The 54,518-nt window shown below is 66.2% G+C and carries 57 protein-coding genes and 4 tRNA genes (1 of these 61 running past the window's edge); 28 read left to right on the top strand and 33 right to left on the bottom strand.

Going from position 1 to position 54,518, the window contains the following annotated elements; translation table 11 throughout:
* Window positions 1-365: the 5' end (the start) of a formylglycine-generating enzyme family protein gene (locus ACFX4F_RS09210; RefSeq protein ID WP_380654406.1), read on the bottom strand. 1,519 nt of this gene lie to the left of the window's left edge; only the first 365 of its 1,884 coding nucleotides appear in the window; it begins with the start codon at window positions 363-365; the stop codon falls past the left edge of the window.
* 84 nt (window positions 366-449) lie between these two features.
* Between ACFX4F_RS09210 and rnd the strand changes: the two genes are divergently transcribed.
* From rnd to ACFX4F_RS09195, 3 genes are all read left to right on the top strand, one after another.
* On the top strand, window positions 450-1,529 hold the full coding sequence (rnd, locus tag ACFX4F_RS09205; RefSeq protein WP_380654403.1) for a ribonuclease D: 1,080 nt from the start codon (window positions 450-452) through the stop codon (window positions 1,527-1,529).
* Between the two features lie 354 nt (window positions 1,530-1,883).
* On the top strand, window positions 1,884-3,059 hold the full coding sequence (locus tag ACFX4F_RS09200) for a serine hydrolase domain-containing protein (protein WP_380654400.1): 1,176 nt from the start codon (window positions 1,884-1,886) through the stop codon (window positions 3,057-3,059).
* Window positions 3,060-3,178: 119 nt separating this feature from the next.
* Entirely contained in the window at window positions 3,179-5,245 is a 2,067-nt protein-coding gene (locus ACFX4F_RS09195) for a DUF4034 domain-containing protein (RefSeq protein WP_380654397.1), read from the top strand.
* A 97-nt stretch (window positions 5,246-5,342) separates the two neighbouring features.
* On the opposite strand, the gene ACFX4F_RS09190 is transcribed toward ACFX4F_RS09195, so the two are convergent.
* Window positions 5,343-7,673, bottom strand: a complete 2,331-nt coding sequence (locus tag ACFX4F_RS09190; protein WP_099819094.1) for a TonB-dependent receptor — start codon at window positions 7,671-7,673, stop codon at window positions 5,343-5,345.
* Here ACFX4F_RS09190 and ACFX4F_RS09185 point away from each other — a divergent pair.
* Window positions 7,636-7,872, top strand: a complete 237-nt coding sequence (locus tag ACFX4F_RS09185; RefSeq protein ID WP_380654414.1) for a hypothetical protein — start codon at window positions 7,636-7,638, stop codon at window positions 7,870-7,872. The two genes, ACFX4F_RS09190 and ACFX4F_RS09185, sit on opposite strands and share 38 nt — an antisense overlap.
* 9 nt (window positions 7,873-7,881) lie before the next feature.
* Here the strand turns inward: ACFX4F_RS09185 and ACFX4F_RS09180 are convergent, their stop codons facing one another.
* Window positions 7,882-8,463, bottom strand: a complete 582-nt coding sequence (locus ACFX4F_RS09180) for a helix-turn-helix domain-containing protein (protein ID WP_312706006.1) — start codon at window positions 8,461-8,463, stop codon at window positions 7,882-7,884.
* Between the two features lie 101 nt (window positions 8,464-8,564).
* Here ACFX4F_RS09180 and ACFX4F_RS09175 point away from each other — a divergent pair, with 101 nt between their 5' ends.
* From ACFX4F_RS09175 to ACFX4F_RS09160, 4 genes are all read left to right on the top strand, one after another.
* The gene (locus ACFX4F_RS09175) at window positions 8,565-9,620 is read left to right on the top strand and encodes a sugar phosphate isomerase/epimerase (RefSeq protein WP_099819092.1); all 1,056 of its coding nucleotides are present in this window, start codon (window positions 8,565-8,567) and stop codon (window positions 9,618-9,620) included.
* A 20-nt stretch (window positions 9,621-9,640) separates the two neighbouring features.
* Window positions 9,641-10,534 carry an alpha/beta fold hydrolase gene (locus ACFX4F_RS09170; protein WP_099819091.1) on the top strand — a complete coding sequence of 298 codons (894 nt, stop codon included), beginning with the start codon at window positions 9,641-9,643 and terminating at the stop codon, window positions 10,532-10,534.
* On the top strand, window positions 10,524-11,438 hold the full coding sequence (locus tag ACFX4F_RS09165; RefSeq protein ID WP_380654392.1) for an alpha/beta hydrolase: 915 nt from the start codon (window positions 10,524-10,526) through the stop codon (window positions 11,436-11,438). Before ACFX4F_RS09170 ends, ACFX4F_RS09165 begins: the two co-directional genes overlap by 11 nt.
* A gap of 135 nt (window positions 11,439-11,573) precedes the next feature.
* Window positions 11,574-11,649: transfer RNA gene (locus ACFX4F_RS09160), tRNA-Ala, on the top strand.
* 54 nt (window positions 11,650-11,703) lie between these two features.
* Here ACFX4F_RS09160 and ACFX4F_RS09155 read toward each other — a convergent pair.
* Together ACFX4F_RS09155 and ACFX4F_RS09150 are read right to left on the bottom strand one after the other, a co-directional pair.
* The gene (locus ACFX4F_RS09155; RefSeq protein ID WP_165787239.1) at window positions 11,704-11,877 is read right to left on the bottom strand and encodes a hypothetical protein; all 174 of its coding nucleotides are present in this window, start codon (window positions 11,875-11,877) and stop codon (window positions 11,704-11,706) included.
* A gap of 175 nt (window positions 11,878-12,052) precedes the next feature.
* The gene (locus tag ACFX4F_RS09150) at window positions 12,053-13,072 is read right to left on the bottom strand and encodes an NADP-dependent oxidoreductase (protein WP_099819089.1); all 1,020 of its coding nucleotides are present in this window, start codon (window positions 13,070-13,072) and stop codon (window positions 12,053-12,055) included.
* A 336-nt stretch (window positions 13,073-13,408) separates the two neighbouring features.
* Here ACFX4F_RS09150 and ACFX4F_RS09145 point away from each other — a divergent pair.
* From ACFX4F_RS09145 to dxs, 7 genes are all read left to right on the top strand, one after another.
* Window positions 13,409-13,484, top strand: a tRNA-Phe gene (locus tag ACFX4F_RS09145).
* A 42-nt stretch (window positions 13,485-13,526) separates the two neighbouring features.
* A tRNA-Phe gene (locus tag ACFX4F_RS09140) sits at window positions 13,527-13,602 on the top strand.
* 174 nt (window positions 13,603-13,776) lie between these two features.
* Window positions 13,777-14,328 carry a lipocalin family protein gene (locus ACFX4F_RS09135; protein ID WP_099819088.1) on the top strand — a complete coding sequence of 184 codons (552 nt, stop codon included), beginning with the start codon at window positions 13,777-13,779 and terminating at the stop codon, window positions 14,326-14,328.
* Between the two features lie 162 nt (window positions 14,329-14,490).
* Window positions 14,491-14,967, top strand: a complete 477-nt coding sequence (locus ACFX4F_RS09130) for an LEA type 2 family protein (RefSeq protein ID WP_099819087.1) — start codon at window positions 14,491-14,493, stop codon at window positions 14,965-14,967.
* Window positions 14,968-15,032: 65 nt separating this feature from the next.
* Window positions 15,033-16,823 (top strand): acyl-CoA dehydrogenase C-terminal domain-containing protein, encoded by a 1,791-nt coding sequence (locus ACFX4F_RS09125; RefSeq protein ID WP_099819086.1) that lies wholly within the window; start codon window positions 15,033-15,035, stop codon window positions 16,821-16,823.
* A gap of 420 nt (window positions 16,824-17,243) precedes the next feature.
* Window positions 17,244-17,909 carry an HNH endonuclease gene (locus ACFX4F_RS09120; RefSeq protein WP_025876340.1) on the top strand — a complete coding sequence of 222 codons (666 nt, stop codon included), beginning with the start codon at window positions 17,244-17,246 and terminating at the stop codon, window positions 17,907-17,909.
* Window positions 17,910-18,014: 105 nt separating this feature from the next.
* Window positions 18,015-19,922, top strand: coding sequence for a 1-deoxy-D-xylulose-5-phosphate synthase (gene dxs, locus ACFX4F_RS09115; protein WP_099819123.1), 1,908 nt, complete (start codon window positions 18,015-18,017; stop codon window positions 19,920-19,922).
* Window positions 19,923-20,105: 183 nt separating this feature from the next.
* On the opposite strand, the gene ACFX4F_RS09110 is transcribed toward dxs, so the two are convergent.
* The 3 genes from ACFX4F_RS09110 to ACFX4F_RS09100 all read right to left on the bottom strand — a co-directional run bounded on the left by ACFX4F_RS09110 (window position 20,106) and on the right by ACFX4F_RS09100 (window position 21,384).
* Window positions 20,106-20,309 carry a hypothetical protein gene (locus tag ACFX4F_RS09110; protein ID WP_032978640.1) on the bottom strand — a complete coding sequence of 68 codons (204 nt, stop codon included), beginning with the start codon at window positions 20,307-20,309 and terminating at the stop codon, window positions 20,106-20,108.
* Between the two features lie 174 nt (window positions 20,310-20,483).
* Window positions 20,484-21,047: a DUF3011 domain-containing protein gene (locus ACFX4F_RS09105; protein WP_099819085.1), complete on the bottom strand. Its 564-nt coding sequence runs from the start codon at window positions 21,045-21,047 to the stop codon at window positions 20,484-20,486.
* A 130-nt stretch (window positions 21,048-21,177) separates the two neighbouring features.
* Window positions 21,178-21,384, bottom strand: coding sequence for a hypothetical protein (locus ACFX4F_RS09100; RefSeq protein ID WP_380654382.1), 207 nt, complete (start codon window positions 21,382-21,384; stop codon window positions 21,178-21,180).
* 416 nt (window positions 21,385-21,800) lie between these two features.
* Between ACFX4F_RS09100 and ACFX4F_RS09095 the strand changes: the two genes are divergently transcribed.
* From ACFX4F_RS09095 to ACFX4F_RS09075, 5 genes are all read left to right on the top strand, one after another.
* Window positions 21,801-22,064 (top strand): hypothetical protein, encoded by a 264-nt coding sequence (locus ACFX4F_RS09095; protein WP_380654379.1) that lies wholly within the window; start codon window positions 21,801-21,803, stop codon window positions 22,062-22,064.
* 12 nt (window positions 22,065-22,076) lie between these two features.
* Window positions 22,077-22,310 carry a DUF1653 domain-containing protein gene (locus tag ACFX4F_RS09090; protein WP_099819082.1) on the top strand — a complete coding sequence of 78 codons (234 nt, stop codon included), beginning with the start codon at window positions 22,077-22,079 and terminating at the stop codon, window positions 22,308-22,310.
* A gap of 69 nt (window positions 22,311-22,379) precedes the next feature.
* The gene (locus tag ACFX4F_RS09085) at window positions 22,380-23,135 is read left to right on the top strand and encodes a transporter (protein ID WP_380654376.1); all 756 of its coding nucleotides are present in this window, start codon (window positions 22,380-22,382) and stop codon (window positions 23,133-23,135) included.
* 77 nt (window positions 23,136-23,212) lie between these two features.
* The gene (locus tag ACFX4F_RS09080; RefSeq protein WP_380654373.1) at window positions 23,213-23,785 is read left to right on the top strand and encodes a TetR/AcrR family transcriptional regulator; all 573 of its coding nucleotides are present in this window, start codon (window positions 23,213-23,215) and stop codon (window positions 23,783-23,785) included.
* Between the two features lie 13 nt (window positions 23,786-23,798).
* On the top strand, window positions 23,799-24,131 hold the full coding sequence (locus ACFX4F_RS09075; RefSeq protein WP_089236273.1) for an SMR family transporter: 333 nt from the start codon (window positions 23,799-23,801) through the stop codon (window positions 24,129-24,131).
* 25 nt (window positions 24,132-24,156) lie between these two features.
* Here the strand turns inward: ACFX4F_RS09075 and ACFX4F_RS09070 are convergent, their stop codons facing one another.
* The 3 genes from ACFX4F_RS09070 to ACFX4F_RS09060 form a co-directional block, all read right to left on the bottom strand.
* Window positions 24,157-24,330, bottom strand: a complete 174-nt coding sequence (locus tag ACFX4F_RS09070; protein ID WP_025876319.1) for a DUF1328 domain-containing protein — start codon at window positions 24,328-24,330, stop codon at window positions 24,157-24,159.
* 104 nt (window positions 24,331-24,434) lie between these two features.
* On the bottom strand, window positions 24,435-25,073 hold the full coding sequence (locus ACFX4F_RS09065; protein ID WP_380654369.1) for a LysE family translocator: 639 nt from the start codon (window positions 25,071-25,073) through the stop codon (window positions 24,435-24,437).
* Between the two features lie 99 nt (window positions 25,074-25,172).
* Window positions 25,173-25,805: a cation transporter gene (locus ACFX4F_RS09060; protein ID WP_380654366.1), complete on the bottom strand. Its 633-nt coding sequence runs from the start codon at window positions 25,803-25,805 to the stop codon at window positions 25,173-25,175.
* Window positions 25,806-25,965: 160 nt separating this feature from the next.
* Here ACFX4F_RS09060 and ACFX4F_RS09055 point away from each other — a divergent pair, with 160 nt between their 5' ends.
* Window positions 25,966-26,658: an aspartate/glutamate racemase family protein gene (locus ACFX4F_RS09055; protein WP_380654363.1), complete on the top strand. Its 693-nt coding sequence runs from the start codon at window positions 25,966-25,968 to the stop codon at window positions 26,656-26,658.
* 21 nt (window positions 26,659-26,679) lie between these two features.
* Here ACFX4F_RS09055 and ACFX4F_RS09050 read toward each other — a convergent pair whose 3' ends face one another.
* Window positions 26,680-27,048 (bottom strand): hypothetical protein, encoded by a 369-nt coding sequence (locus tag ACFX4F_RS09050; RefSeq protein ID WP_380654360.1) that lies wholly within the window; start codon window positions 27,046-27,048, stop codon window positions 26,680-26,682.
* A 275-nt stretch (window positions 27,049-27,323) separates the two neighbouring features.
* Here ACFX4F_RS09050 and ACFX4F_RS09045 point away from each other — a divergent pair, with 275 nt between their 5' ends.
* Together ACFX4F_RS09045 and ACFX4F_RS09040 are read left to right on the top strand one after the other, a co-directional pair.
* Entirely contained in the window at window positions 27,324-27,833 is a 510-nt protein-coding gene (locus ACFX4F_RS09045) for a DUF3011 domain-containing protein (protein ID WP_380654357.1), read from the top strand.
* Between the two features lie 115 nt (window positions 27,834-27,948).
* Window positions 27,949-28,398, top strand: a complete 450-nt coding sequence (locus tag ACFX4F_RS09040; RefSeq protein ID WP_380654411.1) for a GNAT family N-acetyltransferase — start codon at window positions 27,949-27,951, stop codon at window positions 28,396-28,398.
* On the opposite strand, the gene ACFX4F_RS09035 is transcribed toward ACFX4F_RS09040, so the two are convergent.
* The 11 genes from ACFX4F_RS09035 to thrS form a co-directional block, all read right to left on the bottom strand.
* Window positions 28,368-28,709 carry a low molecular weight protein tyrosine phosphatase family protein gene (locus ACFX4F_RS09035; protein WP_380654354.1) on the bottom strand — a complete coding sequence of 114 codons (342 nt, stop codon included), beginning with the start codon at window positions 28,707-28,709 and terminating at the stop codon, window positions 28,368-28,370. The genes ACFX4F_RS09040 and ACFX4F_RS09035 overlap by 31 nt on opposite strands.
* Entirely contained in the window at window positions 28,703-28,906 is a 204-nt protein-coding gene (locus ACFX4F_RS09030; protein ID WP_380654351.1) for a hypothetical protein, read from the bottom strand. The genes ACFX4F_RS09035 and ACFX4F_RS09030 overlap by 7 nt, the downstream gene beginning before the upstream one ends.
* A 118-nt stretch (window positions 28,907-29,024) precedes the next feature.
* Window positions 29,025-29,101: transfer RNA gene (locus ACFX4F_RS09025), tRNA-Pro, on the bottom strand.
* A 67-nt stretch (window positions 29,102-29,168) separates the two neighbouring features.
* A complete protein-coding gene (locus ACFX4F_RS09020) occupies window positions 29,169-29,525 on the bottom strand; it encodes a MerR family transcriptional regulator (protein WP_005410431.1) in 357 nt (118 codons plus the stop codon).
* Window positions 29,506-29,805, bottom strand: a complete 300-nt coding sequence (locus ACFX4F_RS09015; protein ID WP_005410432.1) for an integration host factor subunit alpha — start codon at window positions 29,803-29,805, stop codon at window positions 29,506-29,508. Before ACFX4F_RS09015 ends, ACFX4F_RS09020 begins: the two co-directional genes overlap by 20 nt.
* Window positions 29,806-29,832: 27 nt before the next feature.
* Window positions 29,833-32,229, bottom strand: coding sequence for a phenylalanine--tRNA ligase subunit beta (gene pheT, locus ACFX4F_RS09010; RefSeq protein WP_380654348.1), 2,397 nt, complete (start codon window positions 32,227-32,229; stop codon window positions 29,833-29,835).
* 83 nt (window positions 32,230-32,312) lie between these two features.
* On the bottom strand, window positions 32,313-33,308 hold the full coding sequence (gene pheS, locus ACFX4F_RS09005) for a phenylalanine--tRNA ligase subunit alpha (RefSeq protein ID WP_049468839.1): 996 nt from the start codon (window positions 33,306-33,308) through the stop codon (window positions 32,313-32,315).
* Between the two features lie 194 nt (window positions 33,309-33,502).
* The gene (gene rplT, locus ACFX4F_RS09000; RefSeq protein WP_005410435.1) at window positions 33,503-33,862 is read right to left on the bottom strand and encodes a 50S ribosomal protein L20; all 360 of its coding nucleotides are present in this window, start codon (window positions 33,860-33,862) and stop codon (window positions 33,503-33,505) included.
* 11 nt (window positions 33,863-33,873) lie between these two features.
* On the bottom strand, window positions 33,874-34,071 hold the full coding sequence (rpmI, locus tag ACFX4F_RS08995) for a 50S ribosomal protein L35 (RefSeq protein ID WP_002811096.1): 198 nt from the start codon (window positions 34,069-34,071) through the stop codon (window positions 33,874-33,876).
* Window positions 34,072-34,345: 274 nt separating this feature from the next.
* Window positions 34,346-34,888, bottom strand: coding sequence for a translation initiation factor IF-3 (gene infC, locus ACFX4F_RS08990; protein WP_089236282.1), 543 nt, complete (start codon window positions 34,886-34,888; stop codon window positions 34,346-34,348).
* Window positions 34,889-34,937: 49 nt separating this feature from the next.
* Window positions 34,938-36,839 carry a threonine--tRNA ligase gene (gene thrS / locus ACFX4F_RS08985; RefSeq protein ID WP_380654296.1) on the bottom strand — a complete coding sequence of 634 codons (1,902 nt, stop codon included), beginning with the start codon at window positions 36,837-36,839 and terminating at the stop codon, window positions 34,938-34,940.
* 417 nt (window positions 36,840-37,256) lie between these two features.
* Here thrS and ACFX4F_RS08980 point away from each other — a divergent pair, with 417 nt between their 5' ends.
* Genes ACFX4F_RS08980 through ACFX4F_RS08970 form a run of 3 tightly spaced genes read left to right on the top strand, consistent with a single transcriptional unit; the run spans window position 37,257 to window position 39,386 of the window.
* Window positions 37,257-37,553, top strand: coding sequence for a hypothetical protein (locus tag ACFX4F_RS08980; RefSeq protein WP_025876254.1), 297 nt, complete (start codon window positions 37,257-37,259; stop codon window positions 37,551-37,553).
* On the top strand, window positions 37,553-37,816 hold the full coding sequence (locus ACFX4F_RS08975) for a hypothetical protein (protein ID WP_099819071.1): 264 nt from the start codon (window positions 37,553-37,555) through the stop codon (window positions 37,814-37,816). The genes ACFX4F_RS08980 and ACFX4F_RS08975 overlap by 1 nt, the downstream gene beginning before the upstream one ends.
* 10 nt (window positions 37,817-37,826) lie before the next feature.
* Window positions 37,827-39,386, top strand: coding sequence for a PepSY-associated TM helix domain-containing protein (locus ACFX4F_RS08970; RefSeq protein ID WP_380654291.1), 1,560 nt, complete (start codon window positions 37,827-37,829; stop codon window positions 39,384-39,386).
* A 25-nt stretch (window positions 39,387-39,411) separates the two neighbouring features.
* Here the strand turns inward: ACFX4F_RS08970 and ACFX4F_RS08965 are convergent, their stop codons facing one another.
* The gene (locus tag ACFX4F_RS08965) at window positions 39,412-39,804 is read right to left on the bottom strand and encodes a VOC family protein (protein WP_380654288.1); all 393 of its coding nucleotides are present in this window, start codon (window positions 39,802-39,804) and stop codon (window positions 39,412-39,414) included.
* 103 nt (window positions 39,805-39,907) lie between these two features.
* Window positions 39,908-41,098, bottom strand: a complete 1,191-nt coding sequence (locus ACFX4F_RS08960) for a glycoside hydrolase family 18 protein (protein ID WP_380654285.1) — start codon at window positions 41,096-41,098, stop codon at window positions 39,908-39,910.
* Window positions 41,099-41,156: 58 nt separating this feature from the next.
* Between ACFX4F_RS08960 and ACFX4F_RS08955 the strand changes: the two genes are divergently transcribed.
* Window positions 41,157-42,305 carry a hypothetical protein gene (locus tag ACFX4F_RS08955; protein WP_380654282.1) on the top strand — a complete coding sequence of 383 codons (1,149 nt, stop codon included), beginning with the start codon at window positions 41,157-41,159 and terminating at the stop codon, window positions 42,303-42,305.
* A 103-nt stretch (window positions 42,306-42,408) separates the two neighbouring features.
* Window positions 42,409-43,467 carry a serine hydrolase domain-containing protein gene (locus tag ACFX4F_RS08950; RefSeq protein WP_380654279.1) on the top strand — a complete coding sequence of 353 codons (1,059 nt, stop codon included), beginning with the start codon at window positions 42,409-42,411 and terminating at the stop codon, window positions 43,465-43,467.
* Here ACFX4F_RS08950 and ACFX4F_RS08945 read toward each other — a convergent pair.
* From ACFX4F_RS08945 to rimP, 8 genes are all read right to left on the bottom strand, one after another.
* Window positions 43,436-44,995 (bottom strand): tetratricopeptide repeat protein, encoded by a 1,560-nt coding sequence (locus ACFX4F_RS08945; RefSeq protein WP_380654276.1) that lies wholly within the window; start codon window positions 44,993-44,995, stop codon window positions 43,436-43,438. The genes ACFX4F_RS08950 and ACFX4F_RS08945 overlap by 32 nt on opposite strands.
* 125 nt (window positions 44,996-45,120) lie before the next feature.
* Complete coding sequence (gene pnp, locus ACFX4F_RS08940) at window positions 45,121-47,229, bottom strand: polyribonucleotide nucleotidyltransferase (protein WP_099819065.1); 2,109 nt, start codon at window positions 47,227-47,229, stop codon at window positions 45,121-45,123.
* A gap of 147 nt (window positions 47,230-47,376) precedes the next feature.
* Entirely contained in the window at window positions 47,377-47,637 is a 261-nt protein-coding gene (rpsO, locus tag ACFX4F_RS08935; RefSeq protein WP_005410445.1) for a 30S ribosomal protein S15, read from the bottom strand.
* A 177-nt stretch (window positions 47,638-47,814) separates the two neighbouring features.
* Window positions 47,815-48,723 carry a tRNA pseudouridine(55) synthase TruB gene (gene truB, locus ACFX4F_RS08930; RefSeq protein WP_380654273.1) on the bottom strand — a complete coding sequence of 303 codons (909 nt, stop codon included), beginning with the start codon at window positions 48,721-48,723 and terminating at the stop codon, window positions 47,815-47,817.
* Window positions 48,724-48,832: 109 nt separating this feature from the next.
* Window positions 48,833-49,216, bottom strand: coding sequence for a 30S ribosome-binding factor RbfA (rbfA, locus tag ACFX4F_RS08925; RefSeq protein WP_025876229.1), 384 nt, complete (start codon window positions 49,214-49,216; stop codon window positions 48,833-48,835).
* A 99-nt stretch (window positions 49,217-49,315) separates the two neighbouring features.
* A complete protein-coding gene (gene infB, locus ACFX4F_RS08920) occupies window positions 49,316-51,961 on the bottom strand; it encodes a translation initiation factor IF-2 (protein WP_099819063.1) in 2,646 nt (881 codons plus the stop codon).
* Window positions 51,962-52,053: 92 nt separating this feature from the next.
* Window positions 52,054-53,565, bottom strand: coding sequence for a transcription termination factor NusA (gene nusA / locus ACFX4F_RS08915; protein ID WP_099819062.1), 1,512 nt, complete (start codon window positions 53,563-53,565; stop codon window positions 52,054-52,056).
* A gap of 4 nt (window positions 53,566-53,569) precedes the next feature.
* Complete coding sequence (gene rimP, locus ACFX4F_RS08910) at window positions 53,570-54,160, bottom strand: ribosome maturation factor RimP (protein ID WP_089236292.1); 591 nt, start codon at window positions 54,158-54,160, stop codon at window positions 53,570-53,572.
* Window positions 54,161-54,518 lie beyond the last annotated feature (358 nt).

Below are 54,518 nucleotides of genomic sequence, written 5' to 3'. Positions count from 1 at the left end.
TGCCGCGCCTGCCGATCATCGGGCTCCTCTTCCTGCACCGCCAGCCACAGCGGCACCGCCGCATCGCCATCTTCGTACAGGTGCCCCTGCGCGAACGCCTGTTCGGCGGCCCGGCGCAGCTGCGCCAGCGTACGTCCCTGGCGATCGACCCGCGGCGGCGTCCACTGCTGGATATCCTCGGCCGCATCGTCACCGGCAATGGTCACCGTGCCCTGCCCGCTACCAGGCGCCGGACCGGCCTCTGCTGCGGGATCGGCCGGCTGGCCTGCGGTGCCACCAGCGGTCGGCGCAGGGGACGGCTGCGTGCAACCGGCCAGGCCCACGGCCAAGGCGGTAAACAGCGCGGGCGACAGCAGAAAACGCAAGCAGGGCCTCCTTCGGCACGGATGCGGACCGACGTTAGGCTATTCTCACCTGCCTGAGCAAACACGAGTAGTAGGCCCCGACCTGTGGCAACCTGGATCACCACCCCCGCCGAGCTGGACACGTACCGCCAGCAACGGCCGACCCGCATCGGCCTGGATACCGAATTCATCCGTGAACGCACCTTCTGGCCGCAGCTGGCGCTGGTGCAGATGGCCGTCGGCGAGGACATCCTGCTGATCGACCCGTTGATTCCCGGCATGCCCGAGGCGTTGGCACCGTGGCTGGCCGATGAATCCATCACCAAGGTGATGCACAGCGCCAGCGAAGACCTGGTGGCGTTCAAGTGGACCTGCGGCGTGCTGCCGCGGCCGTTGTTCGACACCCAGATCGGCGCCGCCCTGGCCGGTATCGGTGCTGGCATGGGCTACCAGAAGCTGGTGCAGGAGATCACCGGGGTGGCACTGGAAAAGGGCGAAACCCGCTCGGACTGGATGCGCAGGCCGCTGTCGGAGTCACAGCTGAAGTACGCCGCCGACGACGTCGAGCATCTGTTCGCGATGCATGATGCGATTTCCGCCAAGCTGGAATCGCTGGGGCGCCAGCAGTGGCTGCACGACGACGGCGAGCGCCTGCTGGCCAGCGTCGCCAATGACGAGGACCGCTGGCCCCACCTGGGCATGCGCTCGGCGCAGTTCCTGGACGCGCCCGCGCAGCGCCGCCTGCTGCGCCTGCTGCGCTGGCGCGACGCGCAGGCGCGCGCCAGCGACCGTCCGCGCAGCTGGATCCTGGACAATGAACTGGCGGCGACCCTGGCACGCACCCCGCCAGCCGACGCGGCTGCATTGAGCAAGCTGTTCGAACAGTTCCCGAAGGCGCCGCGCAAGCTTGCTGCTGCCGTGTGGCAGGCGCTGGATACGCCGTTGGCCGACGAAGCCGATGCACCCTTGGCGATGCAGGCCAGCGATGCCAGCAAGCAGCTGCTGAAGAAGCTGCAGGATGCCGTAGCCGAACGCAGCCGCGAGCTCGGCCTGGCCGACGGCGTACTGGCCTCGCGCAAGCATCTGGAAAGCTATCTGGAGCATCGGCAGTGGCCTGCCGCATTGGCCGGTTGGCGCCAGCAGGAGCTGGAGCCGGTGCTGGCATCGCTGTTGCCCGCCGCCTGAGCCACCTGCCGTCGTCGCGCACGCAGCGCGACGACGGTACACCCGGGCATGGCCATGAGATCGCGCAGGCGCGTGCCTGCAGCGCGTGACACGTCGCGTTGCCGCCCCGCGAAATCCACCCGGCGCTGATTCCTCCCTCGGGCGTGCCCTGCCGCGATCCTGTACGTACGCCAACGCGATCACAGCGCGCCGTTTACCTACATGACTGCAGACACATCCGCCTGCCTCATCGGCATGCAAGAGTGAATCGCACGCCACCTGGTACGCCTGTTCAAGGCACCGGTGGACGACGCACCCCGCAGGGCCGATGCCGTCGGCGCAGGCCCTGCCCACGCTGCTGCGCAAAGGACTCCCATGCACACGATCATCTCCGAACGGACCGCAGCTTCCCCGTCCCGTCGCATGCGCCACCTGCGCCGCTGGCTGGGCGTTTCACTCCTGTGCGTTGCCACCAGTGCCAGCGCCGCCGATGACCTGCAGGCACGCATTGCACAGGCGTTGCAGGGCACGACGACGCCGGCCATGGGCGCGCTGGTGATCCGCGACGGAAAGATCGCCGAACAGGCCGTCAGCGGCTTACGCCGCAATGATGAAAAGGTGGCCGCCAGCACCGGTGATGCCTGGATGATCGGCTCGACCGGTAAACCGATCACCGTGGCGATGATCGCGCGCCTGGTCGAACAGGGCGTGCTGAAGTGGGATGCGCCGCTGTCGACGATGCTGCCCGACCTGGCCGCACAGATGCAGCCGGCCTACCGCAACGTCACGCTGGTGCAGCTGCTGTCGCACCGCGCCGGCCTGCCGGAGAACCTCACCGATGGCGCCGCACTGGATGCGTTCTTCACCGACACGCGTGCCCTGCCCATACAGCGCGAGGCCTACATCAAGGCTGCGCTGGCCGAGGCGCCGGTCCACCCGCCGGGAACGGAATTCGCTTACAGCAACAGCGGCTTCCTGATCGCGGCAGTGATCGCCGAACGCGCCACCGGCAAGGACGTGGAGACGCTGATCCAACGCGAGGTATTCCAGCCACTGAAGATGACCGGTGCCGGCTTCGGGCCGACCACTGCCGGGCAGCCGTTGGGCCACCGCGGCGGCAAGCCCGTCACCGGCGCGCCGCAGAAGGCCGATGATGGCGTACCGCCGATCTACACCGCTGCCGGCAACCTGCACATGCGCCTGCAGGACCTGGCACTGTTCGCCATCGACCAGCTCGCCGGCAGCCACGGCAAGGGCACGCTGTTGACGCCGGCATCCTATACGCTGATGCAGAGCGCGCAACCGGGCAGCCCCTCGGGCCTGGACTGGGGCGTGCAGTCGTCGATCGCTGGCCGCCAGGGCCCGGTGCTGGTGCACGGTGGCTCCGATGGCAACTGGCTGGCGTGGGTGGTGCTGTTCCCCGCACAGAACAGTGGCGTGATCGCCATTGCCAACGCCGCCGAAGACATGGGAGCCGACACGGCCACCATGGGCGTGCTCGGCGGCCTGTTTGCCGAACTGTCGCCTTCTGCCGCGCCCGCCGCGAAGTGACATCGGCCGACGCCCTGCCGTTGCAGGGCGTCGGCCTGCCGCGCCATCGCAAGCGATAACGGGCCTGTACCGGATTGCCTAGAATGCGCGTCCGATCATCTGCAAGGACGCTGTTCCCCATGCCGCATTCCCCCCACGACGCGATGGCCTTGCGCCGCGAAGCACGCGACGCACTGCAGCAGGAGCGTTTCGACGATGTCGACCGGCTGCTCGGAGCGGTGGAGCAACAGTGGCTCGATGGTGACACCCCGCGCTTTGGATATGGCTGGCTGCTCGCCACCCTGCTTGACCCTTCGCAGGACCTGCCTGCCCGCCTTGGTCGGGCACGGCAATGGTGTGCACGACAGCCGCACAGCCCGCATGCGTGGGCCGTACTGGGCACGCTGTGGGACCGCGTTGCCGGCCGCATCCGTTCCACCGACACCGTCGACAAGATCCACCAGGCGCAATGGGACGGCGCTGCCCTGGCGCGCGACCACGCTCTGGCTGCGTGGCTGCACACGATCGCGCGGCATCCACGCCCCGCCTTCGTACTGGGGCGGATGCTGCGGATGGCCTGCTATCTGGGCGAGCCCCGCTGGTTGCAGCAGCTGCAGCGTGGCGGTCGCGCCGATCTGTACACCGCGCAGCAGCACCAGGATCCGCAAGCATTCGCCGCCGCGGTCGCATTGCTTGCGCCCTACGGTGCCCCCTTGCATGAACTGCCTGCGCTGCCGCCTGTGCTGGCGCAACGCAGCGAAGAAGCGTTCGAGTACGTCGCCGACTACTGGCTGCAGCTGGCGTTGTCGTTCCGTGCCGACGATGTCGACGTGCTCGAGACCTACCTGCATTACCTGTACCCGCGCTGGGGCGGCAGCCACGCCTTGATGCAGCACTTCATCGATGGCCCCGAGGCATCGCGGTTGATGCTTCCGCAGCGCAATCGACTGCGCGTGGTCAAGGAGCGCGACTGGCTGTGGTTCACCCCGGATGCCGACGATGCCGAGGCCATCGCCGGACACGACCACGCCTACCGCGCGCTGCTCGACCTGCACCTGGACGCGTCTACCCGGGCACAGGTGCTGTGCTGGTGGGCGACCATGGACTACCACCTCGGCCGCGACGAACCGCAGGACAACGAGGTGAACTGGGACCCGGTGCGGATGACGCACGCCCATGAGTGCCTGGCAGAAGCCTTCGCACTGGATCCGGGCTGTGTGGTTGATGAGGGCCTGAACGCACTGGAAGCCTGTGCGCTGTTTGCACGCATCGACGGCGCCGATACCCTGTTCACGCAGGTTCTGGCCAGTGTCGAAGACTGGACCGACAGCGCGCATGCGCTTGCATGGCTGGCGGCCGGTCGCCAATCCGGACTGTTCGGTTTCAGCGCAGACAACGTCCTCGCCGCACAGCACCTGCGGGGAGCGTTGGCGATGGCCGACGAAGAAGACGTGGAACTGTCTACCGTGGCGGCCAATCTGCTCTGCTCGGTTTCCGCGCCGGCCGGCCTGCAGATGCTGCTGCAGCTGGCGCATGCCGGGGACCCGAGATCGATGGCATCGCTGGTGGATCTGTACCGCGGGCGTGTGGCCGGCAAGGACTTCCCCGCCTACACCGACCCCGAGCAGGAAGCGCTGTGGACCGAACGCGCGATTGCCGCCGGCGACCTGGTCGTCATCTACAACCGCGCCTGGCAACTCGGCGAGCGCTTCAGAGAGACCCCCGATCCGGCACTGCAGCAGCAGTCGCGTGTGTTGTATCGGCGCTGCGTGGACGAGGCTGCACCGCATGACCGGGTGTGGCGCCCGGCACACAAGAACCTTGCGGTGCTGCTGTACCAGGGCGAGGACGACACCGACAAGCGCGAAGCCGTATTCGACCTGCTGGGGCCACTGTGGTGGCGTGGCGACAGCGCGACCCAGGCGTGGGCGGCCGGTTTCCTGGCCGATGTGTTCCACTTCGGCAACGGTGTGCCTGCCAATGCCTTCCTGGCCAAGATCTGGCTTGAGCGTGCCGCCGACGCCGAGCCCGACAACGCAGAGGTGCTGCGCATGCGCCCGCTGATCGATGGGCAGGGCAAGTTGTTTGGTGCCAGCCGTGCGGCGCGCCAGCAGGCCCGCGACCGCGACAAGGTGGACCTGCGCAGCTGGCAGCTGACCTTCGGCCTGGATGCGGTACCGGACCGGCACGACGTGCAGCCGGTCTGAACGGGCGGCAGCTCAACGACAGACGCCCTGCACAGGCAGGGCGTCTGGTGGGAAGTGCAGAGGTGTCGGTACCGCGTGCGGTACCGACCGATGCGTCTTACCAGTTCATGTTCAGCGACACACCCACGGTACGCGGCTCGTTGTAGACCGCTGCCATGTAGTTTTCGATCACGCCCTTGAGGTTCTTCTCGTTGGTGATGTTGCGCGCGAACAGCGCCACTTCGTAGGCACCGTAGTTGCCCGAGTAGCCGATCTTCAGGCCGCCCTCGAAATCACCCTTGGAGTTGAACTCCTGGCTGTCGTACAGCACGAAGCTGGTGTAGCCCTGCTTGTTCCAGTCGGTGGACACGAACATCGTGCCTGCATCGCTGACCGGGAAGTCGTAACGCGCGGCGAGGTTGATGTTGTACTTCGGCGCGTTCGGCAGCGGATTGCCATCGATCTGGGCGAAGGTGTTGGCACCGACCTTGATGGTCGGGTCATCGACAGTGCACACCACCTTGCCGTTCAGGGCGCAGACCTGCGCATACACGCGCTTGTCCTTGATCTCGCTGTGCAGCAGGCTCAGGCCGGCACTCAGGGTCAGGTTCGGGATCGGGCGCAGTTCCATGTCCGCTTCGAAGCCGTAGGCCTTGGCCTTGTCGGCGTTGAACAGCACGCCGTTGCCGTCCGAATCGTTGCCGTTGAGCTGGATGTCGTTGACGGTGTAGGTGAACGCGGTGGCGTTCAGGCGCAGGCGGTTGTCCCACAGGCTGCTCTTCACGCCCGCTTCCCAGGACAGGATCGTCTCCGAATCAGCGGTGGTGAAGTCAGCATTGAACACCGCCGAACGGCCCTGGATGGTCGGGCCACGGAAGCCGCGCGCGACCTTCGCATAGACGCTCACGTCCGGGGTGATCTGATACATCGCGCTCAGATCCCAGCTCGGGGTGGTGTCGGTCATCTTGACGTCGGTGCGGCCCTTGTAGGTGACCAGGCCGGCGGCGGTATCAGCCGTCTTCAGCAGGCGGGTGTGCTTCTCATCGCGGGTCTGGCGCAGGCCGGCGGTGACGGTGAACTTGTCGGTGAAGGCGTAGCTGAGCTGGCCGAAACCGGCCCACGAGGTGTTCTTGTTGCGCAGGCGCACCCAGTTGTTCGGGTTGCGCGCCGCGCCCTTCAGGAACCAGGCGCGCTGGTAGAAGTCGGTGGTGTCGCTGCCGTTGAAGTAGAACGCGCCGGCCTGCCACTGCAGGGCGCTGTCATCGTGGCTGGCCAGGCGGAATTCCTGGGTCCACTGGTCCAGGTCACGGATCTGGCCCATCGACTGGCCATAGCCGTTCGGCACGCCATTGACCGGGAAGTTGACCGCGGCGCCGCCGTCGGTATCACCGCGGCTGTAACCGGAGGTGGTCTCGTACGCGGTGATCGAGGTGAAGTCGATCGCGCCGAAGTCATAACGCGCCTTCACCGAGCCGCCGTAGGTCTTGTACGCCTGCGGATTGTTGTCGGCCTCGTCGTAGGCGACCTGGTCACGCGGCACGTCGGTCTTGTTCGAGCCCTTGGTCAGCGCGTTGCGCAGGAACAGGGTCGAGGTGCCTTCGTAGTCGCGGGCGTGGGCCGAGGCGAGGATCGAGAACTGGTCGCTCGGGGTCAGCAGCAGCTGCGCGCGCACGTTGCGGTCGTCGAAGCCGCCCATGGCGTTCTTCTTCGGGCTGACCGTGCCGTCGGCGCTGGGGCCGGTGTAGGTGTTGTCGACGTAGTCGTCGCGGTGCTGGTACAGGGCCGACACACGGAACGAAGCGATGTCGTTGATCGGGCCGCCGAAGCCACCGTCGATCGACACGCTGTTGTAGGAGGCATAGCTGGCGCTGACGCGGCCGCTGTAGTCCTGGGTCGGCTTGAGGGTGTCGAACTTGACGATGCCGGCAGTGGTATTGCGGCCGAACAGCGAGCCCTGCGGACCGCGCAGCACTTCCACCTGGTCGACGTCATAGACCGGGTTGGACTTCAGCACCACGTGCTCCAGCACCACGTCGTCCTGGATGATCGACACCGGCTGCGAGGCACCCAGGTAGAAATCGATGTTGCCCAGGCCGCGGATGTAGAAGCGCGGGAAGATGCGGCCGGTGGTGGTTTCCGCATACAGGCTCGGCACGCGGCCGGACAGCGCCAGCAGGGTGTCGTCGCCGCCGGCGGTGAAGTCGCGCATGCGCTCGCCCTGCACCACGCCGACCGACACCGGCACTTCCTGCAGGTTCTGCTCGCGGTGCTCGGCGGTCACGGTGATGGTGTCCAGCCCGGTCGGGGTCGGCGCACTGTCCTGCGCGGCAGCACCGAAGCTGGCAGCCAGCGCCAGGCCTGCACAGGCCAGGGCCAGCGGATGGCGACGGAAGGAAACGAGGGAGGACGACATGCCCGACGAACGGCGGGAATCGGAATGGGAAGGCATCGAAAGCTCTGAGGAGGCGTCCGTGCGGCCTGCGCTGACCGGGCGGCAAATAGGAGGAAAACTGCGCAAGCGGCTATTATCCTCCAAATTGTTACAATTTCGTTGCGCGGCACCCGAACCCGGTGAAACAAGCGGTTTCGGCACAGTCAGCCAGCACCGCCTGGGGTCAGATCCGTTTCCCAAGGGGAAACGGATCTGACCCCGGATCTCACGGCAATGGCGCCAGCGCAACCTCGACCATCGCCAGCAGGCGTTCGCGGCTGACGCCGTCACGCGCCTGCACCGAGATGCCATGCAGCACCGTGGCGAAATGATCGCCCAGGGCCTGCACGGACAGATCGGCAGACAGCTCGCCGGCTGCCTGCGCCTGCTGCAGCCGCGCGATGATCGCCGCCGTGCGCTGGCGTCGATGGCTGGCCAGCCAGTCACGTACGCCCTCGCCCTCCGGTGACACGCTGCTGGCCGAGGACACCACCAGGCAGCCATGCGGACGACCGCGACGGGTGTAGGTCAACACGGCATCACGCAGCATGCTGCCGATCGCATCGCGCAGTGACGCCTGCTCCAACGCGCGCGGCGCGAAGCCGCCCTCGCCTTCTTCGTACAGCGCCACCGCTTCGCGGAACAACTGCTCCTTGCTGCCGAACGCGGCGTAGATGCGCGCCGAAGCAATGCCAAGCGCTTCGACCAGGGCCGACATCGAAGTGCCCTCATAGCCGTGCTGCCAGAACAGCAGCATCGCCCTGCGCAATGCCTGGTCCCTGTCGAATTCGCGCGGTCGCCCTGCCATCTGCCTGCCTGCCGTTCTGAGGCGCGCAGTGTAACGCGGGTGTTGACCATCCCGATGCACGCGCCTATTCTTTGTCGACCGACAAACAATTGGAGCAACACATGCAAACCCTCAAAGGCCCCAGCCTGCATCTGGCGCAGTTCGCTGGAGACCAGGCGCCGTTCGACAGCCTGTCCGGCATCGCCGCCTGGGCGGCCGGCCACGGCTTCAAGGCCCTGCAGATTCCGGCCTGGGACGCACGCCTGTTCGACCTGGCCACCGCTGCCGACAGCCAGGACTACTGCGACGACATCCGCGGCACCCTGGCCGAGCATGGCCTGCAGGTCAGCGAGCTGACCACCCACATCCTGGGCCAGCTGGTCGCCGTGCATCCGGCCTACGATGAGCTGTGCGATGGCTTCGCGCCGGAAGCACTGCGCGGCAACCCGAAGGCACGCAGTGAATGGGCGCAGCAGCAGCTGCACCTGGCCGCCCGCGCCTCGCGCCGGCTCGGCCTGCAGGACATGGGCACCTTCTCCGGCTCGTTCGCCTGGCCCTACCTGTTCCCGTTCCCGCAGCGTCCGCCGGGCCTGATCGATGCCGCATTCGATGAGCTGGCGCGCCGCTGGCGGCCGATCCTCGATACCTGCGAGGACAACGGCATCAACCTCTGCTACGAAATCCATCCCAGCGAAGACCTGCACGACGGCACCAGCTTCGAACGCTTCTTCGAGCGCGTGGGCCAGCACGAGCGCTGCCGCATCCTGTTCGATCCCAGCCACTTCGTGCTGCAGCAGCTGGATTACCTGCAGTTCCTGGACATCTACCATCCGCTGGTCCGCATGTTCCATGTCAAGGACGCGGAGTTCCGCCCCAATGGCCGCCAAGGCATCTACGGTGGCTATGCCGACTGGACCGAACGCGCGGGCCGCTTCCGCTCGCTGGGCGATGGCCAGGTCGATTTCAAGTCGATCTTCTCCAAGCTGGCGCAGTACGACTACGCCGGCTGGGCAACGCTGGAATGGGAGTGCTGCCTGAAGGACCAGGAAGCCGGTGCGCGCGAAGGTGCCGCCTTCATCCGCGACCACATCATCCCGGTCACCGACAAGATCTTCGACGACTTCGCCGGCGCGCCGATCAGCAGCGCCCAGATGCAGCACATGCTCGGCATCGCCTGAGCCCCCACAGGAACATTCCCATGACGAACTCCCCCACCGCTGGTACCCCCGGCGACGATACCCTGCGCCACCACTACCTGCGCATCGACGGCCAGCGCGTGCATTGCGTCTCCGCCGGCAGCGGCCGACCGGTGCTGTTGATCCCGGGCTGGCCGCAGACCTGGTACGCCTGGCGCCACGTGCTGCACGCACTGGCCGAGGCCGGTTTCGAAGCGATCGCGGTCGACCCGCCCGGCATCGGCGAATCCGATCGTCCCGCACACGGTTACGACACCGGCAGTGCCGCCGCGGTACTGCATCAGACCATGCAGGCCCTCGGCCACGAGCGCTACCAGGTGGTCGGCCATGACATCGGCATGTGGATCGCCTATGCACTGGCCAGCGACCAGCCGCAGGCGGTACAGCGCCTGGCCGTGACCGAAGCGGTGATTCCCGGGTTGGCGCCTGAGCCGGGCATCTTCGCCGCGCCGGCCGACAACATCTTCCTGTGGCACTTCATGTTCAACCAGGTGGCCGATCTGCCCGAAGCACTCATCAGCGGTCGCGAACGCGCCTACCTGGACTTCATGTTCGACCGCTGGTCGTACCGGCGCGATGCGGTGGCCAGCGAAACCTATATCGCTGCCTACAGCCGGCCCGGCGCGTTGCGTGCAGGGTTTGCCTGGTACCGCGCGATTCCGGAAACCATCCGCCAGAACCAGGTCCGCGCACAACGCCGGTTGACGATGCCGGTGCTGGCCATCGGCGCCGAACACGCCACCGGCAACGCCCCGATGCTGACCCTGCAGCCGCACGCCGATGATCTGCGCGGCAGCGTCGTGCCGGGCTGCGGCCACTTCATCATGGAAGAAGCACCGCACGCCTTCCTCGCCCAGCTGCTGCCCTTCCTGCAGGAGGCTGACCATGCCGCTTGAACCTGCGTTGCAGGCGTTCGTCGATGCGGTGGCGGCGCAACCGCTGCCGGACGATCTGCTGGAACTGCGCGCACTGAGCGAGCAAGCGCTGCCCACGCTGCAGGGTGCCACCGAGGCGGTATCGCATGTCGTGGAGCACGTCATCAGCGCGCGCGACGGCCATGCGCTGGTCGTGCGCCTGTACACGCCCGCGGCCATCAGCACGGACCCGCGCCCTGCCCTGTTGTTCGCCCACGGTGGTGGCTGGTTCCAGTGCTCGCTGGCGGTCTATGACGGCCCCTGCCGGGCCCTGGCCAATGCCAGCGGCCATGTCATCGCTGCCGTCGGTTATCGACTGGCGCCGGAGCATCCGTTCCCGACGCCGCTGCACGACGTCGCCGATGCCTGGCTGTGGCTGCAGGCCAATGCCGCAGACCTGGGTCTTGATCCAGCGCGCCTGCTCATCGGTGGTGACAGCGCGGGTGGCAATCTCGCCGCCGCGTGCTGCCTGTTGCTGCGCGATCAGGGACTGCCGCTGCCATCGCATCAACTGCTGCTGTACCCGGCACTGGACGCCACCATGTCCAGCAGCAGCTACCGCGAGTTCGCCGACGGCTACTACCTCAGCGCCGAACTGATGCAGCGCTGTTGGCAGGCCTATCTGGGCGACGGTGACCGCCGGCAGTCGCTGGCTTCGCCCCTGCACGCCCGCGATCTGCGCGGGCTGCCGGCGGCCACGGTACTGAGCTGTGAGTTCGACCCGCTGCGCGACGAAGCTGAACAGTACGCCGCGCAGCTGCGGGAGGCGGGCGTGGACTGCACGCTGGAGCGCCTGCCGGGAATGATCCACGCCTGCATCCACCTGCATGGCGTGTCGGCTGCGACCGACATCGCGATCCAGCGCGCGGCGGCCCTGCTGCCCTGAGCCAGGCCTGCAGCGGCGCAGATCACCTGCGCCGCTGTGTTCGGCCTGCCCCTTTGCAGCCGGCACCGGCCAGCGCTATGCTAGGGACGTCACGTGGCGCCAGCTCCGCTGCCCACGGGATGCAACACCCCCCATGGGGCCATAGCTCAGCTGGGAGAGCGCGTCGTTCGCAATGACGAGGTCAGGAGTTCGATCCTCCTTGGCTCCACCATATGAAAAACAGAAAGCCCCGGCACTGCCGGGGCTTTCTGTTTTGGCGAACCGCTCAGGCCGGGTCCTGCCCGCCGTCCTTGCGCACCGGTGCACGCGAATGCGCGTCACGTACCTTCTGGTCCTGCTGGCCAGGGCGCTGCTTGGCCACTTCATCCTGCTGCCGGTCCTGGCGACTTTCCTGCACGCCTTCGTGGGCGTTCGAGGTCTTCTTGTCGTGTTCGGTCATGAATCGCTCCCACAACGCCGGCAACAGGCCGGCGTGACGCCGACAACGCTAGCCGCGCCTGCGTGATGCGGTGGTCGGCTGCCTGCGAACAGCGCGTGCAGCCTTCGCACCGATGCAGCGCCGACGGCTTCCTGTACGCGGCATGCGTCCAGATCCAGGTCCGCGAAGCAGTCGCTCAATCCAGCTTCACCACCAGCTTGCCGAAGTTGCGCCCCTGCAGCAGGCCAAAAAAGGCTTCCGGTGCATTCTCAAGCCCCTGCACGACGTCTTCGCGGTACTGGATACGCCCATCGCGCAGCCACTGCGGCATGTCACGCTCGAAATCCGGCCACAGATGCTTGAAGTCGTGGACGATGAAGCCACGTACGGTCAGCCGCTGGCGCAGGATCTGGCTGAACAGCGCGGGGAGCCGATCCGGCCCAGGCTGCGCGACGCCGCGGGCGTTGTAGGTGGCGATGGTGCCGCACACCGGAATACGCGCGAAATCATTGAGCAGCGGCAGCACGGCGTCGAGCACGTGCCCGCCCACGTTCTCGAAATACACGTCGATGCCATCCGGTACGGCAGCACGCAGCTGTCCGGCAAAATCGGATGCGCGATGGTCCAGCGCCACGTCCACACCCAGTGTTTCCAGGTACGCCCGCTTGGCCTCGCCACCGGCGATGGCGACCACGCGCGCGCCCTGCAGCTTGGCCAACTGCGCCACGGTGGCACCGACCGGTCCACTTGCAGCCGCCACCACCAGGGTCTCACCGGGTTGCAGCTTGCCGATTTCGATCAGGCTGGAGTACGCGGTGAACCCCGGCATGCCGTACACGCCCAATGCCGTACTCAGCGGCAGCCCGGCCGGATCCAGGCGCCGGCTGATCGCATCGCCTGCCACCACGGCATGGGTCTGCCAACCACCCGGGGCCAGCACCAGGTCGCCCACCGCCAGGCCAGGCGCCTGCGACTGCAGCACTTCGGCCACGGTCTGGCCCTCCATCACCGCATCCACTGCCACCGGCGGTGCGTACGACGGGCCATCATCCATGCGTCCGCGCATGTACGGATCCAGCGACAGGTAGCGGTTGCGCAACAGCACCTGGCCGGGGCCCAGCGCCGGAAGGGGCGCCTGTTCGAGGCGGAAATTGGCGGCGAGCGGCGCACCTTGCGGACGCGAGGCGAGCACGATGCGGGTGGTTGAATCGGACATGTCCAATGGCTCTGCTGCGGGCAGCGTCGGGGAGGGAACCGCGACAGTACGCCGTGCCCTGCCCTCGTGGGCGCCATGAAAACAGCGTTCCATCGGCGCCTTCCCCACGCCGGCGCTGTATCGCTTGCCCCGTCAGCTTTGGCGTCAGCGGCGGGCCGCTGTTTTCCGCGTCCAGCATTTCCGGCCAAGCTGGTCAACGCAGGATCAACCACTTGCACGGCCTTCCACCGGTCGCAGACACCAATGTGAAGGTTTTTTTCCAAAACGCTTGCCGAACCTGTCCTACGTCCGTAATATGCGCGTCCTCGGCAGCGACATCGCTGCAACGAAACAAGTGGCCGAGTAGCTCAGTTGGTAGAGCAGGGGATTGAAAATCCCCGTGTCGGCGGTTCGATTCCGTCCTCGGCCACCACTTTCGAAGACCTGCAGAAATGCAGGTCTTTTTTTTCTACATGGCCGAGTAGCTCAGTTGGTAGAGCAGGGGATTGAAAATCCCCGTGTCGGCGGTTCGATTCCGTCCTCGGCCACCATGTTCAAAGACCTGCAGAGATGCAGGTCTTTTTTTTGTCTGTGAGTTTCCGACCAAGCACCACGTGGATCGCGCCGCATCGATCCTGCGCGGATGCGGCACGTGGGTTGACGAAACATTCACACCTCCGCGTGCCGGGCAACCTACGCTCCAGAGTCCTGCCCGGAGCCGACCCATGCATCTGCGCCCTGCCCTGCTCGCCTGCCTGCTGCTTTTCGCCGCACCGGCACTCGCTGCCGAGCCCGTGCGCGCCGTCAGCGAACTTGACATCGATCGCTACGCCGGCCAGTGGCACGAGATCGCCCATCTGCCGGTGTCGTTCCAGAAGCAGTGCGTCGGCGAGATCACCGCCAACTACGGGCTGCGCCGCGATGGCCGCATCAGCGTCACCAATGCCTGCCGCAAGGCCGATGGCGAGCGGGTTGTCGCCGAAGGCGTGGCGCGGCCCGTTGCGGGACAGCCCGGCCAGCTGCAGGTGCGCTTCGTTCCCGACTGGCTGAGCTGGGTGCCGCTGGTCTGGGCCGACTACTGGGTGATCGCGCTGGACCCGGACTACCAGTGGGCGATGGTCGGTGAACCCGGCCACAAGTATCTGTGGATCCTCGCGCGCCTGCCGGAGATGGACCGCGCCCTGTTCGACCGGCTCAAGGCCAAGGCCGAAGCGATGGGCTACGACCTCGCACCGCTGCGCATGATGGCACCCCTGCGCGACACCCCGGCCGACTGAGGCGCCGCCCAACCGGGGCACGCTACGTCCGCAATCCGGCATCGCGCACGCCTCGCGTGCATCTTCACGCGCTACCCTCTGTGGCCGGTCGCCGCAGGCGCCCTTTCCACCATACGCCGTAGTATGCTTATTCCACGCACCGCCTTCAGAGGACCTGCGCCCATGCTCCACCGCTTCCGTACCGTCTTGATCATCCTGTGCACCCTGGCCTTGGCCGCTTGCGGCGATGGCATCGTCAAGCGTGTTTCGGAACCGGCCGCGAGCCTGCAGCAGCTGACCGTGCAGGCCAACGGCGACTGGACCGTCGCCCTCCGTCTGCAGAACTACAGTTCGATGCCGATGAGCTTCGACGACGTCGCGCTGGCCCTGACCATCGGCGACACAGAAGCCGGACCCCTGTCCGCCAAGCCGGGCATCTCCATTGGCGGTGTCTCTGCCGATGTCATCAACGTCAACTTCAAGCCCAGCCCGGCTGCACGCCTGGTGATCGCCGACGCACTGGCCAGCAACCGCACCCTCGCCTACAGCCTGAAGGGCACGGTGTCGGCCACGCCGCAGGAAAAGAAGCAGCGCACCTTCGATATCAACAGCCGCAGCACGCTGAACCAGGCCCCGGGCCTGCCGGGCGTGCTGCGCTGATCTCCGCTTTCCGCCGCGACGCATCGCGCCGCTCCCCCTGTTACTGATCAAATCGAGACGCACCGATGAGCAGCTACACCGCCCCGCTTTCCGACCTTCGTTTCGGCCTGCACGATGTGCTGAAGGTCGAGCCGCTGTTCGCCCGCCTGGGCTTCACCGACGCCACTGCTGACGTCGTCGATGCCGTGCTGGAAGAAGCCGGCCGCTTCAGCGCCAGCGTACTGGCCCCGCTCAACAGCGTGGGCGACGAGATCGGCTGCGTGCTCGACCAGGCCAGCGGCGAAGTGACCACGCCGCCCGGTTTCAAGCAGGCCTACGATCAGTTCGTCGACGGCGGCTGGACCGGCCTGACCGCGTCGCCGGAACTGGGCGGCCAGGGCCTGCCGCACACCCTGGGCGTGCCGCTCAACGAAATGATCAACGCCGCCAACCTGGCCTGGGGCAACTTCCCGCTGCTGTCGCACGGCGCCATCGAAGCGCTGAAGCAGCATGGCGAAGCCTGGCAGCACGAGGCGTTCCTGAAGCCGCTGATCGAAGGCCGCTGGACCGGCACCATGTGCCTGACCGAACCGCATTGCGGCACCGACCTGGGCCTGCTGAAGACCAAGGCCGAGCCGAACGCCGATGGCAGCTATTCGATCACCGGCACCAAGATCTTCATCACCGCCGGCGAGCACGACCTGACCGGCAACATCGTGCACCTGGTGCTGGCCAAGCTGCCCGACGCTCCCCCGGGCGCCAAGGGCATCTCGCTGTTCGTCACCCCGAAGTTCAAGGTCGACCGCGACGGCAACGTTGGCGAGCGCAATGCGCTGCGCTGCGGCTCCATCGAACACAAGATGGGCATCAAGGGCTCGGTCACCTGCGTGATGAATTTCGATGGCGCCCAGGGCTACCTGGTCGGCCAGCCGCACAAGGGCCTGCAGGCGATGTTCACCATGATGAACACTGCTCGCCTGGGTGTCGGTCTGCAGGGCATCGGCCTGTCCGAGCGCGCCTACCAGAACGCGCTGAAGTACAGCCGTGAGCGCCTGCAGTCGCGTTCGCTCAGCGGCGCGAAGTTCCCGGACAAGCCGGCCGACCCGATCCTGGTGCATCCGGACGTGCGCCGCATGCTGCTGACCATCAAGTCGCTGGTGGAAGGCAGCCGCCTGCTGGCGCTGCACGCCGCCACCCTGATCGACGTCGCCCATCATGCAGACGATGCCGGCGAACGCGAGCGCGCCGACACCCTGGTGAGCTTCCTGACCCCGATCTCGAAGGCCTGCCAGACCGAATGGGGCATCGAGAACACCTACAACGCGCTGCAGTGCTTCGGCGGCCACGGCTACATCCGCGAGCACGGCATGGAACAGCTGGCCCGCGATGCCCGCATCACCACGCTGTATGAAGGCACCACCGGCATCCAGGCGCTGGACCTGATCGGCCGCAAGACCGCGTCCAGCCAGGGCGCTGGCCTGAAGCTGATGCTGGCCGAGATCGAAGCGTTCGCCAAGGCCAACGAGGGCAACGAAAGCCTGGCCGAGTTCATCGGCCCGCTGCGCGCCAAGGCCGCCGAGTGGGGCAAGCTGACGATGGACGTGCTGCAGCGTTCGGCCGCCAACCCGGACGAACTGGGTGCAGCCAGCTACGACTACCTGTTCTATTCGGGGTATGTGGTGCTGGCCTACTGGTGGGCCCGCAGCGTTGCCGCCGCCGATGCCAGCGCACACGGCGCAGCATTCGCCCAGGGCAAGCGCGAGACCGCGCGTTTCTACTTCGCCCGCGTGCTGCCGCGCACCCTCGGCCACGCCGCCGCCATCCAGGCGGGTGCCGCACCGCTGATGGCAATGGACGACGAACGCTTCGGCGCCTGAGCCGGGCCGCGCCCGGCACCCGCGACAGCGACAGCAACAGCAACAGCAACAGCAACAGCAACGGCTGGTTTCCTGCGGGATGGCGGGGTGGGTCCAATTGCGGGGGACGGCGCAAGTACGTCCCTGTAGCCTCGGTCGCGCCATCCATGGCGCTCACGCCCCCGCAACCGGACCCACCCCGCCTTCGACAACTCCCCGCGGCTGTTGGTAGGTGTCGACCTTGGTCGACACATAGATCCACGCCACGCGTGGATGGAAACCCCCGAAATCCGTCTGGAGAAAAGCCCCCTTTTGTTAAAGGGGGCGCGCCGACAGGTGCGGGGATTAGGTGGAATGCGCGGACCTGAATGTTGACGATTTGTGTATCGCCCGCTGGGCGATACACAAATCGTCAACATTCAGGTATAAGCTGTTTTCCCGATGGAGACAGACACTACACGCTTGGGTCTGATCGAAGCCGGAGCTCCGTTTTCTGCTCCGGGCGCCGAAGCATCGCCCAACGCCACGACGCTGCATCGCCCCGGCACGGTCCGGTTGCTCTCACTTGATGGCCACGGGCGGGTCCTGGATTGGATCACCTGGCAGGACGCCGCCTGCCTCTACGCCCGCGATGCCGTCGCCTGGACACTCGGCGACCCCTGCCTGCACATCCACGGTGGGACCAATCGTCGCAGTGGCATGCAGAGCGGGATGGACCTGCACCCGATCATCGCCGCGCGCGGCCATGCCCGCTCACGTGCGCTGGACCCGACACCGAACCTGACCAACCCGGCCCTGTTCGCCCGCGATGCTCATCTCTGCCTTTACTGCGGTCAGCAGTTCGGACGCCCGACTCTCACCCGCGACCACGTCATGCCCTTGTCCAAAGGCGGCTTGGATACCTGGGAAAACGTCGTCACCGCTTGCTTCCACTGCAATTCGCGCAAGAGCGACCGCACCCCGCAACAGGCCGGAATGCCACTGCTGGCGGTGCCCTACCGGCCGAGTTGGATCGAGCACCTGATCCTGTCCAACCGCAACATCCTGGCCGACCAGATGGCATTCCTGAGGGCCCAGCTGCCCAAGCGCTCCAAGCTCTGCACCTGAACACCTGAAATTGCAACCCTCACCGTCCTGTCACGGACGGCGGCGTTTGCTTGCCCCACCCCCGTTTGAGGGCGAAAATGGGCGTTCAGAACAAGTGCGAACATGATGATCGACTCTGCCCGCTATCCCCGCCTCGCGCGCATCCAGACACCGGATGACCTGCGCACGTTCGACGAATCCGAACTGACGGCGGTTGCCGATGAACTGCGTGCCTACCTGATCGAATCGGTGGGCAAAAGCGGCGGCCATTTCGCCGCCGGCCTGGGCGTGATCGAGCTCACCGTGGCCCTGCACTACCTGTACCAGACCCCGGTCGACCAGCTGGTCTGGGACGTCGGCCACCAGACGTATCCGCACAAGATCCTGACCGGTCGCCGCGACGAGATCCACACCGTCAAGCAGAAGGACGGCGTCGCGCCGTTCCCGAAGCGCGAAGAGAGCGAATACGACACCTTCGGCGTCGGCCACTCCTCGACCTCGATCTCGGCAGCGCTGGGCATGGCCATCGCGCGCCAGACCGAAGGTGACGACCGCAAGGTCGTGGCCGTGATCGGCGACGGCGCGATGACCGCCGGCATGGCGTTCGAGGCGCTGATGCACGCCGGCGGCATGGAACCGGAACCGAACCTGCTGGTGATCCTCAACGACAACAACATGTCGATCTCCGAGGCAGTGGGCGGGCTGACCAAGATGCTCGGCCGCGCCACCGGCAGCCGCACGCTCAATGCGCTGCGCGAAGGCGGCAAGAAGATCCTCGGTGACAAGAAGAACAACCCGGCCCGTTTCGTGAAGCGCTGGGAGGAACACTGGAAGGGCATGTTCGTGCCGTCCACGATGTTCGAGGAGATGGGCTTCCATTACACCGGCCCGATCGACGGCCATGACCTGCCGGCGCTGCTGTCCGCGCTGAAGACGCTGCGTGCCTCCAAGGGCCCGAAGCTGCTGCATGTCATGACCACCAAGGGCAAGGGTTACGAGCCGGCCGAAGGCGACCAGATCGGTTACCACGCGGTGGGCCCGTTCGATCCGGACAAGGGCCTGGTGGCCAAGACCGGCGCGAAGAAGCCGACCTACACCGACGTGTTTGGCGACTGGCTGTGTGACGCCGCCGCGGCCGAGCCGCGCCTGTATGGCATCACCCCGGCGATGCGCGAAGGCTCGGGCCTGGTGCGCTTCAGCCGGGAATATCCGCAGCGTTATTTCGATGTGGCCATCGCCGAGCAGCACGCGGTGACCCTGGCCGCAGGCATGGCCACCCAGGGCGGCAAGCCGGTGGTGGCGATCTATTCCACTTTCCTGCAGCGCGCGTACGACCAGCTGGTGCACGACGTGGCCATCCAGGACCTGGATGTGCTGTTCGCGATCGATCGCGCCGGCGTCGTCGGCCCGGATGGTGCAACCCACGCCGGCAACCTGGACCTCAGCTTCCTGCGCTGCGTGCCGAACATGGTGGTGATGGCCCCGTCCAACGAAGCCGAGTGCCGGCAGATGCTCAGTACCGGCCTGCAGCACCCCGGCCCGGCTGCAGTGCGCTATCCGCGCGGCAGCGGTACCGGCGTGGATGCCGGCAGCGATCTGTCGACCCTGCCGATCGGCAAGGGCGAGCTGCGCCTGCAGGGCAACCGCGTCGCCCTGCTCGCCTTCGGCAGCACCGTCGCCGCCGCTGAACAGGTGGGTCGCGAACTGGGTTTGAGCGTGGTCAACATGCGTTTCGTCAAGCCACTGGATCGCGAACTGGTGCTGGCCATGGCCAACCAGCACGACGCACTGGTGACGATCGAAGACAACGTGGTGGCCGGCGGCGCCGGTTCGGCCGTGGCCGAACTGCTCAATGCCGAGGACGTACTGCGCCCGATCCTGCACCTGGGCCTGCCCGATGCCTTCCAGCATCACGCCAGCCGCGAGGACCTGCTGGCCGAGGCCGGCATCGATGCCGCCGGCATCCGTGCGGCTCTGCTCAAGCGCTGGCCGCAATTGGCAGCCGGTAACCCGCCGCTGAGCGCGGCGGGCTGAGCGTCGCCGGGGTTATGGGGCCACGTCATGCGTGGCTCCCCAGGCCCCTCATCCACGCATGGCGTGGATCTACCAAGGCACTGGTGGCGCAGAGATACATCCACGCATGGCGTGGATCTACCAGGGTAAAAGTAGATCCACGCCATGCGTGGATGCCGCAGACCCTGCCGGCGATCGGCGCTCTCAGCCGTAGCTGATCGCTTCGACAAAAGCACCGCTGGACTCCACCCGCACCGAGGCGCGCTGGCCGGTGTCGGTGAAATGCAGGCGGGCCAGGGTTTCGGCGAAATCGAAGGCACGGACGCCATCACGGAACTCGATCGGTTCCGGCTTGTCCGGGTGCAGCACGCGCCATTGGCGCTGCTCACATTGCAGTCGGATCAACATGCGTTGCTCACTCCTTGAACAGCGTATCGACGACGAGAGAATGACCGCACCGGGCGCGACAGGGATGGCCAGTGCGAACCGGGACGCGCAAGGCGTCCCGGGAGTCGACAATACGAGGAAAGAAGTGTGATCGCTATCAGATTTCTCTGATCTTGAGCCGATTGCGTCGGCCGCTCAGTTCACCTGGAACTGGGCCCTGCAGCCATTGCTGACCCAGATGCCACGACGGTCCCAGCCCCAGCTCTGGCCTTCGATGCAGGCGCTGCGCGATTCCTGTCGTACCAGGCGCACGCCGCGACGAACCTGCGCATCACAGTACTGCTGGCGCCGGTCATTGGAATGGCAGGCAATCACCTGGCCGCCACCACCCCACTGGCTTCCGCCCCAGCCGTTGCCGCCACCGCCGCCCCAACCACCGCCGCCACCGCCCGGCCGCCGGTACTCACCGACGAATTCGGCGCGGCAGCCCTGGGTAACCCAGACACCGTAACGGGACTGGCCCCAGGTCTCACCTTCCACGCAGGGGGAGCCGGACAACTGGCGGATCATGCGCGCGCGCCCTTCCAGCCGGCACTCATTACTACGGTTCTTGATCGATTCACAGCGCACGATGCCATTGCCGCCACGATCATCGTAGCGATCGTCGTAGCCATAGTTCTGCGCCTGCGCGCCGCCAGCGGCAGCCATCATCGGCAACAGGGTGCACGCCACGGTGCGCCAAGTGAGTCCCTTGCCCATCCCTCGTCTCCAGGTGAATACGGTGGAGGCAAGCATCGGGGATTCTCGGCGTGGCGCACAGAGGGAGCTGCGACGGCGGTTTTTCCCCCATTCAACCAACCCAACCGCAACTGACTGCGGCTGCGCCGGCTCAGCGGCCGAAGTGCAGCGCGTCGACCGCGGTGCCCAGGGCTTCCACGCGCACGGTGCTGTGCTGGCCGGTACGGCAGTGATGTTCGCTGGCCCGCGAGGCAGCGGCGTCGAAGGCGGCCGCGCCGGTGCTGAACACTTCGGTCGCGCGCGTCTGCGGATCCAGCACGGACCACCGCTGGGCATTGCATTGGACAGTGATGACCATCGTAGGCTCCTGCGTTTCTGGGAAATCCGGGACCGGCACAAGGCCGATCTCCGATGCCCGACCAGCCTAGCCAGCGCCTCGGGAAAGACCTATCGGATTTATCCGAAAACTCCCTACCAGCACCTAAGAAAGCGCCGCCCATCACATCCCTGAGGCCATTTAGGAAATCCATTCCGTGACCCTTGTCACGAAGTCAGCCGCGCTTCACACTACCGTCATCAACAGGGGCCCCTTCCACATGCGCACCTCGCTTCCACTGCAGCGTTCGACGCTGCTGAAGTTCTATTTCGCCGCCAGCTACGTGGTTCTGATCGAGGAACTGGTCCGCGCGTCGCTGAGTTGAGGCTTGGCCAGCGAGGCTTGCCGCCGCTGCGGGGACCGCACAGACTATCGGTTTACGGCACGGAGCCGCACCCATGAAAGTCCTGTTCCTGATCCCGCTGCTGGCCTTGGCCGCCTGTGCCAGCCCGGAAAGACCGGTCACCCGTGACGCCGCCACACCCGTGGTCGGTGGCGACCGCGATGCGCACGGATGCATCGGTTCGGCCGGCTATCAGTGGTGCGAGCACAGCCAGCGCTGCGAGCGGCCGTGGGAACTGGCGCAAGCACAGGGCCTGGCCAACACCGCCGAAGCCATCGACGCCTACTGCGCTACCCCGGCGTCGCCGGCGCGCAGGTAACGGATGCCGCCAATGACCGATCTGTCCCCGCTGCCGGCGCTGGCGCCCGGCCGCTACCGCCACTTCAAAGGTGGCGAGTACGAGGTGATCGACATCGTCCGCAGCAGTGAAACGCTGCAGCCGATGGTGCTCTATCGCGCCCTGTACGGCGAAGGCGGACTGTGGGTGCGTCCCTATCCGATGTTCATTGAACAGGTGCCCGGCGAGCACGGCCCACAGCCACGCTTCGCCCGCATCGGCGACTGAACGGCGCGGCTCACGCTGCGCGCACGGCATCCCCGCGCATGCTGGAGCCCCCTGCGAGACGGAACCCGCATGCGTCACACCCTGTTGATCGCCCTGTCGCTGGCCAGCACCCCGGTGCTGGCCGCAGAACTTCCCAGCTTCGACCGTCCCGGCATCGGCTTCGGTACCGACACAGTGCCGCGTGGCGGCCTTGCCGTCGAAGTCGGCCTGCCCAGCTATCAACGTGATCGTGATCGCGACGGCCTGCGTACGACATCGCTGTCCAGCGACCTGCTGTTGCGCACGGGCCTCGCACCCGGCTGGGAACTGCAGCTGGCGTCCACACCGTGGCAGCGCCAGCGCGAACGTGGCCCTGACATGCCGCGCACGCAGCAACGTGGCGCCGGCGACAGCACGGTCGGAGTGAAATGGGCCGGTCCCGGCAGTACCGAGCGCACGGCCTGGGCGCTGCTGGCCAGCGGAGTGATCGCGCGTGGCGATGCCGCCTTCAGCGACGGCCGCCAGTACGCGCTGGCCGCCAGCGTCGAGCACACCTTCAACGAGCGCTGGAGCGGTGCGCTGTATGGCAGTCACGAGCGCGGCGCGGGCCAGCGCAGCACGACCTGGTCGCCAAGCCTCGCGTTGAGCGTGACCGATCGGCTGGGTACCTACATCGAAGCCGGCTTCACCCGCGCCAGGCAGCAACCCGACCAGGCCATCGCCGGCGCAGGCCTGACCTGGATGCTGCGGCCGAACGTGCAGCTGGATGCCTCTTTCGATCTGGGCCTCAATCGCAACAGCCCCGACCTGCAGCTCGGCACCGGCATCGCGTTCTATCTGCAGTGACCTGCTGAACTGATCGTGCGCGTCGGGCGCATCGCCCTCGGGCTACAATCATACCGTCCAGTCGGTTTCGTTCCCCCATGCCAGAATCCCCTCCCCGCTCCCGCCGCAAGGCGCCCGACAGCGTGCGCCAGGCGCTGCTGCACGCGACCGCCCACACCATCGGCCAGAATGGACTGGCGGCCCTTACCGTGCAGGACATCGCCGACGCGGCCGGTGTCAGCAAGGGCGCGCTGTTCCATCATTTCAGCAGCAAGCAGGACCTGGTCGAGGCAACGCTGACCTCGCTCATCGCCGACTTCGAGGACAGAGTGCGCGAGGTGCTGCGACAGTCCCCGCCCCGCCATGGCGGCTTCAGCCGTGCCTATGTGCAGGTCAATTTCGAGCATCTGCTGCAGCAGGAGCAGATCAACGATATCGGGCTCACCATGGGCAACATGCTGGAGCCAGCGCTGCTGGTCCACTGGAGAACGTGGATGCGCGGCATGCTGGCCGAGTTTCCGGCTGAAGCCTGCGATCCGCGCCTGTACGCCGCGCGTTGCGTTGCCGATGGCTACTGGGCGACCGCCTATGGGCGGCCCTTGGACGAAACCGAACGCCAGAATGCCCAGGCCATGGCCCTGGAGGCACTGAAGCTGTGCGAACCGGCATGAACGGGAAACTGCGATGAACCCCTATTTCTACCTGGCCGGCGCGATCGTGCTGGAAGTGATCGCCACCTCCCTGCTCAAGGCATCCGAAGGCATGACCCGCCTCGGTCCGACGCTGGGCGCGCTCGCCGGTTACGGTGTGTGCTTCTACCTGCTGTCGCTGACGATGAAGTCGATCCCCACCGGCATTGCCTATGCCATCTGGTCCGGCGTCGGCATAGTGCTGATCTCGCTGATCGGCCTGCTGGTATTCAAGCAGCGCCTGGATGCACCGGCACTGATCGGCATCGGCCTGATCTGTGCCGGCGTGCTGGTCATCAACCTGTTCTCGCACAGCAGCGCGCATTGAGCGCGCCGCTGTACGAACTGGCGGGCTAGGCGACCTTCTTCGCGACGGTCATGCCGAGTACGAAAAGTACGACGGCGATGATGATGCCGGCCCAGAACAGGAACTTGGCGATGCCCACCGCGGCGCCGGCAATACCGCCGAAACCCAGCGCGCCGGCGATCAGGCCGATGATGGCGAAAATGATGGCCCACTTGATCATGTCGATCCTCTCCCTGGCGGGAATACTGAAGGTGCGATCAGGTTAGGCAGGCCGCGATGCCACACACGTGAACAGGTCGCAGGCGCGGCGTGAAACGATCCGGCTCAGCGGGGCCGGAAGCGCAGCAGCGCCACTGCGAAGGCGAGAAACACGCTGCCGACCAGGCGTTCGAACCAGCGTTGCGCAAAGGGCTTTGCCAGCCAACGGCGCAGCCCATGTCCACCCGCCGCGTACATCACGTACCAGAACAGTTCGCAGGTGGCGAAGGTGGCCACCAGCACCGTGTACTGCACGGCCTGGCCACGCGCCGGGTCGACGAACTGCGGCAGGAACGCCGCGGCGAACAGCAGCAGCTTGGGATTGCTCAGCCCCACCAGCAGACCGCCACGGAACACTGCCCAGGCACCATGTACCGGCGCCAGCGCTGCATCGACGTCTGTCGCCACCGGCGCCTGCCGGTAGCTGTCCCGCCAGGCCTTGATGCCCAACCAGGCCAGGTAGGCCACACCCAGATAACGCAGCACATCGAACAGCATCGGCGACGAGCGCAGCACCGCGCTCAGGCCGGCCGCGGACGCCGCAAGCACCACCAGCATCGCCAGCAGGCAACCGGCCATGGCGGGCACGCTGCGACGGAAGCCCAGGCCGACGCTGCGCCCCAGGATGTGCAGCATGTTCGGACCCGGCGTGCCGCACAGCACGAACACCGTCGCCAGGAACCACCACCAGGTATGCAGGGCCATCACTTCGTCCACCGGAATAATCCCTGCAAGGATAGTGCGCAGCGGCTGTCCCCACCATGCACAGTCCAGGGTCGAATCGACGGTTACAGCTGCTGCGGCTCAGCCGCTGGCAACGCGTGACGCACACAGTTCGGCCATCGCGATGCGCAGCACCCGCAGCGCCGAGCGCAGGAACACGACCAGCAGTGCGACCGCGACCAGCAGGTCCGGCCAACCGGCACCGAACAGCGCCACCAGACCCGCCGCCAGCACCACCGAAATGCCCTCGAAGATATCGTTGCGTGCGCATTCCCAGGCCGATGCCAGATTCACGTCGTCATTGCGATAGGGCGTCAGCAGCCACAGGCAGAAACCGTTCGCGGCCAGGTTCAGCAGCGCGGCCAGGCCCATGCTTTCGAACAGGGGAACCTGCGGATGCGCCAGCCGCCATCCGATCTGTACCGCCACTGCCACCGCCGCCGCCAGGATCAGCACGCCCTTGAACAGCGCAACCCGCGCTTTGGCCGCCACGCCGGCCCCCACCACCAGCAGGCTCAGCAGGTAGGTGGCGGCGTCGCCCAGGTTGTCCAGCGCACCGGACAGCAACGAGGACGAGTGGCTGTACCACGACGCAGCGACCATCATCAGGAACGTCGCCAGGTTGATCAGCAGCACGATCCACAGCACCCGCCGGTGGCGCGCCTGCATGGCTGCCACATCCAGCGTCTTGCCGCAGCCACAGCATTCGCCCATCGCCCTGTCCTCTGCCTGTCGTACCCCATTATCACGCTGATCAGGCGTGTCGGCAGCAATTGCGACGGGCCCATCTGCAATTGTGCGCCCCGGCCAAGCTCGCACGCAGCAGCCTGGCCCCGGTTGTGCTGCAATGGCGCTCCCCGGCACGGAGACACGCATGAAGACACTTGGCCTGATCGGTGGCATGAGCTGGGAAAGTTCGGCGCAGTACTACCGCCTCATCAACGAAGAGGTACGCGCGCGGTTGGGCGGCGCGCACTCGGCGCAGTTGCTGATGTGGTCGCTGGATTTCGCCCGCATCAAGCAGCTGCAGCATGACGGTGACTGGGATGCGCTGGGCAACGAGATGGTCGATGCGGCCCAGCGGCTGCAGGCCGGTGGAGCAGAACTGCTGCTGATCTGCACCAACACCATGCACAAGCTTGTTGGTGAGATCGAGGCGGCTTGCCCGCTGCCGCTGTTGCACATCGCCGACCCGACCGCCACGGCCATCGTGCAGGCCGGTCTACAGCGTGTCGGCCTGCTCGGCACGGCCTTCACCATGGAGGAAGACTTCTACCGTGGCCGGCTGAGCGAGCGCTTCGGCCTGGACGTGCTGGTTCCGGAGGCCGACGACCGCCGCGATGTGCACGCGATCATTTACGAGGAACTGATCGCCGGCGTGGTCAGCGAGCGATCACGGCAGGTGTACGTCGAGGTGATCGAACGCCTGGTTGCCCGCGGTGCCGAAGCGATCATCCTGGGCTGTACCGAGATCATGCTGCTGGTACGTGCCGAAGACAGCCCGGTGCCGCTGTTCGACACCACGACGCTGCATGCGCGTGCGGCAGTGGACGCGGCGTTGGCATGACGCACGACGGGATGCGCCCGGTCACGCGGGCGATTCCGGCTGCACCGCCAGCGACGTGACCAGCCATTCCACTACCGCTGGCGAATCGCACAGGAAGAACACTGCGTCGCCGCTGCGGGCTTCGGTCAGCATCCGGTAGACGCTGATCGCCACACCCGATTGGCTGGCGATGAAAATCTCGCTGCTGCGCGGCCCGTCGGCCTGGCGCGAAACCAGCCGCAAGGCATGGCGGGCCGCGACCGTATCTTCCGGTTCGGCTTCGCGGGTCAATTCCAGGCCACGCAGGCCCCAGGCGACGAAAACACGCTTGCCCTTGAACGTCGTGTCCAGGACCTGCACTTCGGCCGCGCCTGTGCCGGCCGACCGATGAATGACGATACTGCTGATCAACGCAACCCCCTGTGGTCGTCGTGGTCCGCACATCCTTGTCCGCACCCGCGCCAGCGGCCCCGGGCGATGCCCGAGGGCTGTGTCCGAAAGCGCCGGAACGTGTAAAAAACTGTAAACCGATGCAATCGGATGTGCCCGGGATGATACGGGATGTAACGCCCTGCATGCGCCGCCGGACACTTATAAATCCGTCCTGAGCCGGCGCAGGGCCCGGTCGTCGCAGAGCGCCGCACGTGCGCCATTCTTGCGTCCCACTCCCAACCCGAGGTGTTTCAATGAGCCTTCGCCTGCTACTGCCCCTGGGCGGTTCTGCGCTTGCCCTGCTGCTGGCCGCGACCGCTGTTTCGGCCCAGGACTACGACAGCGAATCGTCTCCGCGCACGACCTGCGAATCGCACTTCAACAAGACCCAGCAGTGTCCGTTCGAGGGACGCGCGCGCCTGGCGCGGCAGCTGTCGCTGACGCGGTGCGTGGAAGATGACAACTGGGGACAGCGCCGCGGCATGCTGTGGGTCACCGACGGCTGTCGTGCCGAATTCGTCGCCGAAGAGCGTGGGCGGGGTCGTTGGCCCGGACGTGACCGTGACCGTGATCGCGATGGCGAGCGCCTGGTCTGCGAATCCTACGAAAAGAAGGAGAAGCAGTGCCGCATCCGCGTTCGTCATGACGTGCGGCTGGTCAAGCAGAAGTCGGTCACCACCTGCACCGAGGACCGCAACTGGGGCTGGGACCGACGCGGCGTATGGGTCAGCGACGGCTGCCGCGCCGAGTTCCGCGTCTACTGAGTGCGATGGCGGCGGGCCCATCCTCGCTAGAATGAAGCTCCCACAGCAGGAAGCACCGCATGGACCGCTGGTATCTGGCAACGATGATGTCCTTGCTGCTGCGCAGCCGTCGGCGATGGCGCTGCAGGCTCCGCCACTTCGGATACGCGAGGCCGAATGCACGGATCTTCCGGCACTGATCGCCCTCGACAGCGTTGCGGCGCATGACCCACGACGTGCGGTGCAGATCGGCCAGTGGCTGGCGGATGGCCACATGCACGTTGCCGAGCTCGATGGCACGCTGGCCGGCTACCGCGTGCAGCATCGGCACTTCTTCGGTGAAGCCTTCATCGAGATGCTGATGGTGGCCGCGCCGCTGCGCGGATACGGCATCGGCAGCGCGTTGCTGCTGCATGCCACCTCGTGCAGCGCAGGTGCCCGGCTTTTCACCTCGACCAACCAGTCCAATACCAGCATGCAGCGGCTGCTGGCAGCCGCTGGCTTCGTGCAGTGCGGAATCGTGCACGGCCTCGACGAAGGCGACCCGGAGCTGATCTACCGCTTCGCCGCTGACGATGCGAGGTAAGGGGCGACCTTCGCTTCCAGCAGCGCCATCAACGCCGGGTCCATGCAGCGATAGTCGTCGGGGATGTCCAGGCAGTGCAGCGGCGTGTGTTTAAGCAGGCGCGCGAAATTCGCCTGCAGCCGATGCTGGTGCTTGGGCTCCATCACGAAGATGACATCCGCCCAGCGGATATCCGCTGGGCTGATGGGCCGGCGCGCGTGCGGGCTGGTACCAGCCGAGCGCGCACTGATACCTGGCCGGCGCTGCCACATCGCTTCGGCGGTGGGGCTGCGCAGCTGGTTGCGGCTGCAGACAAACAACAGGTTCAACATTCCTGATCCAGTAGTTGTCGCGGGCTGCGGACCGGATAGGTGAAACCCAGCTGGCGCGCCCGCAGCAGCTTGTCGCCACGCGTATACATCAGCTTCCAGTTCTTTTCCGGCTTGAAGATCGGCAGTGGTGCCGTGTGGTCGCCGCCGTGGTGGCGCGACTGCGAGCGCCTCCAGGCGCGGTTCCTTTGCGTTTCCATGATCGTATTCTCGTGGGTACCGGGTTCAGCAGCCGCGGTAGTACGAGTGCGCGCAGGATACAACGCCGCAACAAAAAAGCCCACGCATCGCTGCGCAGGCTTGTCTGTTTCATCACAGTGGTCGGGACGGCCGGATTCGAACCGACGACCCTCTGCCCCCCAGGCAGATGCGCTACCAGGCTGCGCTACGCCCCGACTGATGCTGCGATGTGCCCGCCAGTACGGCGGGCCGTGAAGTATAGCGGATTACGGCGGAAATGGGTCAGCGACGCAGCAGTTGCAGCACTTCTTCCAGTTCCATCCGCACCTGCTTGATGATCTGGTTGCTCAAGGCCGATTCCTCGCGCGCATCCGGACCATCCAGGCGCAGGCGCGCGCCACCGATGGTGTAGCCCTGTTCGTACAACAGGCTGCGGATCTGCCGCACCATCAGCACGTCGTGGCGCTGGTAGTAACGACGGTTGCCACGGCGCTTGGCCGGCTCGAGACTGGGGAACTCGGTTTCCCAGTAACGCAGCACGTGCGGCTTGACGTCGCACAGTTCGCTGACTTCACCGATGGTGAAGTAGCGCTTGGCCGGAATCGGCGGAAGTTCGCGGTTACTGCCCGGATCCAGCATAAGCTTCCACCCTCTCCTTGAGCTTCTGGCCCGGACGGAAGGTAACCACCGTACGGGCGGAAATCGGAATTTCCTCGCCGGTCTTGGGGTTGCGACCCGGGCGCTGGTTCTTGCGCCGCAGGTCGAAATTGCCAAAGCCCGACAGCTTCACCTGACGTCCCTGTTCCAATGCTTCACGCAGCACATCGAAGAACGCGTCGACGAATTCCTTGGCTTCCCGCTTGTTCAGACCGACTTCGTCGAACAGCTTTTCCGCCATCTCCGCCTTGGTCAATGCCATTGCCTGCTACCCCCGAGTGCTGCCCGCTCAGCCGCGGATCCGGGCGTGGTGTTCACGCTCGATGGCAGTGACCGCCTCGGCCACTACCGCTTCCACGTCGCGGTCCGTCAGAGTGCGCGACTTGTCCTGCAAAATCAAGCCCATAGCGAGACTCTTGAATCCCGGCTCGACGCCCTGGCCGACATAGCGGTCGAACAGGTTCAGCTCGCGCAGCAGCGGGCCGGCCGCCTGGCGGATGGTCGCGGCAAGGTCACTCCAGGCCACCTGTTCAGGCACCAGGAAGGCCAGGTCGCGGCGCACCGCCGGGTAGCGCGACAGTTCACCGGCGCGCGGCAGCGCACGGGCGGACAGCGCTTCCAGATCCAGCTCGAAGGCGTACACGTCCACGTCGATGTCCATCGCCTTGGCCAGGCGCGGGTGGATCTGACCGATCCAGCCGATCGCCACGCCGTCGCGGAAGACCTCGGCCGAACGCACCGGATGGCCGTAGGCACGGGTGGACGGGCGGAACTCCAGGACCGCGCCACTGGCGGCGGCCAGCGATTCCAGGTCACCCTTCAGGTCATGGAAATCGACCTTGCGGGTCGGCAGGCCCCACTGCACCACCTGCGCTTCACCGCAGACCGCAGCGGCCACGCGCGGGGTTTCCAGCGGCGCGGGCCGGCTTTCGCCGAGCGACGCGTCGCCGGCCTGCTGGGCGAACACGCGGCCGAGCTCGAACAGGCGCACGCGGCCCAGCTGGCGGGCGGCATTGCGGCCCAGGGTGGCGACCAGGCCCGGCAGCAGCGACGGGCGCATCACCGCCAGTTCGGCCGACAGCGGGTTGGCCAGCGGCACCAGGTTGTCGCGCAGCTGCCAGTGGCTCAGCAGTGCGTCGTCGACGAAGGCGAAATTGACGGTTTCCTGCAGATCGCGGGCGATCAGCTGGCGGCGCGCGCTCAACGCGTCCAGCTGGGTTTCGCTCGGCATCGCCACGCGCGAGGCACCGCCCGGCAGCGTGGTTGGAATCTGCTCGTAACCGTGGATGCGGGCCAGTTCCTCGATCAGGTCTTCTTCGATGGCGATGTCGAAGCGGCGGCTCGGCGCAGTGACCTGCCAGCCTTCGCCAGCGACCACCACCTGCATGCCCAGCGCGCGCAGGATGCGCTCGACCTCGGCGTCTTCGATGGTGATGCCCAGCACGCGGGTGATGCGCGCGCGGCGCAGCAGGATCGTGGCCGGCTGCGGCAGGTCGGCCGCATGTACCGCCTCGGTCACCGGCGCTGGCGTACCGCCGGCCAGGTCCAGCACCAGGCGGGTGGCGTATTCGATGGCGGTACGCGGCAGCGCCGGGTCGACGCCGCGCTCGAAGCGGTGGCCGGCATCGGTATGCAGTCCCAGCTTGCGGCCACGGCCCATGATCGCGGCCGGCGCGAAGTGCGCCGCTTCCAGGAACACGGCAGTGGTGGCATCGGTGACGCGCGTATCGAAGCCGCCCATCAGGCCGGCCAGGCCGACCGCGCGGTCAGCATCGGTAACCACCAGGAAGCTGTCGTCCAGCGCAGCATCACGGCCATCCAGCAGCTTCAGGCTTTCACCGGCGCGCGAACGACGCACACCGATCGTGCCCTGCAGGGTGCCCAGATCGTAGGCGTGCATCGGCTGGCCCAGCTCGAGCATCACGTACTGGGTGATGTCGACCAGCAGCGACACCGGCCGCACACCACTGCGGCGAAGGCGCTCGGCCATCCACAACGGGGTCTTCGCCGCGGCGTTGACGCCTTCGATGACACGACCGAGATAGCGCGGCGCTTCAGCACCGGCATCGAGCTGGATCGCCAGCTCGCGGCTGCCCTGGGCAGCAATCGGTTCTGCGATGAAATCCAGTACTTCGCTGCGCGTCGCTGCTGCAACGTCATAGGCGATGCCGCGGATGCTGAAGCAGTCGGCGCGGTTCGGGGTCAGCTTGATCTCGATGCTGGCGTCCGGCAGGCCGAGGTACTCCACCAGGGTCTGGCCGACCGGCGCGTCATCCGGCAGTTCCAGCAGGCCTGAGGCATCGTTGTCCAGGCCCAGCTCCTTGGCCGAGCACAGCATGCCGTTGGATTCGACGCCGCGCAGCTTGGCCGGCTTGATCTTCAATTCACCGATCTGCGCACCGACCATCGCCAGCGGCGCGACCAGGCCCGGGCGCGCATTCGGCGCACCACAGACGATCTGCAGCAGCTCAGCCTGGCCCGCATCAACCTTGCATACCTGCAGGCGGTCGGCTTCGGGATGGCGCTCGGCTTCGACGATGCGCGCGACGACCACATGCTGCAGGCCATCGCCAAGCGCGGTCACCTCTTCCACTTCCAGGCCGATGGCGGTCAGCACTGCGCTGAGCTCATCGCGCGAGGCAGTGGTCGGGACGTGGCTGCGCAGCCAGTTTTCGGAGAATTTCATGGTGTCACCCTGGTGGGCCCGGCGCATGCGCCTGGGCCTGCGTTGTTGAGTCCGCCGGGCATGGCCCGGCGCTACCTAATGCGTTACGCGAACTGCTTCAGGAACCGCACGTCGTTCTCGAAGAACGCGCGCAGGTCGTTGACGCCGTAGCGCAGCATCGCAAAGCGTTCCACGCCCATGCCGAAGGCGAAGCCGGTGTAGCGTTCCGGATCGATGCCGACGTTGCGCAGCACGTTGGGGTGGACCATGCCGCAGCCGAGCACTTCCAGCCAGCGGGTGCTGCCGTCGGGCTGCTGCCAGGCGATGTCCACTTCCGCGCCGGGTTCGACGAACGGGAAGTAGCTGGGGCGGAAGCGCATCTCGAAATCGCGCTCGAAGAACGCGCGCACGAACTCGGACAACGTGCCCTTCAGGTCGGCGAAGGTCGAATGCTCGTCGACCAGCAGGCCTTCGACCTGGTGGAACATCGGCGAATGGGTCTGGTCGCTGTCGCTGCGATAGACCTTGCCGGCGGCGATCATGCGCAGCGGCGGCGCGTGGTCGCCCATGTAGCGCACCTGCACACCGGAGGTATGCGTGCGCAGCAGGCGGCCGTCGCCGAAGTAGAAGGTGTCATGCATCGCGCGCGCCGGATGGTGCGGCGGGAAGTTCAGCGCCTCGAAGTTGTGCCAGTCGTCCTCGATCTCCGGACCTTCGGACAACTCGTAGCCCAGCCGGCCGAAGATGCCGGTGATGCGCTCGAGGGTGCGGGTGATCGGATGCAGGCCGGCGCGTTCGCCACTGCGGCCCGGCAGCGTGATGTCGATCGCCTCGGCGGCCAGGCGCGCGTCCAGCGCAGCGTCTTCCAGCACCGCCTTGCGCTCGCCCAGCGCACTGCTCAGCGCATCGCGGGCCTGGTTGATGGCTTCACCGGCGGCCTTGCGCTCGTCGGCCGGCAGCGCACCGAGCTGCTTGAGCTGCGAGGTGATGCTGCCGCTCTTGCCAAGCAGGGCCACGCGCAGCTGCTCCAGCGCGTCAGGGCTCTGCGCGGCGGCCACGTCGGCCAGCGCCTGGGAAGTGAGGGATTGAATGTCGCTCATGGGTAGCCGGAACTCCAGTCGGTCTGCCATCGCGATGCGCGAAGGGCCGCGCCGTCGCCACCGCTTGCCGGTCGCCCGCCATCTGCACAGCTGCGCCCGGCACAAAAAAGAATGGGGAAGGACTTGCGCCCTTCCCCATGCATTGCCTCTACCTGACACCGTTCTCCGTGAACGGCAACGGCATCGGGAAGGACTTATGCCGCCAGTGCGCCCTTGGCCTTTTCGGCCAGTGCAGCAAAGCCAGCTGCGTCGTGCACGGCGATGTCAGCCAGAACCTTGCGGTCCAGGGTGATGCCAGCCTTCAGCAGGCCGTTCATGAAACGGCTGTAGCTCAGGCCGTTGATGCGGGCAGCCGCGTTGATGCGGGTGATCCACAGCGAACGGAAGTTGCGCTTCTTCTGCTTACGGCCGATGTAGGCGTACTGCTGTGCCTTGATGACCGCCTGCTTGGCGACGCGGAAGACCTTGCGACGGGCATTGTAGTAGCCCTTCGCCAGATCAAGGATTTTCTTGTGGCGGCGACGCGCCTGTACGCCACGCTTAACTCGTGCCATTTTTCAGTTCCTCAGAGGTAAGGGAGCATGCGGTCCAGACGGCCTGCGTCTTCTGCGCGGACGTGATTCGTCTGACGCAGGTTACGCTTACGCTTGGTCGCTTTCTTCGTGAGGATGTGGCTACGGTTGGCGTGGCCGCACTTGTACTTGCCCGAGGCGGTCTTGCGGAAACGCTTGGCCGCCGCCCGGTTGGTCTTGATCTTGGGCATTGCAATGTCCTTGATGGGATATGACCCTGGTTTCTGACTGATCTGGCGGCGGCCTGGGCCGCTCTTTCCGTCCTGCCATGATCGGCGTACGACCCGTCCTGGGTGGGTCGAGCCGGGCATGATACAGGCAAAACCTCCCTGAAACCAGCCCCCATACAGCTTTTCATCCGCAACCGGGCCGCGCCGGTCGCGGAAAAGCAAAAGGACGCCAGCGGCGCCCCTTCACCTTCATCCATTCAGCCGCCAGGCGCCCCGCGAGGCAGCCCGTCAGGCCTCAGGTCTTCTTCTTCGGCGCGATCATCATCACCATCTGACGCCCTTCCAGGCGCGGACGGGATTCGATGACGATGTCCTCGCCCAGATCACCCTCGATCCGGCTGGCCATCTCGCGACCCAGTTCCTGGTGGCTCATTTCACGGCCACGGAAACGGATGTTGACCTTGATCTTGTCGCCTTCTTCAAGGAAACCGCGCATCTTGCGCAGCTTGATCTGGTAGTCGCCCTCGTCCGTGACCGGACGGAACTTCACTTCCTTGATCTCGACCTGCTTGGTCTTCTTCTTGGCCTCGCTGGCCTTCTTCTGGGCTTCGAACTTGAACTTGCCGAAGTCCATGATCTTGCACACCGGCGGGTCTGCCTGCGGCTGGATCTCGACCAGGTCCAGGCCTTCATCTTCGGCCATGGACAACGCTTCGTCTCGCGTCAACACGCCGATCATTTCTCCGTCACTGCCGATCACGCGGACGCGCGGCACGCGGATTTCCTGATTCTTGCGGTTCTGTTTGTTGTCAGGGGTACTGATATTGCGATCTCCCAAGGGTGTCGAACCCGGCCCGGGCGCCAATGCGCACGGGCCGGACCTTTGTTTACGCGCCCTCGGCCTGGAGCCGCTCGGTGAAAGCCTGGAGGCTCATGCTGCCGAGATCTTCGCCAGAACGCGTACGCACCGCCACAGCGCCGTTTTCCTTCTCGCGGTCACCAATGACCAGCAGGTACGGCACGCGCTGCAGCGTGTGCTCGCGAATCTTATAGCCGATCTTCTCGTTACGCAAATCGGCGCTGACGCGGAAGCCTTGATCCGCAAGGCTTTTGGTCACGGCAGAGACGTATTCAGCCTGCGCATCGGTGATATTGGCCACCACCACCTGGGTCGGCGCCAGCCAGGCCGGGAACTGGCCGGCATGGTGCTCGATCAGGATGCCCAGGAAACGCTCCATCGAGCCGACGATGGCCCGGTGCAGCATTACCGGATGCTTCTTCTGGCTGTTCTCGTCCACGTATTCAGCGCCCAGACGGCCGGGCATCATGAAATCGACCTGCATGGTGCCCAGCTGCCAGGTGCGGCCGATGGCGTCCTTCAGGTGGTACTCGATCTTCGGGCCGTAGAAGGCGCCCTCGCCCGGCAGTTCCTGCCATTCCACCCCGCAGCTGGACAGTGCCGAGCGCAGCGCGCCCTCCGCCTTGTCCCAGGTGGCGTCATCGCCCAGGCGCGATTCGGGGCGCAGCGCGATCTTGACCTGGATCTCCTCGAAGCCGAAGTGCTGGTACACCGCCAGTGCCTGCTGGTGGAATGCGGTCACTTCCGCCTCGACCTGGTCTTCGGTGCAGAACACGTGACCATCGTCCTGGGTGAAGCCACGCACGCGCAGGATGCCGTGCAGCGCGCCGGATGGCTCGTTGCGGTGGCAGGCGCCAAACTCACCGTAGCGGATCGGCAGGTCGCGGTAGCTGTGCAGCCCCTGGTTGAACACCTGCACGTGGCCCGGGCAGTTCATCGGCTTCAGCGCGTAGGTACGCTTCTCCGACTCGGTGAAGAACATCGCGTCCTGGTAGTTGTCCCAGTGGCCCGACTTCTGCCACAGCGACACGTCCAGGATCTGCGGGCAGCGCACTTCGCCGTAGCCGGTGCTGCGGTACACCTTGCGCATGTACTGCTCGACCACTTGCCACAGCGCCCAGCCCTTCGGGTGCCAGAACACCAGGCCCGGGGCCTCTTCCTGCAGGTGGAACAGATCCTGCTGCTTGCCGATGCGACGGTGGTCGCGCATCTCCGCTTCTTCGATGCGCTTGATGTACGCATCGAGCTGCTTCTTGTCGGCCCAGGCAGTGCCGTAGACGCGCTGCAGCTGCTCGTTCTGCGCGTCGCCGCGCCAGTAGGCGCCGGAAATGCGGGTCAGCTTGAAGGCCTTCAGGAAGCGCGTGTTGGGCACGTGCGGGCCGCGGCACATGTCCACGTATTCCTGGTGGTAGTACATGCCCATCGCCTGGATCTCCGGCGACATGTCCTCGATCAGGCGCAGCTTGTAGTCCTCGCCACGGTCCTTGAAGATCTCGATGACTTCCGCACGCGGCGTCACTTTCTTGATGACGTCGTAGTCCTGCGCGATCAGCTCGCCCATGCGTTTTTCGATGGCGGCCATGTCTTCGGGCGTGAACGGACGCTCGGAGTAGATGTCGTAGTAGAAGCCTTCGGCGATCACCGGACCGATGACCATCTTCACGTCCGGGTACAGCTGCTTGACCGCATGGCCGACCAGATGGGCGCTGGAGTGGCGGATGATCTCCACGCCCTCCTCGTCCTTGGCGGTGATGATGCGCAGGGAGGCGTCGTGGTCGATGACGTCACTGGCATCGACCAGCACGCCATCCACCGAACCGGCGATGGTGGCCTTGGCCAGGCCGGCACCGATCGACTGGGCGACGTCCATGACGCTGACGGGATGTTCGAATTCGCGGCGGCTGCCGTCGGGAAGGGTAATCGTGATCATTGCAATGGCTTCATGCGGGGCCCGCCGGGCGGGCTGGAAAGCGCTCCCGGGCCAACGCCCGGGCAATAAAAAAGCGCCGCGAGGGCGCCTGGAATGCAGGGCCTTCGGGGCAGGTCAACAGTGGGCGGTGGTAGTGCTCATGTCGCACGCTCGGCCGGCGCTGGGCGCGGGCCACCTTGTTCCAGGATGGGGTTGCCGATGATCTTAAACCAGTGGCCGACAAAGCCCAAGCGGCGCCTGAATGGCGCTGGCTGGCGGCGTGAAAACGCAATGATTACCATGTGCGCGCAGCCAGCCCCTGTGCCGGCCTGCCCGCTTCCCCCAGGACCCTGCAATGCGCCACCCGCCCCGACCGGCGCCCGCCGGTCCCGCCCGTGCCCCGCGTTCACCGGCATTGTGCCGGTCCCGGAGCCCCCGATGATCACCGTCGGCCTGTCGACCCTGGGCTTCTGCAGCCTCGGCATGCTGTCGGCGATGTTCTCCGCGCTGGCCTTCTATGCCGCCTCCCCGCATTGCCGCTGGCCGCGGCTGCGCCGTGCCGGGCGCCTGGGCCGGCAGATCGGCCTGGTCGCTGCCGTGGCCGCACTGTGGCTGTGGATGGCCGAACTGGGCTTTGCCGCCGGCCTGGTGGCGATGCTGTGCACCTGGATGCTGGCCGCCATGCTGCTGCCGGCACTGGCCGCGTGGCACCGCCCCGATGTGGAGCCGCGCTGATGTGGTCGCGCGCACTGGCCGGCATCGTCGCCGGCTTCTTCCTTGCCGCTGCGGCGACCGGCCTGGTCGCCTGGCTGCCGCCGGGCCCCTGGCAGAAGGCCCTGGTGCCGAGCCTGATCGCGTTCGTCCCGTTGTGGATGCTGGCGGCGCTGTGGGCCTTCAGTTTCCGCAGCCCGTTGCGCGCCTGGCTGACCCTGGCCGGTTGCGCGGCCCTTGGCTTCGCCGCACTCGGCCTGCTGCGCCTGACCGGCGCGGTGCAATGAGATCGACCGCATGAAATTCAGTTCCCAGACGCTGCGTACGTTCACCACCCTGCACACCTGGGTTGGCCTGGTCGCCGGCTTCGGGCTGTTCGTGGCGTTCTATGCCGGCGCGCTGACCCTGTTCCACCACGATCTCCCGCTGTGGCAGACGCCTGGCGCGGCAACCGCATTGCCCGCCGGCCTGGATGACGCGCAGTACCTGCTCGACGACGTGCTGGCCACGCACGCGGAGGCGCGTCGCCACGTCGGCATGACCTTCCCCGGCGCCGATCATCCGCAGCCGCTGGCCTACTGGCAGGCCGAGGACGGCAGCTGGCGCTATGCATGGCCCGGACAGATCGGCGGCAGCCCGACGCCGCCGCAGACCGGGCTGGCCGAACTGGTCAACGAACTGCATTACAGCTTGGGCCTGCCGGTGGCCGGCATCTACGTGATGGGCATCGTCAGCCTGCTGTACGGCATGGCCCTGCTCAGCGGCCTGGTGATCCACCTGCCCAAGCTGCTGGGCGATCTGTTCGCGTTGCGCCCGGGCCGCAATCTCAAGCAGCAGTGGCAGGACGCGCACAACGTGATCGGCGTGCTCAGCCTGCCGTTCCATCTGATGTTCGCGGTCACCGGTGCCCTGCTCTGCCTGGTGTTCATGCAGATGGCCGTACTGAATCCCCTGATCTACGACGGCAAGGCACTGCAGGCGGTACCGACGGCGATGGATACCGCGCCGCTGCGCGAAGCCAGCGGCATTCCCGCTGCGCCGGGCAGCCTGCGTGAACTGCACGCGCGGGCGCTGGAAGTGGCGCGCGCGCAGGGCGTGGCCAACTTTGAACCGGCCTACCTGAAACTGGCCAATGGCGGTGATGCCAACGCGACCATCGAGATCACCGGCGAGGCCAGCGGCACGCTTGGCCCGCTCGGTGCTGTCGCGCTGGATGTCGAAAGCGGCCGCGTGCTGGCCAGCCAGCTGCCTGGCCAACGCGATGCCAACCACGCCACGCTCAGTGCCGCCTATGCCCTGCACTTCGGCGAATTCGGCAACGGCGTGGTGGTCTGGCTGTACTTCCTGCTCGGCCTCGGCGGCGCCTTCCTGTTCTATTCGGGCAACCTGCTGTGGATCGAGTCGCGTCGCAAGCGCCGTCAGCCGCAGCAGTCGCGCGCGGCGGTCAACATGGCGCGGGCCACGGTGGGTGTCTGCATCGGCCTGTGCGTGGCGATCTCGGTGGCCTTCGTCACCGCACTGGTGCTGGAGCGGGTCGCACCTGCCCAGGTCGACCACGGCATCCGCTGGGCCTGCTTCGTGACCTGGGCGGCGTGTGTGCTGTGGGCTGCCCTGCGCCGCCCGGCACAGGCGGCGCGCGAGCTACTATGGGCCGCAGCGATCAGCACCGCGCTGGTGCCGGTGGCACACGGCGCCCTCAACGGTGACTGGCTGTGGTTGGCCGCCGCACGCGGCCACTGGCCGTTGTTCTGGATCGATGCGATGGCACTGGCGATGGCCTTTGGCTTTGCCCGCCTGGCATATGCGAGCCAGCGGCGGGCCCGCAACGGTGACCCCAACAGCGTGTGGGCAAACTGACCAGGCCTGCTCGCAGCCGGCGCGGTTACGTGGCGTCCACGTAGCGGGCAACTTCGATCAGGTTCCCATCCGGATCACGGAAGTACACCGACTCGATCGGCCCAAGCGCTCCCGTACGCGGCACCGGCCCTTCTTCAACCGGCACCTGCTCTGCCTGCAGGTGGCCCAGCATCGCCTGTATGCCCATCGAGGTGATCAGGCAGAGATCGGCACTGCCGCGGGTAGGCTGCAGGGCGTGGGGCTGCAGCGGCGCGCTGGCCGGGTGCAGGTTGATCTTCTGCTGGCCGAACTGCAGGGCGACGCGACCGGCACCGAAGCGCACGACCTGCATGCCCAGCACGCGCTGGTAGAAGTTGCAGCTGCGTTCGATGTCGGCAACGGTAAGAACCAGATGGTCCAAGCGGTCGATGATGATCATGCACGCAGCTTAGCGCTGCGTGCGTGGCGCAGATGTGCGGTTTCGGGCCGCAGGCCGTGCCTGGAACCGCCGAACCCGGACTGGCTCGAACATGTTGAAGCGGTCAGTCGCCGACGCGGGCCTTCTGCCAGGGAGCCAGCATGGCGTTGAGCAGGCTGGCCTGCTCGTCGTCACCGGTCAGCTCCCACATGAAGACACCAGCCAGGCCCTGCTCGCGCGCGAACTGCGCCCGCAGGCCGATGGAGCGCGGGTCTTCATAGCTGATGAAGATCTTCTCGGTCGGGTTGTACAGCCACGGGCTCTGCGCCTGCGCTTGCCAGTGCTTGCTCCAGCCCGGCTGGTCGAGATAGCGCGCCTTGATCACCCGCCAGTCACCGGCATCGGCCGGAGCGCTGTAGGCCTGGTACAGGCCATCCGCCGACTCGCCGGTCACCTTGAAACCGCGCCCATAGAACGGCACGCCCAGCACCAGCTTGTCCGCCGGCACCCCGTGCTCGCGGTAGTACTGCACGGCACCGGCGACGTTGTTCCAGCGCCGCAGTTCTGGCGCCAGCGGGTCGGCCGGCACTTCATGCAGGGGCGCATTGAAGGTCGACACCGCCGAGAAGCCGGTGCCCATGTCGTAGCTCATCAGGTTGATGAAATCGAACACCTTGGCCAACGCCGGCAGATCGTAGCTGGCGGCGGGATCGTAGGGCCCATCGGTCTGCAGGCGACCCGCGGCCAGCGCCGCGGTCAGCAGCATCGGCTGCCCCGCCTTTCTGCCACGTGCATCCAGCGCCACGCGGAAGGCCTGCGCAAGCCTGGTCAGGTTGGCGCGGTCCTGCGGCCGGTGCGCCAGCTCCTTCGGGCCACCGCTGACCGGGAACTCCCAGTCGATGTCCACGCCATCGAAACTGCCGGCATGGCGCTCGAAGAACAACGCCATGCACGAGTCGACCAGGCGCCTGCGGCTGGCCTCGGTCAGTGCTGCGTCGGAGAATCCGCCCGCGCCCCAGCCACCGATCGAAATCAACGTGCGCAGATGCGGATGACGGCGCTTGAGCTCGGCCAACGCGGCGAAGTTGGCCGGCGCCTCGGCACCAATCACGCAGCGTCCGTCCTCGATGGTGGAAAACGCATAGAACAGATGGGTGAGTCGTTCGGCCGGGATGCTCGATACCGGATAACGCTCGGCAGAACCACCGGGATAGTACGCACCGAAAATCGGCGGTTGCGCCGGCGCTGCCTGCGCTGCGCTGGGCAGGGCGCTGGCGATCAGCACTGCAAGTACGGCCATGGTCTGGCGGAACATGGAAACTCCCGGGTCGAAGGCGCAGCCACGTTAGCAAACAGATCGCTCCAGGGTGCGGATGTCCGTGCAAGTCGTCCGCTGGACAATAGCCGGCCACTGGAAGCTGACACGGTCGCGGCTGCGCAACGTCGAAAGCACTTCGCTGCAGGACAACACGCGACCTGCCTGGGCTAAGGTGGCGCTGGATCTTCAATGGCACACGGACATGACCGCAGACCACGACGCAGACGACGAACTGCTGGACGACGAAACCCTGCACAAGCTGCAGGCACTGGAGGCAAGTGCCTACGCGGCCTTCGACGCAGGCGAACTGGCTGACGCAGCGGCAATGTTCGGGCAACTCGTCGAATGGACGCCCGACATCCCCCACCTGCACTACATGCGCGGGCTGGCGCACAAGTACCTGCGCGACTGGCCGGCATCGCTGCAGGACAACCTGCGCTCGGAACAGCTGCGCGATGCATTCGACGAGGCCACCGCATGGAATGCTGGAATTGCCGCCACCGGCACCGGTGATTGGGCCGAGGCGCGCCGGCAATGGACCCGTTGCGGCATCACACTGCCCGAAGGTGAAGGCCCGATCGACGGCAATTTCGGCGTTGCCTGTGTCCGCCTGAATCCATGGTCCAGCGGCGAGACGGTGTACATGCGCCGGCTGGATCCCGTGCGTGCACGGGTGGAGAACGTACCGCTGCCGGAGAGCGGGTTCCGCTTCGGTGACATCGTGCTGCATGACGGCGCATCCACCGGGCATCGCACCTACGGCGAGCGCGAGGTTCCGGTGTTCAATGCCATGCAGCGCCTGCAGCAGTCGGACATGGCAACCCATGCCGTGTTCGTGCAGTGCGACGGGCCGAAGGACATTGCCGCGCTGCGTGCGCTGACCTTGCCGGGCATTGGTCTGGTCGAGGACTGGACCCAGTCGGTGCGGCACCTGTGCCTGCGCTGCAGCTATGGCACGCCGCACCAGCACGATGACGATCGTGGCGATGACGAGACCCGTGATGATGACGATCGCTGGGAGAGCGAACGAAACCTCGGTATCGCCGCACAGGGCCGGGCCGCAGTGGAGAAACTGATGGCGGCATGGACGGCAGCCGGCAGTGGGCGCGTGCTGGAGGCGATTGAACAGCGCGAGCATCCACTTCCGGCCCCGGAGCCCGGCCAGGTGTGGTGGCTGGGGCACGAAGAAGAACAGCCCGTGTAGCGCCGAGCCTTGCAGCGCAAGGCCTTCAGAATTCTTCAGGGGAATTTCCAGCACTTCAGCCGGTGCTCTGGCCCAATCGGGCTCCTTTCGATGGAGCCCGATCATGCGTTCACTCCTGGCCCTTTCCGGCCTGCTGGCATCGCTTCTCAGCCTGCCCTGTACTGCCGCCCCGCCCGACCCTGCGCGTCTGCAGGCGCTGGAACACGCCATTGCCAGCGATGAATTGAAGCAGATCCGCAGCGTGCTGCTGCAGGTGGACGGCAGGGTCGTCTACGAGGGCTACTTCAATGGCGCCGATGCGCAGACCCTGCACGACGTGCGTTCGGCCAGCAAGAGCGTGACCGCGCTGCTGGTGGGGGCTGCCATTGGCGAGGGCAAGCTGCCGGGCGTACACGCCCGCGTCTATGACTACTTCCCCGCCTACACCGCCCGCCATCCGGTGGACCCGCGCCTGCGTCAAACCACGGTGGAAGATCTGCTGACCATGAGTTCCCTGTGGGAGTGCGATGACGAGAATGCGTTCTCGGCAGGCAACGAAGAGCGCATGTACGTGACCGAACGCTGGCTCGATTTCACCCTGGGGTTGCCGGTCAAAGGATTCGCACCATGGATGCCGCGTCCGGCGGACAGCCCGCACGGGCGTGCCTTCGCCTACTGCACCGCCAATTCCTTCGTGCTCGGCGCGGTGCTGGAACAGGCGACCGGTCAGCCGCTGGCAGACTACGCCGCACGCGTGCTGGAGCGACCGCTTGGAATCACCGCAAGCCACTGGAACCGTTCACCCGAGGGCATCGGCATGGGCGGCGGCGGCACCCGCTACCGCAGCCGCGATCTGGCCAGGCTGGGCCAACTGGTACTCGATGGCGGCCGCTGGCAGGGCCGACAACTTCTGCCGCCCGACTACATTGCCGCCATGATCCAACCGCAGGCACAGGCTGGCGATGGCAGTGACTACGGCTATCAATGGTGGGGATTGAAGCTGGTGGTCGACGGCAAACCACAGACGGTGTGGGCAATGTCCGGCAATGGCGGCAACTACGTCTTCCTGCTGCCGCAGCATCGCGCCGTGGCCGTGATCGCCAGCCAGGCCTACAACCGCAGCCTGGCCCACCCACAGTCGCGACGGATTCTCACCGAGTTCCTGTTGCCGGCGCTGCGCTGAGGCCCGAGAGGTCGGCGGGACGCCAGTCAGCAGCCAGCACCCGGCTGCGTTGGCGTGCGATGTCGGCATCGATGCGCGCCAGCAGAGCCGCCCATCCCGAAGTGCTGTGCAAGGGCGCGAACAGCGGCGTGGCGCGCAGCCACGCCGCATCGCGGAAGCCATCATTGACCGCCTGCTGCAGCGCGGTGACGGCAGCCTCCGGGTCGCTTTGCGCCTGCAACAGCAGGGCCCGCTCAAGTGCCGCATCGGACCAACCGTCGCCGCGCTGCGCCTGCAACACCGTCAGGCGGTTGCCGATCCATTCCGGTGACGGGCCCGGCTGTGCGTACAGCATGGCCAGGGTCTGTCCGAACGACTGCTGCGGACGCAGTTGGCGACCCTGCTCGAAGGCAGCGGCGGCGGCGGCGCGATCCCCGGCCTGCAGCGCCAGTTCGCCCTGCAGTCGCAGCAGTTGTGGATGCGGGGTGCCGCGCGACAGTGCTTCGGACAGCGCCTGCCTGGCGGGCCCGGATGCACCGGCTGCAAACAGGCTGCGCGGCCAGGCGATGTTGGCAAAGACGTTGTCGGGGTACAGCTGGAAGTTCCGCGCGTGCCGTTGTGCCGCCGCTTGGGTGAAGCCCAGCAGCTCCAGTTCACGTGCCACCTGCACGTCGCGGAAACGCAGGCGCTCGGGCGCCGTCAATGCGAGATTGTCGCGCAGCGCAAGAACAAGATGGCCCTGCTCCTGGTACAGATAGGCCAGCGATGCGCGCGTGCGCTCATCAGCGGGATCCAGCTGGATGGCGCGCTGGTAATCGGCAATGGCCTCACCCATCCGCCCCAGGCAGTCGTAGGCATAGCCGCGCAATGCGTGCGCCGCACCGTCATCGAAAGCGCGACGGAGTTCAGCGTCCGCCAGGGCAAGGGCTTCGTCCATCTGCGCAGCCGAGCCATTGAACAGGCACCCCTGCGCGGACAAGGCACGTGACAGCCCGCGGCGTGCGCTGCTGGACTCGGGATCCACCTGCAGCGCCTGACGGTACAGGGCAATGGCGCGCTCGTTGTTGCCGGCCTGGCCGATGCTGGCGTAGTACTCCGCGCGCTGCAGCAGCGCCTGCGCGGCCGGCGGCGCTGCCGTAGTGGGCCACAGTAGAACAGTGGCCAGTACGGCAACGGCGGCGGCACCGCCGGCCAGCCAAGGCCACTTGCGGCGTGCAGCTGGCGGCGACGTCGGCTCCAGGGCAACCGGCGCGGCGCACAGCTGATAGCCACGTCCACGCACCGAGCGGATATAGCGTGGGTGGCGACTGTCATCGCCCAACGCCTGCCGCAGCAGCTTCACCCGCTGGCTGATCGCATCTTCGCCGACGACCGCTGGTGCCCAGACCTGTTCGGCCAGGGTGTCGAAATCGACGATGTCGGTGCCGCGCTCCAGCAGCGCTCCGAACAGGCGCCAGCTCAGGCCATGGACCGGCAATGCGACGCCTGCGCGGGTGACCCGCTGTGAAGGGCGGTCGATTTCAAGGTCGAGCAGACGCAGGCTGTCCATGCGCGAAGCATAGCGGCCGGCGCGGCCGACGCGACAGCAGGCAAAGAAAAAGCGGGCCGAAGCCCGCTTTTTCATTTCGGCGTGTCAACCAAGGTTGACACCTACCGGAATCGACCGGAGGTCGATTACTCGGCGGTGGCGCCTTCGCCTTCCTCGACGGCCTTCATCGACAGGCGGATACGGCCCTGCTTGTCGACTTCCAGCACCTTGACCTTGACCACATCGCCTTCCTTCAGCACGTCGCCGACCTTCTCGACGCGGTCGCTGGAGATCTGCGACACGTGCACCAGGCCGTCCTTGCCCGGCAGGATGGTGACGAACGCACCGAAGTCCATGATCTTGGCGACCTTGCCTTCGTAGATGCGGCCCGGCTCGACGTCCGAGGTGATCTGCTCGATGCGGGCCTTGGCAGCCTGCGCAGCGATGGCATTGACCGACGCGATGACGATGGTGCCGTCATCCTGGATGTCGATCTGGGTGCCGGTTTCCTTGGTGATGGCCTGGATGGTCGAACCACCCTTGCCGATCACTTCGCGGATCTTGTCCGGGTGGATCTTGATGGTCAGCAGACGCGGCGCGTAGTCCGACAGCTCTTCGCGCGGAGCGGTCAGGCCATGGGCCATTTCGCCCAGGATGTGCAGACGGCCGGCCTTGGCCTGCTGCAGAGCCTGCTTCATGATCTCTTCGGTGATGCCTTCGATCTTGATGTCCATCTGCAGGGCGGAGATGCCCTCAGCGGTACCGGCAACCTTGAAGTCCATGTCGCCCAGGTGATCTTCGTCACCCAGGATGTCGGACAGGACGACGAAGCGATCGCCTTCCTTGACCAGACCCATGGCGATACCGGCAACCGGTGCCTTCACCGGCACGCCGGCGTCCATCAGGGCCAGCGACGAGCCGCAGACCGAGGCCATCGACGAGGAACCGTTCGACTCGGTGATCTCCGAGACGACGCGGATGGTGTACGGGAAGGATTCCAGCGACGGCATCACTGCCAGCACGCCGCGCTTGGCCAGACGGCCGTGGCCGATCTCGCGACGCTTCGGGCCCATCATGCGGCCGGTCTCACCCACCGAATAGGGGGGGAAGTTGTAATGGAACAGGAAGTTCTCTTTGTACTCACCGGAGACGGCATCGATGACCTGGCCATCACGGGCGGTGCCCAGGGTGATGGTCACGATGGCCTGCGTTTCGCCGCGGGTGAACAGCGAGGAACCATGGGTACGCGGCAAGATGCCGGTCTTCACGGCGATCGGGCGGACGGTGTCCAGCGCACGGCCGTCGATGCGGACCTTGGTGTCCAGCACCGAGTTGCGCATGGTGCTGTATTCCAGCTCACCGAATTCCTTCGACAGCTCGGCCGGGTTCCAGCCGTCGGCGGCAACGCGGCCAGCCAGCGACTCGGTCACGTCCTTCTTGATCGCCGAGATGGCGTCACGGCGCTGCAGCTTGTCGCGCACCTGGAAGGCTTCGCCCAGACGCGGGCCGATGGCTTCCTGCAGGGCGCTGATCAGCGCGGTGTTCTTGGCCGGGGCTTCCCAGGTCGACGGCTTGGTGCCGGCTTCGACGGTCAGCTCGTTGATGGCGTTGATGACCTTCTGCATTTCGCGGTGACCGAAGGTCACAGCGCCCAGCATCACGTCTTCGGACAGCAGCGCGGCTTCGGATTCCACCATCAGCACGGCGTTGGCGGTACCGGCAACGACCAGCTCCAGCTCCGAATCCTTCAGCTCGGTCACGGTCGGGTTGAGGATGTACTCACCGTTCTTGTAACCCACCTTGGCGGCGGCGATCGGACCCTTGAACGGGGTACCGGCCAGCGACAGCGCAGCCGAGGCACCGATCAGCGCCGGGATGTCACCGTCGATGTCCGGGTTCAGCGACATCACCGTGGCGATGATCTGGACTTCGTTCTTGTAGTCTTCCGGGAACAGCGGGCGGATCGGACGATCGATCAGACGCGAGATCAGGGTTTCCTTCTCGGTCGCGCGGCCTTCGCGCTTGAAGAAGCCACCCGGGATACGGCCACCGGCGTAGAACTTCTCCTGGTAGTCACAGGTCAGGGGGAAGAAGTCCTGGCCCTCACGCGCGCTCTTGGCGGCAACGGCGGAGACCAGCAGCACGGTATCGTCGAACTTGACGATGACGGCGCCACCGGCCTGGCGGGCGATTTCGCCGGTCTCAAGCGTGACGGTGTGCTTGCCGTACTGGAAGGTTTTGGTGATTTTTGCCACGGGGGTGTCCTTGGGGATGCTGTCTGCGAATGGACCGGGGGCGACCCTTGCCGCCAACGGATGACCGGTCGTTCCGGTCTGAAAAAGGTATTGCGGTGCTACAAAACAAAACCGCGGCGCATCGCTGCGCCGCGGGGGATTCGTTGCTTAGCGACGCAGGCCAAGCTTCTCGATCAGGGCCTTGTAACGCTCGACGTCCTTCTTCTTCAGGTAGTCGAGCAGGCTGCGGCGGCGGTTGACCATCTGCAGCAGACCACGGCGGCTGTGGTGATCCTTCTTGTGGGTCTTGAAGTGGCCGGTCAGCAGTTCGATGCGGGCGGTCAGCAGTGCAACCTGGACTTCCGGGGAGCCGGTGTCAGCCGAGCTGCGCTTGTTGTCTTCAATGACCTTCTGGGTGTCGATCGACATGTCTTTTTTCTCTGTGATGCGTGGCCGGCAGGAACGCGCTTTCGCGCACCGCCTGGCTCGCCGTGAACCAACAAATGGATGAAACCCGCCTTCGGCAGGCTGCCGTAAAACGGCCGCGGAATTGTAACGGCCAGGGGGCTTTGGAACAAGGTCCGGGGCTGAACCGGGCTTCCCCGTTCAGAGGTTGAAGCGGCGCTGCGGGGCCAGCAGACCGCTATTGTCGACCTGGCCCAGGCCCTGCGCCGCCGATCCGGGACCGAACACGGCCACCAGGCCGCGCGGCCAGGAAGGGTCGCGCTGGCGCTGGCCCACGCAGAAACGCTGGACCTGCTCGGCGTCCAGGTCGACCCGGGGGTACTCGGACAGACCCGCCGCCAACGGCAGCAGCAGCGCGTCCAGGGCGGCCTCGTCCTGCGCGTCCACCAAGGCCCTCAACTGATCCAGGGTGACCATCGCCGGTTCGCGGAACGGCTCCACCCACAACCGGCGCAGGGCACTGATGTGCGCGCCGCAGCCCAGCGTTTCACCCAGGTCACGGGCCAGACTGCGGATATAGGTGCCCGAGCCGCAGGTGACCCGCAGCCGCAGCCGCTCGGGCTGCTGCTCCAGTATCTCGATGGCGTGGACCTTGACCTGGCGCTCGGGCGCTTCGATGGCGTCGCCACGGCGGGCCTTCACATAGAGCGGCTCCCCACCCTGCTTGAGTGCGGAATAGATCGGCGCACGCTGCAGGATGTCGCCCAGCAACGGCACGATCGCCGCCTGCAGGGTCTCGGGGCTGATCGCGGGCACCGGCCGCTCGAGCAGCACCTGGCCCTCGGCGTCGTCGGTATCGGTGGTCTGGCCCAGCACGATCTCGCCGTCGTAGGCCTTGGCCGAGCCCAGCAGCAGGCCGGCGATCTTGGTGGCCTCACCGAAGCACAACGGCAACAGGCCGGTGGCCAGCGGGTCAAGGCTGCCGGTGTGGCCGCCCTTTTCCGCACGGAACAGGCGACGGGCGACCTGCAGCGCGGCGTTGGAGCTCATGCCGGTCGGCTTGTCGAGCAGCAGGATGCCATCCAGGCGGCGGAACTGAATTCGGGTCATGACAGGTACGGGTAGCGCCGGGCCATGCCCGGCGAGCGCGCAGCGCGGTCTGCATCAGACATCGCGCAGCCGGAATGCAGCAACGCCGGGCATGCCCGGCGTCGCGCGGTTATTCTTCGTCGCCTTCGCGACGCTTTTCGGCAGCCACGGTATCGGGCAGGTCGCGCAGCAGGTTGTCGATGCGCTCGCCACGATCGACCGAGTCGTCGTAGTGGAAATGCAGCTCCGGCACATGCCGCAGCTTCATCGCGCGCGCCAGCTCCATGCGCAGGCCCCAGGCCAGTTCCTTCAGGCCCTTCACTGCTTCCACCGAACGTTCCGGCATCAGCGCGGTGACGAACACCTTGGCGTGGGCCATGTCGCGGGTGATTTCCACGTCGGACACGCTCACCGAGGGCAACCCGTGCTCGCGCACGGCGTTGTGCACCAGGGTGCCGAGTTCACGGCGCAGCTGGGCGGAGACACGGTCGGTTCGATGGAAAGTCTTGGGCACGCGGCAGGCTCTTGATTCGATTGTGGCCCGACCGAAGTCAGGCCCTACAGTTTACGGGATGAAACGAGACCGGCCCGTGAGGGCCGGTCCGTTGCAGCATTACAGGGTGCGCGGCACTTCGATACGCTCGAAGCACTCGATCTGATCACCCGGCTTGACGTCGTTGTAGGCCTTCACCGCGATACCACACTCGGTACCGTTGCGGACTTCCTCGACGTTTTCCTTGAAGCGGCGCAGCGATTCCAGCTCGCCTTCGAAGATCACCACGCTGTCGCGCAGGACGCGGATCGGCTTGTTGCGCTTGACCACACCCTCGATGACCATGCTGCCGGCGACGGCACCCAGCTTGGAGCTGCGGAAGACGTCGCGGACCTCGGCGATACCGATGATCTCTTCGCGGATCTCCACGCCCAGCAGACCGGAGGCCACCTGCTTCACCTGATCGATCACGTCATAGATGATCGAGAAGTAACGCAGGTCCACGCCGTTGGATTCGATGATGCGACGGGCCGAAGCATCCGCACGCACGTTGAAGCCGATGACGGTGGCCTTCGAAGCGGCAGCCGAATTGGCGTCCGACTCGGTGATGCCGCCCACGCCGGAGTGGATCACGTTGATGCGGATGTCGTCGTTGGACAGCGCCACCAAGGCCTGGCTCAACGCCTGCACCGAACCCTGCACGTCGGCCTTGATGACCAGGTTGAGGACCTGCTGGCCCTCGCCCTTGCCCAGGGTCGCCATGATGTCTTCCATGCGGCTGCCAGCGGTGGCGACCAGGCGCGATTCGCGGCGCTTGGTCTCACGCTGCTGGGCAACGTCCTTGGCCAGACGCTCGTCGTCGACGACGACGAAGTCGTCACCGGCTTCCGGCACGCCGGACAGGCCCAGGACCTGCACCGGGATGGACGGGCCCGCGAACTCCGGCTGCTTGCCGGTTTCGTCGAACAGCGCACGCACGCGGCCGTACTGGATGCCGCACACCAGGTAATCGCCCTTCTTCAGGCGGCCCTGCTGCACCAGCACCGTCGCGATCGGGCCACGGCCCTTGTCCAGCGACGATTCGATGACCACGCCGTTGGCACGACCGTCGTCGACCGCCTTCAGTTCCAGCAGTTCAGCCTGGACCGAGACAGCTTCCAGCAGATCGTCGATGCCGAGGCCGGTCTTGGCCGAGATCTCCACCATCTGGGTGTCGCCACCGAAGTCTTCGGCCACGACCTGCTCGGAGAGCAGCTCGTTCTTGACCCGCATCGGGTCGGCGCCGGACTTGTCGATCTTGTTGATCGCCACGATCAGCGGCACACCCGCCGAACGGGCGTGCTGGATCGCTTCCTTGGTCTGCGGCATGACGCCGTCATCGGCCGCCACGACCAGCACCACGATATCGGTCAGCTTGGCACCGCGGGCACGCATCGAGGTGAACGCGGCGTGGCCCGGGGTATCCAGGAAGCTGATGACGCCCTTCGGCGTTTCAACGTGGTACGCACCGATATGCTGGGTGATGCCGCCAGCTTCGCCGGTGGCGACCTTGGTGCGACGGATGTAATCCAGCAGCGAGGTCTTGCCGTGGTCGACGTGGCCCATGATGGTGACCACCGGCGGACGCTGCACGGCCTCGCCCTGGTTCTCACCGGCCGAAGCCAACAGCGCATCTTCGGCGTCGTTGTCGCTGGCGCGGATCGCCTTGTGGCCCAGCTCTTCGGTGACCAGTGCCGCGGTGTCGTGGTCGATGGACTGGGTGATGGTGGCCATCACGCCCATCTTGAACAGCGCCTTCACCACCTCGCCGCCCTTCAGCGCGAGCTTCTGCGCCAGGTCGGCCACGGTGATGGTGTCGCCGATCGCCACTTCACGCACGACCGGTGCGGTCGGACGCTCGAAGGCATGCGGGCCGGAGTTGCCACCGCCGCGCGACATGTCGCGACGGCCGGACGTCGGACGGCTGCCCGGGCGACCACGGTTGTTGCTGTTGTTGCTGTTGCCACGGCGCGCACGATCGGCGGCGGACAGGTGCATCTGACCGGCAAAGCGGTCACCCGGGCCACGCTCGTTGCGCGGCGCGTTGCGGTTGTTGCGGTCGTCGCTGCGCGGCGGCGCTGCACTACGCGGAGCAGCCGGGGCTGCGGCCGGAGCGCGCGGCGGGCGCGGCGCGGTTTCGTCGATCGGAGCACGCACCTTGGGCTTGCTGGCAGCCAGGGCCTCGGCAGCCTTGGCGGCAACCGCAGCTTCCTCGGCCGCCTTCTTCTCGGCCTCGGCACGCTCCTTGGCAGCGACCTCTTCCTCGCGCTTGCGGACGATTTCCTCGTCACGCAGGCGGTCCTTCTCGGCCAGGGCCTGCTGCTCGGCAAGGTTGCGTGCGCGCGACTCTTCCAGCTTGCGCAGGATGTCGGCACGCTCTTCGTCCGGGGTCATCGCACGACCACCATCGGCCTTGACGTAGGTGCGCTTCTGGCGCACTTCCACGTTCACGGTTGTCTTGCTGCGACCGGAATTGACCGTCACTTCCTGCTGCTTGCGACGGTTGAGGGTGATCTTCTTGGCAGACTGATCAGTCTCTTCCGGGGCCTGCTCGGGCTTGCCATGCGAGCGACGAAGGAAGCCCAGGAGCTTCACTTTCTCGGAGCTGGTCACGACCTGGTCGGGACCGCTGAACTTCATGCCGGCACCAGCCAGCTGTTCCAGCAGTTTTTCGACCGGTGTATTGACCAGTTCAGCAAGCTTGCGGATGGTGGTTTGCTGCGACATTCGGATCCTATGATCTTGTGGGCGCCCCCCCGCATCTGGAGGTGGCGCGGATTCTACGCCCTGATCGGCTCAGGGCCCTGTTCATTGCCGGCTCATTCGCCGCGTTCCAGTCGGGCGATTTCCTCGGCACGCGCGGCCAGGATCAGCGCCGCGGCGCGCTCCTGGTCCAGCCCTTCGATGCCGAAGTCCATGACCTCGTCGGCGGCCAGGTCGGACAAGTCCTCGCTGGTACGCACGCCGTGGCCGGCCAACGCGTATGCGGTGGCTTCGTCCATGCCCTTCAGGGACAGCAGGTCCTGCGCCGGCTGGCCGTCCTCCAGGCCTTCCTCGACTGCCAGGGCCTCATTGAGCAGCGCATCGCGGGCACGTGCGCGCAGCTCTTCGACGATGTCTTCGTCGAAACCTTCCACGGCCAGCAGCTCGCCGACCGGTACGTATGCAATTTCCTCGACCGTGCCGAAGCCTTCGCTGACCAGGATGCCGGCGATTTCCTCGTCCACTTCCAGCTTGTCCATGAACAGCTGGCGGGCCGACGCCTGTTCGGCTTCCGACTTGGCGGTCACCTGGTCCTGGGTCATCACGTTCAGCTGCCAACCGGTCAGGCGGCTGGCCAGGCGCACGTTCTGGCCGCCCTTGCCGATCGCCTGGGCCAGGCGGTCTTCAGCAACGGCCAGGTCCATCGAATGCTTGTCTTCATCGACGATGATCGACTGCACTTCGGCCGGTGCCATCGCGTTGATGACGAAGTTGGCCGGGTTCTCGTTCCACAGGACGATGTCCACGCGCTCGCCATTGAGCTCGTTGGACACGGCCTGCACGCGCGAACCGCGCATGCCGATGCAGGCGCCGATCGGATCGGTGCGGGCATCGTGGGCGAGCACGGCGATCTTGGCGCGGTCGCCCGGGTCGCGGGCACAGGCCTTGATTTCCACCAGGCCCTGGCCGACTTCCGGCACTTCCAGCTTGAACAGCTCGATCATGAATTCCGGCGCGGCGCGGCTGATGAACAGCTGCGGGCCACGCGGCTCCGAACGCACTTCGGCCAGGTACCCGCGGACGCGGTCGCCGGCACGCAGGACGTCACGCGGAATGCCCTTGTCCTTCGGAATGAAGCCTTCGGCGTTGCCGCCAAGGTCGACATAGATGTTGCCGCGCTCGGCGCGCTTGACCACACCGGTGATCAGCTCGCCCACACGGTCGGCCCATGCATCGACCACCTGCTGGCGCTCGGCTTCGCGCACGCGCTGCACGATCACCTGCTTGGCGGCCTGGGCGGCGATGCGACCGAAGTCCGGGTTCTCGATCTGCTCTTCGATGTAATCGCCGACGTCCACGCCTTCGGCTTCGTCGATCGCGTCCATCAGGCGGATCTGGCGATCCGGCGATTCCATCACTACGTCATCGGCCACCACTTCCCAGCGGCGGTAGGTTTCGTAGTTGCCATCCTTGTGGTCGATGACCACGCGGGTCAGCACTTCCTCGTCGGGATAGCGCTTCTTCGCTGCCGAGGCCAGGGCGGCCTCGATGGCATCGAAGATCACTTCACGCGGCACGCCCTTCTCGTTGGCGACCGCGTCCACTACCAGCAACAGTTCCTTGCTCATTGGCTCACTCCGCGCGCGGCTTCTTTGCCGCCGGCTCGTTGGAAGAAGAATTCTTGTTCGGCTTCGGACGCTTCGGTGCCGGACCGGTCGGCTTGCTCGGGGCCAGCCCCAGCGCCACCCAGTCAGGCATGATCCGCGCCTTGTCGATGTTGTCGGCCGACACCACCAGTGCGGTATTGTCGACGATGAAAGTGATGCTGCCCTGCGCCTCGTCGATCGCGTCGATGCGACCCTGCAGGCGGCGGCGGTTTTCCTGCGGCAGCTTCAGGGTGACCTTGGCCGATTCGCCGAGGTGACGACCGAACTGCTCCAGGTTGAACAGCGGGCGATCCACGCCCGGCGAAGACACTTCCAGCGTGTAATTGCCGCTGATCGGGTCTTCGACGTCCATCTGTGCGGAGACTTCGCGGCTTACCCGCTCACAGTCGTCCACATTGATGATGCGCTCCGGCTGTTCCGCCAGCGGCACGTCGATGTAAAGGCGAAGGGTCGCACCGCCGGGGGCCGGCAGATACTCAACGCCCAGCAGCTCCAGGCCCAGCGACACAACGGTCGGGGCGAGCAGATTCGCGATGTCGGTTGCCTTGTCGCTCACAGCCTGCCTTGATCTCTTGGTTGGGTGCCGGCCGTGGCCAGCATGGAAACATGACGCCCCGAAAACGACGAAGGGCCCGCTGGGCCCCTTTTCCGGAAAGACTCCGGTGACTGGATTCCGGTTGCAACGCGCTGAACAAGCGTGTTGCGGCCCTCCTTCCGGGTGGATCTCCGATGGGGAGCGCCGCCGTCAGGGGTACTTCTAGGCCGCTGATGATAGCCCCTGCACCGCTCTGGTGCAAGGCTGCGGCCGTGCTGAAACCCTCCGCCGCGCTCGCCGGGCATGGCCCGGCGCTACCGGATGACCGCGCGATGGCAGCGCCGGGCCATGCCCGGTGGATCAGCGCAAGCGCCAAAGA

The sequence above is a fragment of the Stenotrophomonas sp. YIM B13575 genome (assembly GCF_042787595.1).
Lineage (GTDB): Bacteria > Pseudomonadota > Gammaproteobacteria > Xanthomonadales > Xanthomonadaceae > Stenotrophomonas > Stenotrophomonas lactitubi_B.
This window is presented reverse-complemented; position numbering and strand designations above follow the sequence as displayed.

Bases quoted from the DNA above. Each gene is read 5' to 3' on its own strand.
- ACFX4F_RS09200 (WP_380654400.1), top strand. From the start codon at position 1,884: ATGCACACGATCATCTCCGAACGGACCGCAGCTTCCCCGTCCCGTCGC.
- ACFX4F_RS09195 (WP_380654397.1), top strand. From the start codon at position 3,179: ATGCCGCATTCCCCCCACGACGCGATGGCCTTGCGCCGCGAAGCACGC.
- ACFX4F_RS09185 (WP_380654414.1), top strand. From the start codon at position 7,636: ATGCCCGACGAACGGCGGGAATCGGAATGGGAAGGCATCGAAAGCTCT.
- ACFX4F_RS09190 (WP_099819094.1), bottom strand. From the start codon at position 7,673: ATGCCTTCCCATTCCGATTCCCGCCGTTCGTCGGGCATGTCGTCCTCC.
- ACFX4F_RS09180 (WP_312706006.1), bottom strand. From the start codon at position 8,463: ATGGCAGGGCGACCGCGCGAATTCGACAGGGACCAGGCATTGCGCAGG.
- ACFX4F_RS09175 (WP_099819092.1), top strand. From the start codon at position 8,565: ATGCAAACCCTCAAAGGCCCCAGCCTGCATCTGGCGCAGTTCGCTGGA.
- ACFX4F_RS09170 (WP_099819091.1), top strand. From the start codon at position 9,641: ATGACGAACTCCCCCACCGCTGGTACCCCCGGCGACGATACCCTGCGC.
- ACFX4F_RS09165 (WP_380654392.1), top strand. From the start codon at position 10,524: ATGCCGCTTGAACCTGCGTTGCAGGCGTTCGTCGATGCGGTGGCGGCG.
- ACFX4F_RS09155 (WP_165787239.1), bottom strand. From the start codon at position 11,877: ATGACCGAACACGACAAGAAGACCTCGAACGCCCACGAAGGCGTGCAG.
- ACFX4F_RS09150 (WP_099819089.1), bottom strand. From the start codon at position 13,072: ATGTCCGATTCAACCACCCGCATCGTGCTCGCCTCGCGTCCGCAAGGT.
- ACFX4F_RS09135 (WP_099819088.1), top strand. From the start codon at position 13,777: ATGCATCTGCGCCCTGCCCTGCTCGCCTGCCTGCTGCTTTTCGCCGCA.
- ACFX4F_RS09130 (WP_099819087.1), top strand. From the start codon at position 14,491: ATGCTCCACCGCTTCCGTACCGTCTTGATCATCCTGTGCACCCTGGCC.
- ACFX4F_RS09125 (WP_099819086.1), top strand. From the start codon at position 15,033: ATGAGCAGCTACACCGCCCCGCTTTCCGACCTTCGTTTCGGCCTGCAC.
- ACFX4F_RS09120 (WP_025876340.1), top strand. From the start codon at position 17,244: ATGGAGACAGACACTACACGCTTGGGTCTGATCGAAGCCGGAGCTCCG.
- dxs (WP_099819123.1), top strand. From the start codon at position 18,015: ATGATCGACTCTGCCCGCTATCCCCGCCTCGCGCGCATCCAGACACCG.
- ACFX4F_RS09110 (WP_032978640.1), bottom strand. From the start codon at position 20,309: ATGTTGATCCGACTGCAATGTGAGCAGCGCCAATGGCGCGTGCTGCAC.
- ACFX4F_RS09105 (WP_099819085.1), bottom strand. From the start codon at position 21,047: ATGGGCAAGGGACTCACTTGGCGCACCGTGGCGTGCACCCTGTTGCCG.
- ACFX4F_RS09100 (WP_380654382.1), bottom strand. From the start codon at position 21,384: ATGGTCATCACTGTCCAATGCAATGCCCAGCGGTGGTCCGTGCTGGAT.
- ACFX4F_RS09095 (WP_380654379.1), top strand. From the start codon at position 21,801: ATGAAAGTCCTGTTCCTGATCCCGCTGCTGGCCTTGGCCGCCTGTGCC.
- ACFX4F_RS09090 (WP_099819082.1), top strand. From the start codon at position 22,077: ATGACCGATCTGTCCCCGCTGCCGGCGCTGGCGCCCGGCCGCTACCGC.
- ACFX4F_RS09085 (WP_380654376.1), top strand. From the start codon at position 22,380: ATGCGTCACACCCTGTTGATCGCCCTGTCGCTGGCCAGCACCCCGGTG.
- ACFX4F_RS09080 (WP_380654373.1), top strand. From the start codon at position 23,213: ATGCCAGAATCCCCTCCCCGCTCCCGCCGCAAGGCGCCCGACAGCGTG.
- ACFX4F_RS09075 (WP_089236273.1), top strand. From the start codon at position 23,799: ATGAACCCCTATTTCTACCTGGCCGGCGCGATCGTGCTGGAAGTGATC.
- ACFX4F_RS09070 (WP_025876319.1), bottom strand. From the start codon at position 24,330: ATGATCAAGTGGGCCATCATTTTCGCCATCATCGGCCTGATCGCCGGC.
- ACFX4F_RS09065 (WP_380654369.1), bottom strand. From the start codon at position 25,073: ATGGCCCTGCATACCTGGTGGTGGTTCCTGGCGACGGTGTTCGTGCTG.
- ACFX4F_RS09060 (WP_380654366.1), bottom strand. From the start codon at position 25,805: ATGGGCGAATGCTGTGGCTGCGGCAAGACGCTGGATGTGGCAGCCATG.
- ACFX4F_RS09055 (WP_380654363.1), top strand. From the start codon at position 25,966: ATGAAGACACTTGGCCTGATCGGTGGCATGAGCTGGGAAAGTTCGGCG.
- ACFX4F_RS09045 (WP_380654357.1), top strand. From the start codon at position 27,324: ATGAGCCTTCGCCTGCTACTGCCCCTGGGCGGTTCTGCGCTTGCCCTG.
- ACFX4F_RS09040 (WP_380654411.1), top strand. From the start codon at position 27,949: ATGGCGCTGCAGGCTCCGCCACTTCGGATACGCGAGGCCGAATGCACG.
- ACFX4F_RS09035 (WP_380654354.1), bottom strand. From the start codon at position 28,709: ATGTTGAACCTGTTGTTTGTCTGCAGCCGCAACCAGCTGCGCAGCCCC.
- ACFX4F_RS09030 (WP_380654351.1), bottom strand. From the start codon at position 28,906: ATGGAAACGCAAAGGAACCGCGCCTGGAGGCGCTCGCAGTCGCGCCAC.
- ACFX4F_RS09020 (WP_005410431.1), bottom strand. From the start codon at position 29,525: ATGCTGGATCCGGGCAGTAACCGCGAACTTCCGCCGATTCCGGCCAAG.
- ACFX4F_RS09015 (WP_005410432.1), bottom strand. From the start codon at position 29,805: ATGGCATTGACCAAGGCGGAGATGGCGGAAAAGCTGTTCGACGAAGTC.
- pheT (WP_380654348.1), bottom strand. From the start codon at position 32,229: ATGAAATTCTCCGAAAACTGGCTGCGCAGCCACGTCCCGACCACTGCC.
- pheS (WP_049468839.1), bottom strand. From the start codon at position 33,308: ATGAGCGACATTCAATCCCTCACTTCCCAGGCGCTGGCCGACGTGGCC.
- rplT (WP_005410435.1), bottom strand. From the start codon at position 33,862: ATGGCACGAGTTAAGCGTGGCGTACAGGCGCGTCGCCGCCACAAGAAA.
- rpmI (WP_002811096.1), bottom strand. From the start codon at position 34,071: ATGCCCAAGATCAAGACCAACCGGGCGGCGGCCAAGCGTTTCCGCAAG.
- thrS (WP_380654296.1), bottom strand. From the start codon at position 36,839: ATGATCACGATTACCCTTCCCGACGGCAGCCGCCGCGAATTCGAACAT.
- ACFX4F_RS08980 (WP_025876254.1), top strand. From the start codon at position 37,257: ATGATCACCGTCGGCCTGTCGACCCTGGGCTTCTGCAGCCTCGGCATG.
- ACFX4F_RS08975 (WP_099819071.1), top strand. From the start codon at position 37,553: ATGTGGTCGCGCGCACTGGCCGGCATCGTCGCCGGCTTCTTCCTTGCC.
- ACFX4F_RS08970 (WP_380654291.1), top strand. From the start codon at position 37,827: ATGAAATTCAGTTCCCAGACGCTGCGTACGTTCACCACCCTGCACACC.
- ACFX4F_RS08965 (WP_380654288.1), bottom strand. From the start codon at position 39,804: ATGATCATCATCGACCGCTTGGACCATCTGGTTCTTACCGTTGCCGAC.
- ACFX4F_RS08960 (WP_380654285.1), bottom strand. From the start codon at position 41,098: ATGTTCCGCCAGACCATGGCCGTACTTGCAGTGCTGATCGCCAGCGCC.
- ACFX4F_RS08955 (WP_380654282.1), top strand. From the start codon at position 41,157: ATGTCCGTGCAAGTCGTCCGCTGGACAATAGCCGGCCACTGGAAGCTG.
- ACFX4F_RS08950 (WP_380654279.1), top strand. From the start codon at position 42,409: ATGCGTTCACTCCTGGCCCTTTCCGGCCTGCTGGCATCGCTTCTCAGC.
- ACFX4F_RS08945 (WP_380654276.1), bottom strand. From the start codon at position 44,995: ATGGACAGCCTGCGTCTGCTCGACCTTGAAATCGACCGCCCTTCACAG.
- rpsO (WP_005410445.1), bottom strand. From the start codon at position 47,637: ATGTCGATCGACACCCAGAAGGTCATTGAAGACAACAAGCGCAGCTCG.
- truB (WP_380654273.1), bottom strand. From the start codon at position 48,723: ATGACCCGAATTCAGTTCCGCCGCCTGGATGGCATCCTGCTGCTCGAC.
- infB (WP_099819063.1), bottom strand. From the start codon at position 51,961: ATGTCGCAGCAAACCACCATCCGCAAGCTTGCTGAACTGGTCAATACA.
- nusA (WP_099819062.1), bottom strand. From the start codon at position 53,565: ATGAGCAAGGAACTGTTGCTGGTAGTGGACGCGGTCGCCAACGAGAAG.